Raw genomic sequence first — 56,734 nt, 5'->3', positions numbered from 1 at the left:
GACGCCTGCGTCGAGCGCGCCTACGCCCATTTCCTTGAGGTGATGCGGGCCGCCGAAAACGCGAGCGCCCCGCGCCCGGACGTGATCCACGCTGCGGTGCGCGACATCATCTGGTCGGCCAGCGAACCTGGTGTCTGCATCATGGCTCCCTATGTCGGTTTCGGCCTGCTCAGCGTCGGCGAACGCCAGGCCGCGGCCGACCACGCCGGCCAGCTGGCCGCCGGCTACCACCGCGTACTTCGGCAAGGCGTCGCCGAGGGCAGCCTGCGCCCCGTGCCCGTCGACGCCGTCGTCGCCGCCCTGCCGGGCGTCTTTTCCTGGGCCGCCAACGGCCCCGAACAGAGCGCCGAGGCCCGCGCCCACATCGCCGACGAACTCGCCACCCTGGCGACCCACGGCGTCTGCTTGGAGCCTCCGCGCTAAACGCCTCAGTGGCCGCCCTCGACCCAGGGCACGCCGGCGGCCTGGAACACCTCGGCCAACGCGGCCTCAAGCTCCAGCGCCTCCCAGGCCCGCATCGGATTGAGGTGCGCGCTCAGATCAGGCAACAGCCGCAAACCGAACCGCCGCACCGCGCCGCTGGCCTTGTAGCCGCTCTTATGCTGATCGAAGCGCAGGTCGGGATCGCGCGAGGTCTGGCCGACATAGAGCCCAAAGGGATCGGCCCGCCGGGCGTCGCGCAGCAGCACCACATAGACCGAATGCCCCGCCCCGCGCGCGCCGCGCGTGCTGGCCTTCAGCGTGCGCGCCGCCCGCGCCGCCCTCCCCAACCACGCGGCCTCAGGATCGTGAAACATGGGCGCTAAACTAGGCGCCTGATCGGCCTCGCGCCAGCCAGCGACCTTCGGGCCGCGCGGAGCCCCGGCCAAGCCCTCCGCCCCCACCATCGAGTTTCTCGATGCTGTCGACAGAGTTTTCCCATTGGCCAGCGCCAAACGCGGAGCCTAGGCTCTGCGGATCGCTGTTACGGGAGGACTTCGACATGGACGACGCAACCCCGCTCAATGACCCGCGCAAGGATCGCGCCGCGCGCCGCTCGCTGCTTGGCCGCACAAACCGCGACTGGTGGCCCAACAACCTGTCGCTCGAAATTCTCCCGACCGCCAACCCGATGGGCGAGGACTTCAGCTACGCCGAGGCGTTCAAGAAGCTCGACTACCAGGCGGTGAAGCGCAACCTCGTCGCGCTGATGACCGACAGCCAGCCCTGGTGGCCGGCCGACTACGGCCACTACGGCCCGTTCTTCATCCGCATGGCCTGGCACAGCGCCGGCACCTATCGCAGCGGCGACGGGCGCGGCGGCGCGGGCGCCGGCCAACAGCGGTTCGCGCCGCTGAACTCCTGGCCCGACAACGGCAACCTCGACAAGGCGCGGCGCCTGCTCTGGCCGATCAAGCAGAAGTACGGCGCCAATCTCTCCTGGGCCGACCTGATGATCCTGGCCGGCAACGTGGCCATCGAATCCATGGGCGGTCCGATCTTCGGCTTCGGCGGCGGCCGGGCCGACGTCTGGGAGCCCGAGCACGCCGTCTACTGGGGCACCGAGGAACAGTGGGTCGGCCAGGAAGGCAACGAGACCCGCATCCAGCCTGAGAAGGGCATGGCGCTCGAGAGCCCGCTGGCCGCCATCCAGATGGGCCTGATCTACGTCAATCCCGAAGGCCCCGGCGGCAACGCCGACGCCCTGCAGTCCGCGCGCGACATCCGCGAGACCTTCACGCGCATGGGCATGACCGACGAGGAGACCGTCGCCCTGACGGCCGGCGGCCACACCTTCGGCAAGGCGCACGGCGCCGGCGACGCCTCCAAGGTCGGGGCCGCTCCCGAGGGCGCCGACATCGCCCAGCAGGGCCTGGGCTGGCAAAGCAGCCATGAGAGCGGGGTGGGCGACCACGCCATCACCTCGGGCCTCGAAGGCGCCTGGACCCCCACGCCGATCACCTGGGACAACAGCTTCTTCCACATGCTGTTCGACTATGAGTACGAGTTGGTCCGCAGCCCCGCGGGCGCCAAGCAGTGGCAGCCGGTGAACCAGAAGCCGGAAGACCTGGCCCCCGGCGCGCACAGCCCGGACCGCCGCGTGCCGACCATGATGACCACCGCCGACATGGCGCTGAAGGTCGACCCGGAATACCGCAAGATCTCCGAGAAGTTCCGCGACGACCCGGCCGCTCTCGGTGACGCCTTCGCCCGCGCCTGGTTCAAGCTTTGCCACCGCGACATGGGGCCCAAGGCCCGCTATCTCGGCCCCGAAGTTCCGGCCGAGGACCTGATCTGGCAGGACCCGATCCCCGCCCGCCAGGGCCCGGTGATCGACGCGGCCGACATCAAGGCGCTGAAGGACAAGATCGCCGCCTCGGGCCTCTCCGTCGCCGAACTGGTCTCGACCGCCTGGGCCTCGGCCTCGACCTATCGCGGCTCCGATCACCGCGGCGGGGCGAACGGCGGCCGCATCCGCCTGGCGCCCCAGAAGGACTGGGAGGTCAACGATCCGGCCAAGCTGGCCAAGGTCCTGAAGGCCTACGAGGCCATCAAGGCCGGGTTCGACGGCGCCAAGAGCGTCTCGATCGCCGACCTCGTGGTGCTGGGCGGATCGGTCGGGATTGAGAAGGCGGCCAAGGACGCCGGGACCAACATCGAGGTCCCGTTCACCCCGGGCCGCACCGACGCCTCCCAGGCGCAGACCGATGTCGACGGCTTCGCGGTGCTGGAGCCTCGGGCCGACGGCTTCCGCAACTACCTGCAGGTGGCCTTCAACGTGCCGACCGAGGAGCTACTGGTCGACCGCGCCCAACTGCTGGGCCTGTCGGCGCCGCAGATGACCGTGCTGGTCGGCGGCCTGCGCGTACTGGGGGCCAACCAGGGCGGCTCGGCGCACGGCGTGCTCACCAAGCGGCCCGGCCAGCTGACCAACGACTTCTTCGTCAACCTGCTCGACATGGGCACGGCGTGGAAGGAGGTCGACGGCCACGCCGACGAGGTGTTCATCGGGACCGATCGCAAGACGCATGCGGAACGCTGGACCGCGACCCGCACCGACCTGGTGTTCGGCTCCAACTCCCAGCTGCGCGCGCTGTCGGAGGTCTACGCCTCCGCCGACGCCGGCGAGAAGTTCGTCAAGGACTTCGTGGCGGCCTGGACCAAGGTGATGAACGCCGACCGGTTCGATCTGGCCTGACCCAAGGCGCCGCCCGGCGATCCCGCCGGGCGGCGCTACTTGGTCAGAACGACGGGCCTGCGCATCGCATGCCGCGCGGCGTACACCGCGCCGACCACGACCACGAACGCCAGCGTCGCCACCAGTTCGCGCGTCGCCAGGGTCGTGAACAGCCAGACGATCATGGCCGCCGCGGCGATCGGCGCCACCCACCCGCCCGGCGCGACGAACGGGGGGCCGTCACCCTCCACCCCCAGGGCGCGCAGGCGAAGCACGCCGAGGCAGCAGATCAGGTAGGTCACCAGCGTCCCGGACACCGCCAGGACGGCGATCTGCTGGAAGGTTCCCGACAGCGCGACCAGCACGACCGACGCCGAATAGAGTCCAATCGCCACGACCGGCGTGCCCAAGCGCGGGTGGATGCGCCCGACGACCTGCGGCAGCTGCCCGGCCCGCGCCAGGGCGAAGGCGATCCTCGGCGAACTCAGCATGTCGGCGGCGAGGTACCCTCCGGCCGACAGCAGCGTCAGCACGCCAAGCAGCTGCGCCCCCCAGGGGCCAAGCGCGACGCCGGCCGTGTCGGCCAGCGGCGCCGTCGACATCGCCAAGGCCGGACCCAGCACGCCCTGGGTCACGGTTTGCAGGCCGATATAGAGCGCGGCGACCGTGGCCAGGCTCAGGGCGATGGCCCGCGGGATGGTGCGCGCCGGATTGCGGGTCTCCCCCGAAACGCAGAGCCCGGACTCGATGCCCATGAAGGCGAAGAAGAGCAGCAGCGTCGCCTCCCCGACCTTGGCCACCGGCGGGATCGAGGTCCAGACCAGGTTGTGCGGCTGCACAGCGAAGGCGCCAATGATGATCAGCAACGCCAGCGGCGTGAACTTGAGGAGGCCGAACACGATGGCCAGACGGCCGCCGCCCCGCGTCCCAAGGATGTTGGCGATCGCCAGAGAGCCGTACAGGGCCAGGAGCACCACGACGACGCCGACCGGGCTCCCCGCGGCGGGAATGAAGCCCGCCAGGGTATCGATGAAAAACCGGGCCAGGGCGGCGGCGCTGCCGATCGAGGACGCGAAGAGGGCCAGGGCGCCGGTCACGCCGCCGACCACCGGGCCGAACGCCGCGGCGGCGTAGGCGTAGAGGCCGCCGGCGTGCGGCACCCGGCTGCCCGCCTCGGCCAGGCACAGGGCGACCAGGGCCAGCAGCAGCAGGCACGTCCCATAGGCCAGGATCGCGGCCGGGCCCAACACCCCGGCGACGAGACCCGGCAGGCCGAAGATGCCGACCCCGACGATGCAGTTGAAAGAGGTGAACGCGACGCCGGCGATCCCGATGACCCGACCCGGCTCGGCTTGATGGGCGGGTTCCGTCACGACCAGGCGCCCCGGTCGCTGGCGACGCCTACCAAGACCCTGCCCATGGCCATCTCCCGATTGCGCCGAGCACTATGGCACGCACAAAGCCGCGATTGATGAGCAAATACTTGGGGATCCGTCGGCTTCTACGCCGCGGGCGTTCCAGCTATCCTGCAGACCCTGGAATGGAGGTTTGCAGCATGGCCAAGCTCGTCTTCGGAATGAACCAGTCCCTGGACGGCTACGTCGACCACGACAAATTCCAGACAGGCCCCCAGCTCTTTCGTCACTGGACTGAGCAGGTGGGCGGCCTGGCCGGCAGCGTGTACGGCGCCCGCATGTACGAAATCATGCGCTATTGGGATCAAGACGATCCTGAGTGGGACGCGGCCCGACGCGACTTCGCCGCGGCGTGGCGACGCCAGCCGAAATGGGTCGCGTCGCGCTCGCTCAAGTCGGTCGGCCCCAACGCCACGCTGGTGGGCGACGACGTCGAGGCGGTGGTCCGCGGGCTGAAGGCTGACCTTGCCGGAGAGATCGCCGTCTCCGGACCGACCCTGGCGCACAGCCTGACCGATCTCATCGATGAGTACCGGCTCTACCTCCACCCCGCCGTTCTGGGTCAGGGCGTGCCGTTCTTCGCCGGCCCCCGGCCCCCGCTCCGCCTGGCGGCCAGCGATCTTATGGGCGAGGACGTGATCAGGTTGACCTACGTTCCGGCCTGATCGCGCGTCCCGCCCTAGCCGACAGGGTGCAACACGCCGGCCAGGAACTCCCCGCCCAGTCGCAGTCCGGCCTCGTCGATGCTGTGGCCAAGACCCCGCGCCGCATGGGTGCCGACCTCGAACCCCATGGCTTTGAACTCCGCCTGCGCCTCGCCCATGGCGGTGAAGGGCACCATCAGGTCGGCGTCCCCGTGGACCAGCAGCAGCGGCGGCTTGGTCTTGACCTCGGCGGCCAACGCCTCGGGGTCGGCCAGCATGCCCGAATAGCCCACGATCCCCGCCAGGACTTCAGGCCGCCGTGGTCCCACATGGAGGGCCATCATGGTCCCCTGGCTGAACCCCACCAGCGCCACCTTGCTGTTCGGCAGGTCGTGGGCGCTCCGGTGCATGTCGATGAAGGCGTGCACCAGCGGCGCGGCCGCTCGCACGCCCGCCGCGCGGCTTTCCCGTCCAAGATCGGCCAGCGACCACCACTGATAGCCGCCGGGCGCGGCGGGACAGATCTCCGGGGCGTTGGGCGCCATGAACACGGTGTCGGGCAGGCTCGCGCGCCAATAGGGGACGAGCCCCATCAGGTCATCGCCGTTCGAGCCGTAGCCGTGCAGCAGGATCACCAGCGATTGAGGGTCGCGGCCGCTGGCCGGGGCGGCCTTGGGGCCCTTGAGACGGTTGAGGTCGGTCATCGCTCGGTGGTGCGGCAAACGGCCAGCCCGGTCAACGGTGAGGGTTGCGCCAGCCGCCGACCTGGTCCGCTAGCGATCCAGTTCGGCCCGCCCCGCTTGGCTGAAATCCACGAGAAAGTTCATCCGTCCCTCGGCCATCAGCAGCCGCAGGTCGCGCAGGCTTTTGTTCGGGGAAAGGTAGGCGTCGATCACCGCATCAAGCGTCCGCTCGGCCGCCGTCACGACCGCAGCGGACGAGATCAACCTCATGCGCGCCACCATGGCGTAGAGCTGCACCATGTCGAGGACGCCGTCCTTCTCATGACTGAGGGCGTCGCCATAGAGGCGCGAAGCCTCAGCGATAAAGCCGGTGTACAGCGCCTCGCGCCGAACCTGATCGCGCTCCTGGTTCCGGGCGCTCAGCTGAATCCATTGCGTCAGCCACGAGCTGCCGAGCGACGCCATGCCGCCGATCAGCGCCCCGACAAGAGCGGCCAGGGCGCTGATGAGGGTCGGGTCCATCGCGACCTACTGCGCCGCGGCGGCCATCATGACGAGGGCCGCCACCGTCCGGGGCTGGGAGACATAGACCGAATGGCTGCCGGGCGACTCGACGGTCGTCGCCCCGGCGCGCTGGGCCATCATCTGTTGGGCCGGCGGCGGGATCATCTGGTCGTCGGTGGCGACCAGATACCAGCTCGGCTTCGACTTCCAGGCCGGCTCGCTGACCGCCCCACTGAGCGCCGCCACGCCCCAAGGGACCTGGGAATCGGCCATGAACGCGGCCTTGTCGGCGTCCACGTCGGCGGCGAAGGCGGCCTGGAATTTCGCGCGATCGAGGAACAGGTAGCCGTCCTTCGGCGGCAGGATCGGCGGCGTCGGCGCGCCGGGCGGCGGATTGGCGATCAGCGACGAAACGGACTCCCCGGCGTCGGGCGCGAAGGCGGCGATATAGACCAGCCCCTTCACCTTCGGGTGGGTTCCGGCCTCGGTGATCACGACGCCGCCATAGGAGTGACCGACCAGGACCACGGGATGGTCCTGCGCCTCGATGATCATCGCGGTGGCGGCGACATCGCCTTCCAGGGACAGCGTCGGGTGCTGCACGACGCTGACCTGGTAGCCGTCCTGGCGCAGGATCCTATGCACGGCCTCCCAGCCCGAGCCGTCCACGAACCCGCCGTGAACCAGAACCACGCTTACGGTCTTCGGTTGAGCCATCACGATCTCCTTCCATCCGTCAGGTCGGCGAACAGTTGAGGCGGCGCTTACGCTCCCGAAAAAGACTTTGTAGGTTCAGCGCCATACCTCGCGAGCATGGGACGTCTCCATGGAACTGCGGCACCTGCGCTATTTCATCGCCGTCGCCGAGGAAGGCAGCGTGACCCACGCCGCCGACCGCCGGCTGCATACGGCCCAACCCTCCTTGAGCCGCCAGATCCGCGACCTGGAGGCCGAGGTCGGCGTCCCGCTGCTGACGCGCAACGTCCACGGCGTCGAACTGACGCCCGCCGGCTGGGCCTTTCTCGATCACGCCCGCCTGGCCCTGTCCCAGGTGGAGGCCGCGGGGGAAGCGGCCCGCCGCGTCGCGCAGAGCGCCAAGTCCAAGTTCGAGCTTGGCTTCCTCACCGGCCAGGAACTGGCGTGGCTGCCGGCGGCGATGCGCGTCCTCACCGACCAGATGCCGAACATCGAGATCACAGTCTCCAGCAAGTACTCGCCGGACCTGGCCGACGCCCTGATGAGCGGCAAGCTCGACGCCGCGTTCATGCGGCGCGAGGCCCATGCGAGCGGACTGGAGTTCGTTCGCGTCGCCACCGAACCGCTGCTGGTGTTTCTGCCGATGGACCACCGGCTAGCGGCGCAGGCGGCCATCGACCCGCGCGAGCTGGCGGGCGAGAGCTTCATCAGCGTCTCGAACATCGCGCCCATGCTGCGGATCGCCATCGACGGCTATCTGGCCGAGCAGGGCTTGGACATCCGCCCCAGCCACGAGGTGCACAACCTCACCATGGCCATGTCGCTGATCGCCTCGACCCACAGCGTGGCGCTGGCCCCGACCTACGCGCAGAGCTACCTGCCCTCGACGGTGATCACCCGGCCGCTGACGGGAACGCCGCCGACCATCGACCTGGTGGTGGGCTACCGAACGGGAAACGCCTCCCCGATCCTGGAGCTGTTCGTCTCGCGATTGCCGGACCTGGCGCTCCCGTGACGCCCGCCAAGCAAGTCAGGCCGCGATGACCTCGACATGCAGCGGGCCGCCGCCGGCGGCGATCTCCAGCAGGCGGTCGATATTCGGATGCGCGCCCGGGCGGCTGCGAGCATCCGCCGTATGCTCCGCGAACACGGCCAGGCCATGTTGCGCGGCCTTCTCATCCAAGACGCCAAAGGCCTGCTTTAGGTACTGGTAGACGGCCAACGAGCCTTGCTTGCCCGGCTGATTTTCGATGCAAGCGACCACATCTCCCTTCCCGTCCACCAGGTCGATGCGTTGCACCCCGTCAACCGGCGGCAATTGCTGGAGATTTTCCTTGAACGTCTCACCGGGTTGAATCATCGCCAGCCTGCCTCGAGTTCCTGAGTTGATTGCGGCGGCATGTAGCACCTGCGCCAAACATCGGCGATGCATCGAATGCGGGCGAGCACCGACCAAGGCGCCCGCAGGCGACGTCGGCCACCTTGCGGGAAAGCGGACGTCACCATGGTCTCCGAGGGGTGAAAGCGGCCCCTCGCCTGGCCTGAATCAACGGCGAACGAGCGGCTCTCGTGTCCGGACTGGAAAATTTGTCAGCCGCATTCGACCTGGGGCGTTTAGGCCGGATTGGCCGCCCTTCGATTAGTTTAGCTTCCCGCCGCAGAGGTCGAAACTGCCGTTCCCCCGGGAAGATGCTGCGTCATCCATGCGCACATTTCGCGGCTTACGATCCGACGGATCACATCGGGCATAGGAGCGATTTCAAGTCGCCGGAGGATGGCTAGCCACCCAGGTCGGGTTGCCGGGATCGAAAGCGGAGCCGTCGTTCCAGGCACCAGTCGTTTCCCCTGCAGTTGCAGGAAACAAGGCCCCCGCGTAGCTCCCACCAGACATGGCGGTGCCGCCCGCAAGCGGCGTATACGCTAGCAGCACCTTTGCCCGAGTATTCAGGTCGGCTGGATCTCCCGTGTAGTTCGGAAGCGCTCCCCGATAGCGAGCCAAGGTTGCCGACTTGTCGTCAACGAAGATGGGCAACGGGACGTTGTTGAGTTGGGACACGATGGTGGTGTTGGCGCTCAAATCCAGCGCGTTCACCAAGTTGCCGTTGAACGTACCGCCCGAGCCCGCCAGGCTGCGCGTGGTGAGCTGGAACCCGGACCCGGCGCCGCCAACCGATGACGCCGCCACACCGAGAACATCGCCGACAGCGTAGCCAGAGCCTTGCTTCCTAATGACGAAGTCGGTCACCGCGCCGCCTGTCACGGTCAGCTGCGCCAGCATTCCTGACCCGCCGCCTCCGGTCAATGGCACGCCGGCCGCAGGGTGCGCGCCATAAGTCCCGTCCACATATCCAGCTCCGCCCGCTGTAAGGGTTCCATCCAAGTTACTGTCGACCTTGAGAAACGAGTTCGGGTTGCTACCGGGCGGGTCGTCGGTAACGACTGGCTGCTGTGCGAAATCCGCCAGAGCAGTATTGTAGCTGTAGTTCGGGTTTGCCTGTGTCGACAGCCAGAACATGTTGGCCATGGTCAGCCCAAAGATATTGTTGATCGCCACTGTCCCGTCATAGCTGTCGCTATGGGTTTGATTTCGCGCAAAGAAGCCCTGCGCATCGATGAAACCCGGGGTGCCAGCGCCACGCACCGATATGTTGCGGGCGATCGTGCCGATGGAATAGGTCTGGTCGTTCGAAATGGCGTTGTGCTGGATCGAGTCGGGGTGGTTCCCTACCACCCAGTTCCAGTCATAGAAGAAGTTGTCGGTGACGACATGGTCACCCTTCGACAGGGCGATCGCATCGTTGCGCATCTTCGGGCCAAAGATGTTGCGACTCGCCGTCAGCGTCCCGTCAAGCGCGGAGAGGCATTTTCCGCAGTTTGTAAATGTGCAGTTGGTGACAAAAGACCCCCTGTTTAGATCGAAGCCAGGGTTGTTCACCGGGGTCGCGACAGATGGTCCGCAAGAAATCTTGCAGTCATCAAATCGATACCCATACCCGCTCGCATTGTTTTGATCGAAGAACGCCTGCGTCGAGTGAACATTTCTATAGAACTGCACCGACTGGAACTTGATCGGGTGCAGAACATTCCCTGACGATGCGGAAACCGACCAAAGAGCGCCGATTTTGAATCCGTGATTGCGCGCGGGGTTGCCGCTGGCGTCCAGGGAGTTGTCGACTTCCTCGGAGGTGATGGTGATGAGCGATCCGGATCCTGCGCCATAGGATGCCCGCGGACGGATGGTCATCTGCACAGCAGTGGGGTTCAGATGACACGTGCGCCCCACAATCGTGTCGCCGAGAAGCACCGCCCCAGGTTGTCCGGCATCGGTTACGATCAGGACGTTGAGCTGGTTCCCAGTGTCCGTGTCCGTAGAGGTAGAGCGAATATGGGCCGTGTTCGCGACCATTGTGATCGTCAACGCGCGCCCATCTGAAAGCGTCAGATCGTAACTTGAGCGGCTGAAGGTTTTGACCGCGCCATAGTCGCCGCTTGGGACCAACAATCCACCAGCGTTCGCCCAATCCGACGCCCCAATCCCCGCGATGGTTGCTGAGCCAAGGCCCTCTACGCCGCCATAACCCGAGCGCGTCTTTACTCCAAAGTTAACCTGGAACGGCCCGGACGGGCCGCCTCTGAATATCTTGAGCTTCAGGCGAGATCCGCTCATCCAACCCCCAGGAGCGACAGATTTGATGAGGACGCGTTCATCACGAGGACTGGCGTATAGACGATGACCAGGATGCCCTGAGCGCCGCTGGCGCCCGTCGCCCCGCCGCCGCCGAAGCCAGCGCCGCCGCCGCCGCCGCCGCCGCCATATCCGCCGCCAACGCCCGGAACGCCTGGCGATCCCGAACCGCCTGAGCCGCCGCCGCCAGAGCCCGGGCCATGGGCGCCCCATGCGGTGATGAAATCTTGCGAACCCGCACCGCCAGCGCCGCTGGCTCCAGAGCTACCCCCGCCTCCGCCGCCGCCGTTTGCGCCCGCGGACGCCGGCGCGCCACCGGCGCCCGAGCCGGTTCCGGCGCGGCCTTGGCCGCCCGCGCCGCCTGCGCTCGTAGTTGCGCTTGAACCAACCGTCGATGATCCGCCGTTAGCGCCACCCCCGCCGCCAGCGCCGGTCGCGCTCGTGCCGCCACCATTGCGGCCGGCGCCGTTCGGCCCCGCCGCCGCCGCCCCGCCGCCGCCGCCGCAGTTCTGGGCGCTCGACGTGCGTCCGGCGCCGCCCGTGCCGCCATTGAAGTTGGCAGCGGCGCCGGTTCCGCCGGAGCCGCCGGCCCCGCCGCCGGCGCCCGAAGCATTCGCTCCCGCATGGGCTTCAAGCACCGTCGCGTTGGTGTTGTCGCGAAGATAGGTGGAGTTGCCGGCGCCGCCCGCACCGATCCGGATGTTCAGAACATTCCCCGGGGCGATGTTCGCCATGGTGGTGATCTTGCGATACTCGCCGCCGCCGCCGCCGCCGCCGCCATAGGTCGACGCTTGTCCAGTAGCGCCGCTCCCCCCCGGACCGATGGCTTCGACGGAATCCAGAGAGTCAAAGTCGACCGGAACCGTCCACGTCGTTCCGCTTGTCAGTACGACAGTCGTCGCCATGAATCAGGTGTTCTTCACATAAAGCGCCGTCACGAAGATCGACGTCACGCTGTCGGCGCAAGTCGCCGTCCAGTTGGTGTTTGTGGCCGATTGCGGAATGGCCCCGCCCGGGTCGAGGGTGAAGCCGGCGGATGCGTTGCCTGGAACCGCAATGGTGGCCCGCGTTGCGCCGCCGGTCGCGTCTTTGATCGTTACTTCCGTCGCGGTCGCTGACGAATTGGCGATGACCAGGCCGTAGAGGTCGTGGAACGTCGACGCAGCCCCCGCGACAATGGTCGTTTCGGTGGTCGTCGTGAGGGCCGTATGCGTGGCGCCCTTCAGTTCGCGCACCGCGGAAACCGCGACCACCTTGCCAAGCTTGTCGTGCAGGGTGTTGACCACGTCGCCGTCATCGACAGCCGCAGGGTTCGCAGTCTTGGCGAGGCCGCCCACTGTCACCGGGGCGTTGGCCAACGCCGCGCCGGAGGAGGTTTGGCCGACGACGTCGGCTGGCGCGGCGCTGATCGCCGCGTCGGCGATCGCGCGGAGATAGCCTTGTGACGTCGTGGCTGTCACGCCGGCATAGGCGGTGTCAGCAATCGCGCCTTGGGTCGCGTCGGCGCCGTCGGCGAGGACTGGCATCGCCTGCAGTTGCCCACTGATGGTCCCATCGGAAGACCAAATACGCTCGGTGCGCTTGTTTCCGTCTCCGTCCAGGAACGTGACAGTAATGGGGCCTGCGGGCATGCGACGAAATCCTCCAGCGCGCATAAATCTATGCTGATGACCAGTTAGGCACGCGGCAAAACCAAGCGCAATCCCGCTACCTTAGATTTTGTTTGTTAGAAATAATCAACCTCAGGAGGTCATTCCTGGCTGAGCCACAAGGTTCGACCGAGCAAGGATGCAGAGAATGGTGTCTTCCGCGAGATGCGCCCCCGCCGCCCGATCGCCAACGTCCGCATTGGATGGCTAGTCATTGGCCGATCGGCAAGACCTGGACATCGGCGGCCCGGCCCACAAGCTGACGTGTGCGGTGTCAGAGAGGGGTCGCAAGTAGTCGTTGGCGCCAGATCGGAAACCGGTCGGGCCCAACGCACAGCAGCTTAGGAGCCCTTCTCGGATAGCGTGGCGTATGATGGCGTAGGCGCGCCGTCTCAGAAGGCGCCGAGAACTACACGTTCGCCACGGCCCTCTGATCTGCGATAGCCGAGGGCATCTGCCGGCGTGTCCGCTAGGCGCCCATAAGCGGAACCTCGCTCCCTTCCTGAAACCGGAAGTTCGAGGCTCCGCCTGCGCCGCTCCATGTGCTTGCGAGCAATCGCACCGCCTCGGCGGCGGAAGCTTTCAGTTACAACCTGCAGGCGGCGAAGCGCGCCGTCATCGTCGGCGAGACCAACGCAGGTGGCGTCAAACCGGCGGCATGGCGCCCGTAGACGATGGAGTTCGCCGCCTTCATCTCGGCCGGCAGCATGGTGAGCTCATCACCCGGACGAACCGGGAGGGGGCCGGCGCGATCCCTGACGTGGCCGCTGGAGTGTCTCGGCGATCTTTGGCTTTTCCGCCTTTGGGAACGGAACTGGGCTGGCGCTCAATGTGCTCAAAAACGCGATAACGTTGGCGCGGTCCTCCGCTTTGCGGAGGCCGGCAAAAGCCATCTTGTTGCCGGGAACAGCCTTTGCCGGATTGGTCAAATAGCGGTCGAGCCGCTCATATGTCCAGCTGCCGCTCTGCGCTGCGAAAACGCTGGAATATGTAAAAGTCTCGCGAGCGGCGACATCACGCCCCACGACGCCCCAGAGACTCGGACCGATGCGGTCTTGGCCGCCTTGATCGAAGGTGTGACAAGACGTGCAGACACGCGCGGTCTGTCGGCCTTTTTCCACGTCCGCCGCAGCGAGTAATGTCGCCAGATCGACTTGCGGCGCGGGCGCTGCGACAGCTGGCGGACCTTCGGCGCTCCGGGGAACCGCGACCTTCTCAATGTTGCTCATATAATCGCGAAGCTTCGCGCGGCCACCCGGCTCGCTCAAGCCGGCCGGCCAGCTCCTCTGGAGGGCGCTGAGATCAACGGCAGGTTCGCTCACACCGGGAATCTTGTAGGCGGGTTCGGTGACGTAAGTCTCGGGGTATACAAGGTCGGCGGTCCAGCGAAGGACAGATATCAAGAAAACGACGCCCGTGATTGCCGCGCCAAACTTGAGTCTTTCCCAGCCATCCATCATTCGCACCCGCCGTCCTCAGGCGCGATCTCCTGTGCGTTCGGACTTGGCCGACGCTCCGGTATTTGACCCGCGTTCATTCGATCCAAATCCGTCAAGGACCTCTTCCGAAGAAGATAATCCGCGTCCAGAACGTGTAGTCAGATTCAATGGCCATGAGGAGGACAAGCGTCCCCAAGCAGATCGGTGGGACGAGAATGGCATACATCAAGGCGAGGCGTTCCCAGGCCATGTGCATGAAGATAGCGACGATCAATCCCGCCTTCAAAATCATGAATGTAAGGATGAGCACCGTTCTCAGAACGCCCTCGACATGAAAATAGTCGACGAGGTAGGACATCGTGCTGAGGACGAACAGGTAACCCCAGACCTTCAGATAGAGTCCGATGGGATGCTGTTGCCCGTGGACCTTGGTGGTCTTCGATATGCTGGCGGGCGCCGTTTCGTGCGACGAAGCCGGTTGGGGGGCGGGCTGGGCCGCCTGTCGAATGACGCGTTGCGCGACGTCGTCGCTGTCGGCCGCCATCTGCTTCACCCTTACCAAAGATAAAATAACGCGAAGATGAAAACCCAGACAAGATCGACGAAATGCCAATAGAGCCCGGCGATTTCGACGGCCTCGTAATTGCCCTCCCGCTCGTAACGTCCGCGCGCAACCTTGGATGCGATGACCGAAAGGTAGATCACGCCGGCCGAAACATGCAGGCCATGGAAACCGGTGATCATGAAGAAGCAGGCGCCAAATTGCGCGGCCCCCATGGGGTTACCCCAAGGACGCACGCCCTCCTCGACAATCAACTTGGTCCATTCGAACGCCTGCATGCTGACAAAGGTCGCGCCGAACGCCGCGGTCGCGAGCATCAGGAGCGTCGTCTTCAAGCGATCGCGGCGATAGGCGAAGTTGACCGCCATCGCCATCGTCCCGCTGCTGCTGATCAGGATGAAGGTCATGATGGCGATCAGGATGAGCGGGATGGGACGACCGCCAATGGTCAGCGCGAAGACTTCGCTCGGGTTTGGCCACGGCGCCGTCGTCGACGCCCGCATCGTCATGTAGGAGGTCAGGAAACAGGAGAACACGAAGGTGTCGCTGAGCAGGAAGATCCACATCATGGCCTTGCCCCAGTGGACCTGCTTGAACACCTCCTGGTCCGACGACCAGTCGGCGGCAAGGCTCCGCAAGCCCTGCGCGACCGGAATTGTGTCTGTGGTCTCAGTCATTGGCGTCGCCGTCATCTTCGATTCAACAACAAAAGCCCAAACATCACGAGCCAAACCAGCAAGAGGAAGTGCCAGTAGATCGCACAGAGGTCGACGCTCTGCCTGACCTCGGCCACCTCGCTTCCCCCCAATACCTTGACGGAGGTTCGCCCCCACACCGCCAGGCCGCCCAGCAGGTGCAGACCGTGCAGCGCGGTGATCAGGTAAAAGAACGCGCTCATGGTCGTGGCCGTCATGCCGCATCCGGCGGCTTCGAGTTGCCGCCATACGGTCAATTGGCCTGCCAGGAAGACAAGGGCGAGGACGCCGCCGGCGATGAGGCCCGCCCGCAGGCTCTCCATATGCCCGCGGTATCCGGCGGCTCGCGCCCATTGCCAGGCCGCGCTGCTGAGCATCAGAACGCCGGTGTTGAACCACAGGAGCGGCGGCCAAAACATCGGCTTCCAATCAGGCTGTTGGCCTGTACTGACGCCATGCCCATCCATGCGCATGACGAAGATCACGGCGATCAGCAGGAACATGACCGTCGCAACGCCGAAGTAAACGCGCAGACCAACCGCGGCCGAAGATAAGGACGGGAGGCTTTCCGCGTCCGCCTCGGTCAATGGATCCACACCCGGCGCCAGCCAGGGTTTCTCGGACAGCCTGCGTAAAATGCTCACATCTCATCCTCCGACGGGATTTCATGTCGCGTGATCGCGGGTCACCTCGTCAGGTGGAACATTCTGTGGAATGAAATCCTGTGGCGCGCCTGGCACGCTGTAGTCGTAGGCCCAGCGATAGACCACCGGGAGCTTCGGCCCCCAATTGCCATGAGCCGGCGGCGTCTGAGGCGTTTGCCATTCCAGCGTCGTCGCGCCCCAGGGATTGCTGTCGGCCCTGGGACCTTTGAACAAGCTCCAGATCATATTGTAGAAGAACAGCAGTTGCGCGACGCCGACGATCAAGGCGGCGATTGTGATGAACTCATTCGCCAGATGGGCCGAGGGTGGAATGAACGCCGTCTCGCCCAGTGCATAGTATCGCCGCGGCACGCCGAGGAAGCCCAGGTAATGCATGGGCAGGAAGATCGCATAGACCCCCAGGAACGTGATCCAGAAGTGGATCTGACCCAATGTCGTGTTCCACATGCGCCCGGCTATCTTGGGGTACCAGTGATAGATCGCCCCGAAGATCACCAAGACGGGCGAGACGCCCATCACCATATGGAAATGGCCGACGACGAAAAACGTATCGGACAGGGGCACATCCACGCTGACGTTGCCGAGGAACAGGCCGCTCAATCCACCGTGTATGAAGGTGAAGATGAAGCCGATAGCGAACAGCATCGGGACTCTGAGGTGAATGTCGCCGCGCCAGAGAGTTAAAAGCCAGTTGTAGACCTTGATGGCAGTGGGGACTGCAATGACCAGTGTAGATGTCGCAAAGAAGAACCCAAAATAGGGGTTCATCCCACTGATATACATATGGTGCGCCCACACGAACATGCTGAGGGCGCCGATCACGACGATCGCCCACACCATCATTCTATAGCCGAAGAGATTCTTCCGCGCATGGGTGCTGATGAGATCGGAAACGATGCCGAAAGCCGGCAAGGCGACGATGTAAACCTCGGGATGCCCGAAGAACCAGAACAGGTGCTGGAACAACAGGGGACTGCCGCCATTGAATTGCGTCTGTTGGCCCATCGACACCAGCGACGGCATGAAGAAGCTCGTGCCGACCACGCGGTCCAGCATCATCATGACGGCGCCGACGAACAGCGCGGGAAACGCCAACAACCCGAGGATGGCCGCGACGAAGATGCCCCAGACCGTGCACGGCATGCGCATCAACGTCATGCCTCGCGTGCGGGCCTGCAGCACGGTGGTCACATAGTTCAATCCGCCCATGGTGAAGGCGACGACAAAGATCGCCAGGGAGGCCAACATGAGAATGATCCCCCAGGGCCGCCCCGGGGTTCCCTCGAGAATGGCTTGCGGCGGATAGAGCGTCCAACCGGCCCCGGTCGGTCCACCGGGCGCAAAGATGCTTGCCACCAGCACGAGCACGGCAAGCAAGTAAACCCAGTAGCTGAGCATGTTCACAAACGGGAAAACCATGTCCCGCGCGCCGATCATCAGCGGGATCAGGTAATTCCCGAATCCTCCGAGGAGCAACGCTGTCAACAGATAGACCACCATGATCATGCCATGCATGGTTAGAAACTGAAGATAGGCGCTGGGCGTAATGAACTTAAACGCGCCCGGGAATCCGAGCTGCAGGCGCATCAGATCGGACAACACCAGGGCGATCACGCCGACTGCGATGGCCGTCACCGAATACTGCAAGGCGATGACCTTGTGGTCCTGACTCCAAACATATTTTCCAACCCACGTCTTGGGATGGTGAAGCACCTTGGTGTCATCGGCGATCGTGTAAGCCATTGCGCTCCTCAATTCACTGATTTGGCAGCCCAACCTCCGCCGTCAATTGCGCGAAGGTCGGTTGCTGACTTAGCCACGCATCAAAGGCAGGTCCTTCGTCTACGATCATGGAGCCCCGCATTGTGTAATGGCTAACCCCACAGAGTTCAGCGCACAGGATTTCGAAACTTCCCGTGCGCGTCGGTGTGAACCAGAAATAGGTGACCATGCCCGGCACCAGATCCATTCTGGCGCGGATCTGCGGCACGAAGAAATCGTGCAGGACGTCTTTGGACCGTAGAACGACCTTAACGGGTCGGCCGCGCGGAAGGTGCACTTCGCTGCCTTCCACAAGAATGTCGTCCCGTCCAAAAGGATCATCGGGATTGAGGCCGAAGGGATTGTCGGGGCTGATCTGTCGCGAGTTGACCGTCCCCAATACCCCGTCTTTTCCAGGGAACCGAAAGCTCCACTGCCATTGCTGACCCACGGCTTCTAGGACCGAGGCGTCCTTGGGCACCGTGACAAATTCTTTCCAGGCGATCAGGCCAGGCGCCAGGAGGGCGGCGATCCCGATCGCCGTCCAAACGGTGAGGCGCCGCTCGAGGGTTACGCTTTCGGGGTCGTAGTGGGCCCGATGACCTTGGCGATGCCGGTAACGGAAGATCGAAAAGGCCAAGAACAAATTCAGGACAATAAAGAAAAACCCGCAGACCCACATCGTGACGTGGAGGGCGGTATCGATCGATCTCCAGTTGGACGCCAACGGCGTCAGCCACCACGGCGACAGAAGTTGAAACGCAATTGAGAACAAAACCAGCGCAGCTATTACAATTGCTACAGCCATGACTTGTCTCGCCTAACAGCGGGTCTCCAGGCGTCGCGCATGTTGACCTCGGAGTTCCTTAAGAGGTCGGGGATATGTTCGATCGACGTCGCGAAGCGCCTGCCGCAGTCCGGCGCCGGAGGCGAAATTCTGGGCGCGTCGAGTCACGCCGGCGTCGCCATTTGTCCGGGATCGCAACAGATCTAGCGAAGATTGCAGCACGGCTGGTCCAGCGCGGCCACGAAGACCAGCGCCGATACGGCGTTGCCGAATTTTTTCTTGTATCAACGCCGCCCGGGTCATCATCGACACCCTCGAACAACCGCTCCGTGGGAGCCTCACAGCTCGCGCAGCCATCGCTTGGCTTGCATCAGCGCACGGGAACCACCTAGTTCATCGCAAATTATGGCGCGCTGAACGTCACCATAGCACATTTCGATGGCCAAGAAGAGCGGGTTTTGGCAGCGCTGCAGTGCGATCGCGGGCTTTACCCAAGCGGCCGACACAATCGAGAGTTGGTGATCGAGCGCAATTGGGCGATCCTCCCTCGATATCGTGGACGCGGGTTTAGACCATGTGTCGCTCGGCCTGTTTCTGGGGTTCTACAGCCAAGAGCGGAGTGGATCCGCCGCCTGTTATAGTAGCCCTTGATGTCGACGAAGAGGTCTCTTCGGGCCTCCTCCGGGTCGCCCATCGCCGCTGGTGGACGAGCGACACGACCGCGGCTCGCCGTCCTGCCTTCCGCGCGAAGCGCCGCGTGCATCCTGGGACTGCCATAGCGGCCGTGATGTTCGGCATGGAGGTGGCGCAAATCGGTGAGCAACGCACGGTTCGTCGCCGATCGCTTTTTTTAGCACATGGCGCTCCATGCGCGGGCGGTCGAGTTCCCGCTTCAGCCGGTTGATCTCGGCTGCCTGGTCCGTCGGCGACGGCATCAGCGACAGACCTGAAGGCGCTCCTCTCAAGCGCGCCGCGCCACCACAGATCACGGCCCGCCAGTTCCGCAACATTGATGACGAAATACCCCCACTTCCGTCGCAATCTGCATCAGCGGTCGACCAGGCCGCCAGATTGCGGCCGGTCTTGAAGGCCGTGGGATCGGCGATCGTCGCTGGCCCGATCCTCGTCACCGCGCTCGTAACGACATCCTACGCTGAGGCGGTGTGCGCCCATCTGGTCTCGGCCGCCGCCTTTGTCGCCCTCGGACTGTCCGGCTGTTTCGAGAGGCTCATCGAGCTAGTCCCGTACGGTGTGTCGCGTCAGGCCGCGGCGCGAGCGCCGATCCGCTGCTGGTCGACCTAGGAGCTCACGTTGACGCCTTCGCCGCGGAGCGGGCTTCGCCATGGCCTCAGGCGGACGGACGTTGGCATTGAGGCTAAGCGTAGCGTCACTACGCTGGAAGCCATGTCGGATGTCCGCCTGGTGGCGTCGAACACGCCGCTCCCTGAGCATCGCCGCAATCGAGCGCGCCTCGGAGGAGATCAGCTGAATGTCCGCGCGGCCGTAATCATCGGCCAAGCAAAGGCGGCGATGTCCGCAACCACAACGGCAAGGTCGGCTGGCGCATCGCCGATGTCGGCGGCAAAGGCGCTCCACTGCCGCCGCTTGGCGGGGTCAGATCCGAAAGCTTCGCTAAGGGCGTCGGGCAGAGCCGCGGGAAGCAGGGTGCGCCGGCGCTCGAAGGTCGCCCGCAGAGCCTCCGTCAGGCGCGCCTGATCGGCGGCTCGCCTGCTCAAACTCCAGACATCGTAAAAGTCCTTCATGCGCGTGTTGGCGCGGCCAAGCACAACCATCGCCTGGAGCTTCTCGGCGACTACGGTCTAGAGCAGACGCTCCAACACATACCGGGTCAGCACCAGGTCGAAAGGTTGGCCAGTGGCCCGCGACAAGTTCAGGAGACGCTGGCGGACCGAGGCGGCGACATTGGATGGCCCTCTAGCCATCGAGCGACAGCGCCTCGAGGTAAGGAGCCATGACCCGCCAGACACCCGCGGCCTGTGCTTGAGCCGCCAGCTCCGCCGGCGTCGCCATGCGCCGGCGCACCGCCTCGCGCAGCGCCTGCAGAGCGACTTCACGCGAGACCCGGCGGCGCGGCTCGAAGACGTCGGCCAGACTACGGGCGACGCTGAACACTTGGATGGCCACGCCCTCGACCTCATGGACTTCGACGTCGTTCACAAGCCGGTCGTCGGCATAGCGGACCACCTGAAGGGGCGTCCCTTCGCCGCGCGACGCCCAGGACTTTCGGCCAATGGCTACCTGGACGCGCCTGGGCATCTGGTCGGTCAGGCCGTGAAAGGCCAGCGCGGAGACCAGGCAGATGACGCCCTTGGGGACACGCTTGGCGACCTCGGCAAGGCTGTGATGCTGGTCAAGCGCGACATCTGGCAGCTGATAGATGCCGCGGCTGAGGCGCGCTATGGCCCCTTTGCGCTCAAGCCGCGAGACTGTTGCAGCGGTGATGCCTTCTGCGCGCAGCTCGGCAAGACGGGCCATTCCGTAAATGCGCAGGTACGCAAGCAGACGGTCCGCTTGCGTATATGATACATTTCCTTGGTCAATTCCGGCATTCATCCGAGGATTTGTATCACCGAACCGGTTTATTGGCCAGGGTCGTGCGAGCGACGGCCACCACTCGTACTCGTTGGTCGCCTTGGACATCGGCCCTCGCAGCCTCAAGCAAACCCGCCGACATCGATCTCGTCGAGATAGCGCCAGACCAGTCTGGCTTGCCCGCTCTTCACCAAAGCCTCGGCGGTCCGGCCATCCAGCGCTCGAATTGGCCGGGTGCGATACGAGGCCATCGCTTCGGGACGCCCCCCCTGCCCAGGCGTCAACACGGCCGAGAATTTCCAGCATCTCAGTCGCCAATGGACATATCCCTTAGCCGCGCCAGGGTTCAGCCCGATCGCGCTTGGGCTGAACCCACGCTGTCTATCAAATGGTCTTGAAGCTCCCCGCGCCCGCCGAAACAAGCGCGCGAAGTTCATCCCCGCTCAGAATTCGCAGCGACTTCCCCGCGGCGATGAGGGCCTCAGCCTTTTGATAGTTCGCGCTGCGGCGGATTCCGAAGGTGAATGGGCGGGCGGCGGCGACGACAAAGAGCGTGGTGGTCTCGCCAAGGCCCGACATGATCCGGCCACCGGCATCAGCCACGACCGCCGGCAGCTCTGGGTCGCTGTGACGGCTCATGAACGCCACGCGCTCTCCAGCCAGGGGACCGTTTTCCGCCGGCGTCGGCCAAGGCGACCTTGCAGATTTGGCTCCCTGCCTGCGCCAAGGCCCGGCCATCCAGCCATCGAGGTCGATGCCGGTGTGGTCCATCGCCTTCAGAATCGTCCAGCCCGCCACCCGCGCGTCGCTAAGCGCGTCGTGGTGACGGTGCTCCAGGCCAAGGTGCGCCGCCACGACATTGAGCTTGTGGCTTGGCAGGTCTGGCCAAGCGTGACGGGCGACCCGCACACTGTCGAGCCACCTGGCGTCGATCACTGGAAGGCCCGCATTGGCGCAAGCCGCGCCGAGCGCCGCCCTATCGAAGTTCGAATGGGCGACAGCGACGCGGCCCCCGAGGTGGGCCGAGATCATGCCGTGCAGCCGGGCATAGTTCGGTTTGCCGCGGACATGCTTCGCTCCGATGCCATGTAGCCGCGTATTGAAGGCGTCGAACCGATCCTCCGGATCGATCAGGCTCTCATAGGTCAGGACTTCCCGACCTCCCGCGAAGCCGACAATGCCAATCTGGCAGATGCTGGAACTACGCGAGCAGGCCGTCTCGACATCCACGACGACGAAATCGAGGTCGAGATCCTTGATGGCTGGGTCCGGCGTCAGGGGAAGCGTCAGATCAGCGGCTAGGCGAAGGCCAAGCCCAGCAGACAGTTGATCCAGCAACTTCAACCTACACCCCTTCGCCCAAGCCCGTAGACGTTGACGACCGTCCACGCAGGGATCGTTGGTTAGCCGTTCATTGGCGCCCAACCAAGAGCGCCGCGCCGAAAGGCCGCTATTGGGTCGGGAGAAAATGGGTGCAAATCAGCCCCAAATACCCCGGACTATCGCGCACAAGGCCAAGCCCGACGCGCTCGCTCGCAAGGGTTTGCCCGAGTCACCTGGGGGAGAGGCTGTCGCGTAGCTCTCGGCGCCTTCCGAGTCGGCGCACCTACGCTAGAATGCGACAGGCTATCCAGCACCGCGCCAGAGGGGCCTCTCTTGACCCCCAGCTGAAGTCGCGTGGTGGGTGGGCGACGGCTACACTTCTGCGACCCTCTGCTCGGCGACCCGAGCGCGTGGCCCAAAGGTTCCGCTGGGCGCCCCGACCGTCAGGCGACGCCGAAGGAGGCCTTTGCCTGGGCTTCGTAGTGCGCGGCCAAGCCCCTCAGAGCCGTGGCCCCGTCGCCCGAAAATGATGATCCGTGCATCAGGGCGAGCGTCTTCGGGGCGAGATCGGCGAGCGCGCGGATCACCGGCCCGGTGTTCGGGCCGAGGCACATGGAGTGGAACATGTCTTCGGTGGCGATGGCGGGCGCGAGGATGTCGGTTTCTACCAGGGCGGGACCGGACCCGACCTGGGTGAAAAGGTCGCCGCAAAAGAGCGTCCCGGTCGTTTCCTCGAATATCAGGCCGGCTTCCCATCCGTGCGGCACGTGCGGCGTGTCGCGCCAGGCGACGCGCTTGCCGCCAAGATCGAGCACCTCCCCATCGGCGAGCGCGCGCGGCGCCCGATCCGCCAGGTCGTTCAAGGAAACCATGCAGGCCGTCTGGCCGTGCGCCACCTGAGCGTTCGGCGCTGCGGCAAGCCATTGGTTCATGCTGCCGCACTCATCGGATTCCACGTGGCCGAAGCTGATCCAGCGCAGGCGTTCAAGCGGGACGACCGCCGCAACGGCCTCCGACACCAGGGGGAACAGTCCCCGGCCCCCGCAGTGAAAGAGCATCGGCTCGTCGGCCAGGATCAGGAACTGATTGAACATGAACCCGCCGGGCCCCGCCACGTCGGGAACCAAGGTCGAGAACCTGTAGACGCCGTCCGCGATTTCGTTGGTCTGAGTCTGCAAGAGAACCTCCTGGAGATGCCGTGCGTCCGGCGCCGACGGGCGCCCACGGGCTACTGGGATGCTCCCCTCCTCTCGTTGTCAAAGGGCGTTGTGACCCGTAGCGGCGGAGAGACGTGCCGGGGGGCCGATCAGCCTGCCTGCGCTCCAGGGCCTGTTGGGCAAGCAGCGGCCCTCCCGCCGCGTTCAGCGCAGTTGATCATCTCCATTCGCTTCCCATCGGCCGGCGCCCAGGCGAGATGCGCCTACCTGAGCGTCCAACTGACAGTCGCGCCCACCATCCGAGGCGCGCCCAGGTAGCCGACGCTCTGCGGACCCGTGGTCCCGAATGGACTGGACGTTCCGGGATAGCTCAGTCGCGCGGTGCGATAGTGCTCATCGAGCAGGTTGCTGGCGAATACGGTCACTCGATATGCGCCTCGCGACAGCGAAGCGCGCAGATCGACGGTCGTGTAGGCAGGTTCACGGTTGCCTGACGACACGCGGTCTTCACCCGGTTCGAAGAAGAACGACGACGTGTAGGCTGCGCTCGCACGAACCTGAAGCGTCAGATCCTCGCCAAGATCGCGGTCATACTGGACGCTGGCGTTGAGTGTGTTCTCAGGGGACCGCACCATTCGGGTCTCCGAGAAATCGACGCCTGGTGCAAAGACATAGTTGTCGTATCTGGCGTTCAGATAGGCGTAGCCGACATTGATCAGCCACCCCTCCCCCGGCCGCGCCGTGACTTCAAGTTCGCCTCCCTTGATCGTGCTCGCCGCAGCATTCGAGATGACGTTGGACGCACCGCCACCCGGCGTTCCCACCAGCCGCTGCACCTGAAGATTGCGGTAGTCGTTGTAGAACAGCGCCCCGTTGACGACGAGCGCGCCGCCAAGCCAGCGGGTCTTCGCCCCGAGCTCGTAGTAGTCGACCGTCTCAGGATTGAAGATACCTGCGGCGAGAGCGGGGTCTGTCACCGCCCATTGGAAGCCCCCGCTCTTGTAGCCGCGGCTTACCGTAGCGAAGACCATCACGTCGCGAGCCGGCTTCCAGTCCACCGTCAGCCGTGGATCCGTCGAGGTCCAGGTTCGATCCAGCGGAATGGAGAACGGCTGCGACAACACCGGAAGGCCGATGTGGTCGGTCGAGCCGACATAGACGCCCTCCTTATGATCCCGGGAGTACCTCAGGCCCGCCGTCACGCTGACAGCGTCGGTGACATGCACGGTGGCCTGGCCATAGATCGCCTGGCCATCGACGACCCGGTCAAGGGTCGCGTCGTTGGTGACCGACGTCAGGCCCGTGACGCCGCTGAAGCGGCCGACCAGCACCGGCAGGCTGTCGGCCCCCCAGACAAAGCGATCCGTTCGAACCGCGTCATCGCGGTAGAGATAAACGCCGGCGAGCCAGTCCAGGCGGCCTCCCAGCGACCAGCGACCAGCGCGGTCAGATACGATCCGGAATTCCTGGGACAGTTCTCGTGAGCGTTCAAAGGTCGCCTGCTCCAGCACCGCCAACGGCGTGGAGTCCACATCAGCGTCCTCCACGAGACGCGAGCGCCGGAACGCCGTGATCGACGTCAGAACTGCATCATCACCCGCCCATTCGGCGCGCAAGGAGGCCTGGTCGACATTGCGGTGTGTCGGGGAGTCAAGATTGTAGGCTTCAGAGAACCGGTCGGGCGTCAGCGTCGGAAGCGCGACCAGGGGGCTACGCAGGAAGACGTCTGGGCCTTCGGACTCGCCCTGTTGACCCGGAGACCTGTCCCGCAGCAGGTCGACCGTCAGTACGGCGCTCAATCTGTCTGTGGGCGTGAAACGTAGTTTGCCGCGAACACCGAACTGATCGAGGCCGAGCGCCGTATTTCCCGTGGCGGTGTTCACGACATAGCCGTTCCGCTTCACGTAGAAAGCTGAAATCCGCCCATCGAGCCGTTCGGGGATCAACGCGCCGTTCAGATAGCCCTTGACGTTGTAGGCCTCGAAATTTCCGCCGCCGATCTCAAGATTGGCGGCCGTTTCGTCGCTCGGATCGGGAGTCGTCACCGCGATCGCGCCGCCGATCGTGTTGCGGCCGTACAGGGTTCCCTGCGGCCCCTTCAGAACCTCGATCCGCTCGATATCGGCGATGTTCGACACCGAACCCGAAGAGCGCCCGACATAGATGTCGTCGAGGAAAACCCCGACCGACGGATCCGAGCCGATATCGATCTGCCGCGTGCCGATGCCTCGCATGTAGATCTGAGGCTTGCTTGGCGCGAAGGCGCCAACGTTGAGACCTGGCGTCAGACGCGCCAACTGGTCCACCTGGCTCAATCCCGCCGCCTGGATCGTCTTCTGATCGAACGCCTGCATTGTCACCGGGACGTCCTGCAGCCGCTCGCTGCGGCGCTCGGCCGTCACGACGATCTCCTCGACCTGAGCCGGCAATGCGTTCTGCGCATGAGCGGGCGTGGCCAGCAGAGCAGTCGTGAGCGCTAGAACGCTAGCGCCGCTAAAGGCATGTGCAGTCATCTATTTCCCCCAGGAGACTATTGGATCGCGTCGTCAGGCGACGGCGTTCAGGTGACGGCGGGGTTCAAATCCCACCTGCTATTTGATATTCAAATAGCATATGAAATCTGCAGTTCAATCGCTTTTTATGTGAAGCGCGCGAGCGCTCTCGCGCGGTCAGAAATCGCGTGCGCGTCTCGTCGAGCCAGTCAGGCTGGTCTGCGGGCGATGGGTTCTTTGACTGCGCCAGGTCTTCAGGACTGCGCCGCGGCCCATGGTCGTGGGCGGGGCATGTTCCTCGCCCCGACACCTGGAGCTTTCGCCCATCTTGCGAGGGGCAAATCCGTTAGTCAGCGGATGTCGTATTCCAGCAGCACTCGCTGACTGAAGTTTCTGACCGGCGTGGCGACACTGGTGTAGGTCGAGCGCGATTTGAGACGCGGCGATGAGGCGGGTCAGACCACCTCGGGTCCTCAGGAAACGAGAGTTCGCGACGAGGACGTTCTCCTCCTCGCCTGGTGCAGTAAGACCTCCGTCACGGCTCACCCACCGCGTTCAGTACGTAGGCGGATATCGTGTAGTGGCCGACCAGGACCACAAGTTCGAGGATCAACGGAACGTCGAAGTGGTGGCGAAGCTGGTCCCAGATTTCGTCATCAACGGCGCCCCGGCGATGCAGAGCGTCCGCCAAGGCGACGACCACCGCCCACCGGGCATCGGGCCAGACCGCGGCCGGCGAGGTTTTCCAGCTTGCGATCATGGCTTCGGGAACACCTGCGGCTATCGCCGCGCGCCAGTGGCCGCGCCACTCCTGGTCGCAGCCTGTATTATGAGCGACCCGGAGGATCGCCAGCTCGCGCAGATCGGCCGGAAGCGCTTCGCTGGTCAGCAGCTCCGACCTGAGCGCGAGCCATCTGCGATAGAGGATCGAAGGGTTCGCGACGAGCTGCTGGCCCAACGACGGCGGCGCGCAATGGTGGTCGGTGACGCCGGGGAAGACCGTAGCCAAGGGCCCGCGCGCCGCGTCAGCTGGAACCGGCGAGATGCGAGATTCCATGAGGGCGACTTGCCCTCCGGTCACGATGGGCCGCCGCCTTGAAGCTGTTCGACCAGGGCCAGTCGATCATAGATGACATGCTGATATACGACCCGCCCATCGACGATCCGGTAGCGCGCCACATAGGGAGCCGAAATCTGCACGCCGGTGGGCGGCAGCACCGGCCCGCCTGGCAGGGCCAGCGGACCCGTGTGCATCGCTGACATGATCGCGAAGTCGACGATCTCGTCGCCATCGACGAACCGCCGGGTGGTTTCAACATTGTTGCTCGTAAAGGCGTCGAGCCACACGTGTTCGGCCTGGATACGAGCAACTTTCCCGAGGAGCTCGACCCCGGGCGCCTGATACTTGACGTCGTCGGCCCAATACCGGGCGATGCCGTCCAGATCCGACACACGGAACGCGGCGTGCATGGCGTCGACCACCTGGGCGGCGGTCGGAATGGTCTTGGTCATAATCATCTCCAGAAATGGGGAATGCGGCGGTCGACCCGCTACGGCGCAGGCGATCCAGCGTGGACGTGTCAGGCTTTCGGGATCGGAATGGAGGCCGGGTAGCGATCGCCGACGATCGCGTCGGCAGGCGCCGCGCGTTCGATGGCGGCCAGGTCGTCGGCGCTTAGCGACAGGTCGACCGCGCCGACATTCTCGGCGAGCCGGTGGAGCTGGCGGGTGCCGGGGATCGGAACCACGTGCGGCCCCCGCGCCAGCACCCAGGCGAGTGCCAGCTGGGCGACGGTGCAACCCTTTGCAGACGCGAGCTCCGCCAACCGGTCCACGACGGAGAGGTTCTGTTCGAGCGCGCCGGGCTGGAAGCGCGGAAGGATCGTGCGGAAGTCCGCGCCCTTGAAGTCCTCGGCGGACCTGTAGGCGGCTGTCAGCAGGCCGCGACCGAGAGGAGAAAAGGGGACAAAGAGCGCGCCGAGCGCGGCGCAGGCGTCGATCATCGCCTCCACGTCCGGGCCGCGGGTCGATAGCGAGTACTCGCTCTGGACCGCGGCGATCGCGTGCACCGCATTGGCGCGGCGTAGCTCCTCAAGGGTGACCTCGGACAGACCGAGATGCCGAACCTTGCCCTCCTCCACCAGGCGTGACAGCTCGCCGATGCTGTCTTCGACCGGCGTCACCTCGTCCAACCGGTGCAGATAGAAGAGGTCGATCGACTCGACGCCGAGCCGTCGGAGCGAGGCCTCGCAGGCGCTGCGGATGTAAGCAGGGCTCGTGTCGCGCCGCTGGTCGGCCGGCGTCGCCCCGCGCACGATGCCGCACTTGGTTGCGATGACCACCCGGTCGCGGTTGGCGACCACAAAGCCGCCGATCAGACGTTCATTCTCGCCGCGGCCATACATGTCGGCGGTGTCAAAGAACGTGACGCCAAGCTCCAGGGCCTGCTCAAGCACGCGCTGGGCGGCGCGTGGGTCGCTCTCGCCATAGAATTCGGACATGCCCATGCAGCCGAGGCCGAGCCGGGACACGGTGAGGGAGGTCTGGGTCGTGCTACTCTGCATTGTGGTCTCCAGAATTTGAGGTCAGGCCGAGACGGACAGGAGGGGCTTGCCGGCGCCGGCCTCGAGGCCGCGATCTGTTTGGGCGGCCTGCTCGAAAGGGATCGTGCGGGCGACGAGGGAAGGCGCCGGCCGGCGGCGGCGAGCGCTCTCCGGCGACAGCGCCTGTGAGTCCCGATGGGATTCGACGACGGCCGGCCGCATCGCAGTCAGCCAGCCGCAAGGTGTTCGACGAACCAGTCGGCGGCCGCTGCGCCGGCGAGCTCGGCCCCCTCCCCCTCGTAGACCGCGTAGTGCCCGCCCGAGATCTCCAGAAGCCGCTTGGGTTCAAGAGCGCGCTCGTACGCGTCGCGGATCAGGCCGGGCGGCGTCCATTGGTCCTCGGTTGCGAGGATCATCAACAGCGGCCGTGGCGAGACGCGTTCGATCGACTTCGCCGGGGCGTGTTCCAGGATCGCCTCGAACGAGCTCACAGCCACCTCATTGACCCAGGAAGGCGCCACGGTGGCCTGCGCCTGGATCAACCAATCATAAGTCTCCCGATCCACCTGCATGGCTGGGCCCTCGCCGGGCGGCAGGGCGTTGGCGATATAGACCTCGCCGCACTCCCCATCGCGCCGAAGGCGTTCGTCCACCGCCAGCTTCTGGAACGCGGCGAACTGTTCAGGCGACATGACCTGGCGGGCGTTGGCGTAGAGGTCCATCGCGCCCACCTGGCTGACCACCGCCTTGACGCGCGGATCGTAGGCGCCGACGTGCAGGACATGGCCGCCGCTGAAGCTCGTTCCCCAGATGCCAAGGCGCTCTGCGTCGATCTCCTCTCGGAGCGAGAGCCAGGTCAACGCGCTTCGATAGTCTTCCATCTGGTCGCGCGGAGCGATTTTGTGGCGCGGCGCCCCATCACTGGCGCCGAAGCCGCGATAGTCGAACAGCAGCGCCGCCACGCCCGCCTCTGCGAAGCGCCGCGCGAATTGCTCCAGATACATCTCCTTCACCGCTCCCATGCCGTGCGCCATGGCCACGGCCGGCAGAGGTACGTTGGCGGCCCGTTCGGCCGGCAGGAAGAACCAGCCTGCACACGATGCATGTCCGCTTGAAAAGGTGATGTTTCGGCGTTCGACGGTCATGGGGGTGCGCTCCAACTTGGATGTGGATGATGTCGCCGTTTTCAGGCGATGCGGCCGCGCGCGCGGAACCAGGCGATCTCGTCGCGCAGGGTTTCGGCGACCGGACGGAAAGTTACGCCGAGCTCCCGCTCGGACTTTGCGTGGTCGAAGCGGGAACGCTCGGCCTCGCGCAGCATCAGCCGCACGGTCGCCAGGCTTAGGAGGGTAGGCTTGCCGGTCAGGCGCGCCATCGCCTCGCTCACGGTCGCGATGACGAGCAGAAGCAGGGGCGGAATTTTTCCCTTGGGCGCAGCGACACCGGTGACCTGCTCATAGACTTTGAGCAGATCGGCCATCGTCATGTGCCGGCCGGCCGCGAGATAGCGCTCCCCCCGCCGGCCGCGCTCGGCCGAAGCGACCAGGGCCCGGGCGACGTCGCGCGCATCCACGACGGAGAACGTGGCGGGGACGATCCCGGGTAGCTTTCGGTTGATGAAGTCGAGGGTCACTTGTCCCGCCGAGGTGGGGCCAGCGTCCCCCGGGCCGTGCATCCAGCCCGGCAGCACCAGGGTGATGTCCAGGTCGGAGTGCGCCTTCATCGCCTCGAAGGCGACCTCGTCCGCCAGGATCTTGCTCCTGTAGTAGTCGTCAGCCCTATCGACCCTGCGGACCATCGTCTCGTTGATGACGGCTCCCCTTGGTCCGTCCAATACGGCGATCGAGCTGGTCATCACGGCGCGCCGCACGCCTGCGTCATAGGCGGCGGACAGGAGGTTGCGCGCCCCATCCACATTGGTGGCCCGCAGTTTGTCCCAGTGATCCCCGCCCGTGTAGCTGTCGCGGAAATGGGCCGCCGTGTGGAAGAGCACGTCCACTCCGGCAAGCGCTGCAGCGAAGCCGGGAACCGCGAGCATGTCGCCCTCCACGATCTCGACGCCGGCCAGGCCGCCGAACTGCAGCGCGGCCTTGGCGGGTGATCGCGCCAGCGCCCTTACCCGCACACCGCGAGCGGCGAGTTCGCGGACCAGATTGCCGCCAAGCAAACCTGTCGCGCCCGTCACGAACGCCGTTTCAAGGCCCCTCACCGCTTCACTCTCATAACAAATGCTTTCTGGATTTCGATCGCTCCCCCATCTATGGGCTTGCGATCTGGATTGCAAATGCTATTTCAGATGAATGGCCACGGCGCGTAAGAGACTCACCCGAGACGAAAGTCAGGCGCAGACGCGCGAGCGCATCCTGCTGGCGGCGAGGGCTGTCGTCGCGCGCAACGGATTCGCCGGGGCGTCCGTGCGGGATATCGCCGAAGAGGCCGGCTACTCGCAGGGCGCGCTCTACTCCAATTTCTCAGGCAAAGAGCCGATCATGCTGGAGCTCCTTCGCCAGCACATGCGCGAAGAGGCTGAGCAGCTTCAGGCCATCGTGAAGGGCTCGGATGGCGCAGCATCTCTGGACCGGCTGGGGACATGGGCCGGGACGCTCAACTCCGAGGTCGACTGGTCCATGCTCGCCCTCGAGCTTCAGCTGCTCGCTCATCGCTCGCCGACCTTCGCGGCCGACTACGACGAGGTGCATGAAGCTCACGCCAAGAACCTCGGGCAAATCGTGGCGGAGTTCTACAGGTCGCTTGGCCGCGAGCCCCAGCTGGATCCCCGTGAACTTGCAGCGGGCTGCATGGCTTTGGCGCACGGCCTGGCCTTGCAGCGCCGTAAGGACAGCGAGGCCCCTGCGGGCCGACTGATCATGACCTTCCTCGGCGCGCTCCTCGCCGACGCAAAGCCGTCAGAGAGCCCGGGGTCTGAAGACAGGGAAACCTGACAACGCGTAGCGACGGATCACGTCGCCGGCCTAGCGCCGGACCCCAAGGTGATCGACTCCGTGTTGGCGAACGTCGTGTCCGATAACCTTCGATAATCGGCCGCGGGTCAGCAACGCGACATTTGCTGCGGGGGACGATCCTGAAGTTCGACCGCACAGAATTCACGGACCGATCGCGCCTAGATCGCCGCGTAAACGAGCGATTTCAGCCAGTCCTGCAGCCGGTATGCGCTCGTCGGAAGCACTTGCGTCAGGAAGATCACCGAAAGCTCCGCCGCCGGATCGACCCACCAGATCGTGTTGGCCGCGCCGCTCCAGTAGAAATCCCCGTCAGCGGCCAAGCCCGCGCGCACGGCGTCCGTGGTCAGCCCGAAGCCCAGTCCAAAACCCATGCCGCCGGGGATCAGTCTGGGATCGCTGATCAGCGCCAAGTCAGTCAGGTCGCGCCCCTCCGGCAGATGATTTCGCGTCATCAACCGGACCGTTCGCGGGCTCAGCAGACGAACCCCATCCAGTTCTCCGCCCCGTCGCAGCACCTCGGCGAAGCGGTGATAGTCCGCCATGGTCGAGACCAGCCCGCCGCCGCCCGACAGAAAACGAGGCGGCGTCAGGCGGGCGCTCTCGAGGGGATCGTCAGCCAACGACAACGGATCTTGCGGCGTGACCATGTAGCAGGCCGCCAGCCGCGCCGCCGCGTCCTGGCGCACGCTGAATCCGGTGTCGGTCATGCCGAGCGGCGCGAAGATTTCCTCATCCAAGAACCGGTCCAGCGGCCGACCGGAGAGCTCTTCGATCAGGGCTCCGACGATGTCGGTCGAGTAGGAATACATCCAGCGCGAGCCCGGCTGGTAGCGTAGCGGCAGCTCTCCGACTTTCGCGGCGAACGCGCCCAGCCCCTCGGTCTCGCCGAGGACGTCGACCTGCGCGGCCGCATAGGCCAGGCCCACGGGATCGGCCGTCCTGGCGCCGCCGACGCTGGCCAGCCGCGCGCCGTAGGTGACGCCGCCCGTATGGGTCAGCAGATGGCGGAAGGTCACCGGCCGCGCCGCCGGCTCGGTGACCATCGAAGTCCCCTCGCCCGAGACCCACACCCGCTGGTCGCGCCAGGTCGGCAGGACCTCGCCGACCGGCTGGTCGAGCTGGAAGAGGCCGCGCTCCCACAGCATCATCAGCGCCACGGAGACCACGGGCTTGGTCATCGAGAAGATGCGGACGATGGCGTCGCTCGCCCAGGGCTTGCCACGGGCGACGTCCATCATGCCAAAGCACTGATCCAGCACGACCTCGCCGCGATGGGCGATGCGCAATTGGCCGCCCGGCAGCAGGCCGGGGCCCAGATAGCGCGCCTGAAGCTCCTCGCCGATCCGCGCCAAGCGGGCCGGCGAAGGCCCTGACGTCGTTTGCATGCTCATCGCCCGCACCTGTCGATCAGTAGCTGGCGCGCAGGGTCACGCCGAAGGTGCGCGGCGCGCCCAGGAAGGCGTCGACGCTGCCGGCCTGGAACGGCGCGTCATAGGCGGTCTGGACGTACTGGGTGTCGGTCAGGTTGGCGGCCCAGAGCTCGACCGCCCAGCGCGCGTCCTCGCTGGCCAGGCTGAGCCTGGCGTTCACGACAGCGTGGGCGGCCTGTCGCTTCAGCGGGCTGAGGTCGCTGCCGGCGTTGTACTCGGAATTGTACTTCACGCTGGCGTTGGCGCGGACCAGCAGGCCCTCGGCGACTGGATGCTCGTAGGTGACCGAGGCCGAGCCCGAATAGAGCGGGGCCAGGTTCAGGCGCTGGCCCGGCAGCCGGGCGGTCGACGGGGTCAGGGCGAGCAGCGAAGCGGTCGACTTGGGATAGCGGGTGTCGGCGATGGTCAGGCCGCCCTGCACGGTCAGCTGCTTGCTCGGCCGGTACAGCATGTCGACATCCACACCCTTGGACGTCACCTCGGGCACCGGGAAGACGTTGAAGAAGAAGCCGTTGAAGGCGTTGAGCTGGTAGTCGGTGAACTTCTGATAGAAGGCCGTGGCGTTCAGATAGAGCCGCCGGTCGAGCAGGGTCGACTTGGCGCCGACCTCGTAGGAATCGACGAACTCGCCCGGGAAGCTGGTGTCCAGCACCGGCTTCAGCGACAGCGCCGCGTTCGGCTGCGAGGGCGCGACATAGGGATAGGCGACCCGGTCCAGATTGAACCCGCCGGACTTGTAACCCCGCGAATAGGACGCGTAGCCGAGCAGCTCAGGGCTGAAGCGATAGGACAGCTTCGCCGTCCCGCTCAGCGCCTCTTCCGAGCGTTTCTGACGGCTGACCACGCCGATGAAGTTGCTGTTGAAGAACGGGTTGCAAAGCGCCCCGATGATCGCCGCCGAGCCCGTGCCCTGGCCCGCATTGCAGAGCCGGCCGCCGTCGGTGGCGTTGAAGGACGAGACCGCGCTCTTGCGGTCGGTGGTGTAGCGAAGGCCGACCGTCAGCTCGAGGGCGTCGGTGAAGCGCACGCTGTTGTTGGTGAACAGCGCGAAGGTGTCGTCCTTCTGGGCGTAGACGTCCCGCGACCCGGTCCCGGCCGTGGCCAGCGAGAGGATCGGCGCCAAGAAGTTCGGGTTGGTCCCGCCGGAAAACAGCAGGGCCAGGAACTGCGGGAAGTCCGCGCCATAGAGTTGGGCGACGCGGGAATCCAGCTTCTCGTGGGCGTAGAAGGCGCCCACCGTATAGTCGACGATGCCGGCGCTGCCGCCGATCCGCAGCTCCTGGCTGAACTGCCGGAAGCGGTTCTGGGTGTCGCCGTTGTCGCCCCGATAGATGATGTCGGCGTTCGTGTAGTCGGAGTCCGACCCGGTGATCCAACGCCAATCGCGATAGGCGGTGATCGAGGTCAGCTGGGCGCCGCCCAGGGCGTCCAGGTCCTGGTTCATCTCCAGGGAGACGCCGCCGTCGCGGATCTTCTGGGTGGTGTCGCGGTTGGCGAAGGCCAGGCGACGATAGGGATCGGGCGGCGACAGCACCCCGCCGCCGGCGCCGGCCAGCGCCTGGACGATCGGCGCCGTGGCCCCGTTCACCCGCTGCACCCCGACGCAGCAGCTTTCGTCCCGACGCGTAAAGTCGCCGATCAGCCGCGCGTCGAAGCCGTTCCCCGGCTCGAACACCAACTGCCCGCGTAGGGAGTAGAAGTTGCGGTTGGAGTCGTCGTCCTGGGTGCGCGGTCCCTTTCCAGGCGCCACGTCGTAGAACCCGTCGCGCTTGCGGCTGACCACCACCAGGCTGCCGGCCACCTTGTCGGCGATGATCGGTCCCTCGATGCTGAGCGAGCCGCCGACCTCGCCATAGTTGCCGATGGTGAGCTCGGCCTTGGCGCCGGGATCGAACGACGGCCGGGCGGTGACGACATTGATGACGCCGGCCGAGGTGTTCTTGCCGAACAGCGTGCCCTGCGGCCCCTTCAGCACCTCGATCCGCTCCATATCGCCAAGGTCGCTGAGCGCCACGCCCACGCGCGGCCGATAGACGCCGTCGATCACGGTGCCGACTGAGGACTCCAGGCCGATATTGCCGCCGGCGGTGCCGACGCCGCGGATCAGCGCGGTCGACTGCGTTTCATTGGCGGTCGAAACGACCATCAGGCCGGGCGTCAGCACCGTCAGGTCCTTGATGTCGCGAACCCCGGTGTCCTGCAGCAGCTGCGCGCTGGCGACCGTCACCACGATCGGCACGTCCTGCAGGTTCTGCTCGCGCTTCTGGGCGGTGACGACGATCTCCTCGATCGCGCCATCCGTCCCTTGGGCCAGGGCGGCGCTGGTCGTGGTCAGGCTGGCGCCGGCCAGCAGGAGCACGCCAAGCCTGCGTGAACGACGGCGCGACGAATGGATGGTTGTCGACATTTGGATCCTCCCCTGGGCGATGCGACGCCCGCACGGCGCTTGACTGCGCCACCCGCGATATGCGTTAGATACGGTACAACATGTACCGTAAGTCAAGCGAGTATTGCGGGAGGCCCTGATGGACGGACGACAATCACCACACCGCCGGTCAGGCGGTTCGCCGCCGCCAGCGCAGTTCGGTGACGAGGCCGCCCCGGGGCGGCGGACGCAGGATCAGCTGGTCGCCGGAGAACGCGTATTCGCGGGGCATGACGGTCCCGACCCAGTCGGGAATGAGGGCGCTTTCGACAAAGTGCGAGACCACCCGACGATCGGCATCCACCGAGTAGCGGCCGCAATAGCCGATGTAGCCGGCCGCCGCGGCGACGATCAGGTCAGGCGCGATGACGTCGACGCCGGGCCGCCGCCCACCCCCGAACGGCGTGCGCTCCGCCCGCATCAGGTGCGCCGACATCTGGCCGGCGGCTGTGTAGATCCCAACACCGAACGGATGCTCGCCAAGGGGATGCGTCACCGAGCCGTCAGGCGCTCGGCCCTCATAGGACAACAATTCCCAAGTTCCCACGAATTTATCAATGCTCATCAGTCGATCTCCAATTCTCGACAATGATCAGCATATCGCCAATTATACTTCAATAGAGATTGTTGAATCATGAGCGAATCACCAGATTACGCACAATCAATACTTCATGGCGACTGGAAACTCGACGGCAAGGTAGCCTTCGTCACCGGCGCGGGGGGCGCCATAGGCCAGGCGATCTGCGTGGCCCTGGCCGAGGCCGGAGCGAGCGTCCACTGCGCCGACCTGCGCGCTGAGGCCGCGACCGAAACGGCCGCCCTGGTCGGCGGAATTCCGGTCGCCCTGAACGTGTCGGACAAGGACGCCGTCTTCGCCGCCGTCGCCCGCGCAGCCGCCTCGGACGGCCTCCACATCATGTGCAACATCGCCGGCATCGCCGGGCGTTCGCAGAAGGTGGTCGACCTCGAGGAACAGGGCTTCGACGAGATGTTCGCCGTCCATTTCAAGGGCGTGCTCTACGGCTGCCAGGCCGCGATGAAGGTCATGCGCCCGGCCGGCCAGGGCGCGATCATCAACATGTCGTCCGAGGCCATCGACATCGCCCCGGCCACCATCGCCAGCTACGCGGTCGCCAAGGCGTCGATCTCGATGCTGACCAAGATCCTCGCCTCCGAGGTCGCCGACTGCGGGGTCCGCGCCAACGCCGTGGCGCCCAGCTTCATCCCCAGCGAACTCTCGCTCACCCGCTATCGCGACGCGCAGGCGCGCGAGCGATACCTGGACTGGTGGCGGGCGAAGTCGCCGCTCGGCGAGCTCTGCGCGGTCGAGGATGTCGCCGCCCAGGTGCTCTACCTCGCCTCCGACGCCTCCAGCTTCATCACCGGCCAGACGCTCCGCGCCAATGGCGGAATGTCGATGCCGTGGTGACGTCGCCCCAGACGCATCTCGCCGCTGCTCCTCAAGATCGCGCCGCGTTCAAAGGAATTCCCGTGACCTACTCATCTCGCCTCTCCCTGGTCGGCAAGGCCGCCTTCGTCACCGGCGCGGGCGCCGGCCTAGGCCGCGCCGTCGCCCAGTCGCTTGCTGCTGCGGGCGCGCGAGTGCTCTGCAGCGATCTCGACGCAGCGGCGGCCGCGCAGACGGCGGCCGCGATCAGCGCCAGCGGCGGCCATGCCGACTCCGCCTCGCTGAATGTCACCGACTGCGCCGCAGTCGTCGACGCCGTGCGTGCATTTGCAGGCGCCGCCGGACGCCTGGACATCCAGTGCAACATCGCCGGCGTGGCCAGCAGCGGCCACCGCATCGAGGAGATGGACGAGGCCGCGTTCGACGCGGTCTTCGCGGCGAACTTCAAGGGCACGCTCTACGGCTGCCAGGCGGCGCTGCCGATGATGCTGGCCGCCAAGCGCGGCTCAATCATCAACATGGCCTCGTCGGCCATCGACCTGTCGATCCCCACCAACGCCAGCTACTCGGTCTCCAAGGCCGCGGTCGTCATGCTGACCAAGGTGCTCGCCAACGAGGCGGGCCCTGACGGCGTGCGCGTGAACGCCGTGGCGCCCGGCTTCATCCCGACCACCCTGTCGATGGGGCCAGCCCCCGTGGAGCCCCACGCCCGCAGCGCCTTCGTCGACCGTTGGGCGGCGCGCGCGCCGCTGGGTCGGGTGGGGACGCCGGAGGATGTCGCCCATCAGTTCCTCTACCTCGCCTCCGACGCCGCGGCCTTCATCACCGGCCAGGTCCTGCGCGTGAACGGCGGCGCCACCATGCCCTGGTGAGGCGCTGGACAGCCCTTCTTACTTACGGTACATATTGTACCGTAAGTAAGAAGGATCGGTTCAGGGAGGACCAGGCCATGCGCATAGGCGCCATCAACGGACGGGCATATCTGCTCGCAGGCGAAGACCAGGGCGTCGATCTCGCCGAGGCTTCCGGCGGGGCCTTGCCCTCCGACCCCCAACAGGTCTTCGAGCGCTGGAACGAACTGACGGCCTGGATGGCTTCGGCGCCGTCCCTCGCCTTCGCTCCAATCGATCCGGCCAGGCTGGAGCTTCCCGTGCCGCGCCCGCGCCAGGTCTTCGCCATCGGCGCCAACTACCGCGCCCACGCCGCCGAAGCCGGCGTCGCGCCGCCCGAACAGCCCGTGGTCTTCACCAAGTTCCCCAGCTGCCTGACCGGCCCGAACGCCCCCGTGACGGTGGTGTCGGCCAAGGTCGACTGGGAGGCCGAACTGGTCGTGGTCATGGGCCGCGAAGCGCGCAATGTCAGCCGCGCCGACGCCTGGTCCTATGTCGCGGGCCTCACCGCCGGTCAGGACATCTCCGAACGCGCCATCCAGCGCCTGGGTCCGATGCCGCAGTTCAGCATGGCCAAGTCCCTGGCCGGCTTTGGTCCCATCGGCCCGACCATCGTCAGCATCGACGAGTTCCCTAATCCCGACGACCTGGCCCTGGGCTGCGCGGTGAACGGCGAGGTCATGCAGTCCTCGCGCACCAGCGACTTCATTTTCTCGGTCGGTGAGTTGGTCGAGTACATCTCGGGCCTCTGCACGCTCTACCCCGGCGACCTGATCTTCACCGGCACGCCCGAGGGCGTCGGCGCCACGCGCAAACCGCCCCGCTTCCTGGCGGCCGGCGACCTGCTGACCACCTGGATCGAAGGGATCGGCGAGCTGCGTAACCCCATGATCGCCCCCGCCGGCCAAGACGGAGTGGGCGCATGAAAGCGATCATGATTTCGGACGCCCGCAAGATGGTGGTGACGGAGGTTCCCGAACCGGAAGTCGGCCCGGGCGCCGTCAAGGTGCGGGTCGCACGCTGCGGCATCTGCGGCACCGACCTGGCGGCGCGCAGCAGCAGTCTGCCCCGCTGGCATGTCGGCTGCGTGCTGGGCCACGAGGTGGTTGGTGAAATCGACGAGGTCGGTGCAGCCGTCCAGAACTGGTCGCCCGGCGACCGGGTCGCGCTCTCGATGGGCTCGCCCTGCGGCGCCTGCCAGACCTGCCGCGCCGGCCGCGGCTTCCTCTGCATCCATCACCTCGACCGGGCCTTGGGCCACGGCGTGGTCCAGGGCGGCTACGCCAGCCACATCGTGGTCTCGCCCGAATTGCTGCACCACATCCCCGACCACCTGTCCTTCGACCAGGCCGCCATCGCCGAGCCGTTGGCCATCGCCATTCATGGGGTCAACCGCTCCAATGTGAGGCCCGGCGATCCAGTGGCGATCCTGGGGGCCGGACCGATCGGCTCCCTGACCGCCGCCGCCCTGCGCGCGCGCGGCGTGGACGACATCGTGCTGGTCGACCCCAACGCCGCCCGCCGCGCGCTGATGGCCCCCGCCGGCTTCGTCGCCGTCGATCTGGCCGGCTGCGAGGAGAGTGTGCCCGCCGCCCTCGGCGGCCGCAGCCCCGAGTTCATCTTCGAATGCACCAGCCACCTCAGCGCGCCCGGCAAGGCCGTCGAGCTGGCCGCCTACGGCGCGCGCATCGTGCTGCAGGGCGTGCCCAAAGCGCCGGTCCAGGTCTCGCAGTACCTGGTCGTGCAGAAGGAGTTGGAGCTGGTCGGCTCGGCCAGCTGCAACCACCGCGACATGGAGGAGGCGATCAGCCACCTCGCCGCCGGCCGCGTCCGCGCCGAGGACTTCGTCACCGCCGTCGTCCCGTTGGAACGGGCGAACGAGATGTTCGACGCCCTGCTCGATCCGGCCGGCTCGCACCTGAAGGTGCTGCTCGCGCCGAACCTCCCTGCTCCCGTCAACTGAGGACAACCGACATGGCGATCGCCGAACTGGGCCATATGGGCTTCCAGGTGAACGACCTCGACAAGATGGTCGATTTCTACACGCGGGTCCTTGGACTGAAAGTGACCGACGAGGCGCCGCAACTGGGCGCGGTGTTCCTGTCCTCACGGCCCGATGTCGAGCACCACGAACTGGTGCTGGCCAAGGGCCGGACGGCCCCGCTCGACACCAAGCTGATCAACCAGGTCTCCTGGCGCGTCGACAGCCTGGAGGCGCTTCAGACCCTCTATCAAGCCCTGCTCGCCGCGCAGGCGCCGATCCACATGGTCATCACCCACGGCAATGCGATCGGCGTCTATTTCGCCGACCCCGAGGGCAACAAGTCCGAGATCTACTGGCGCACGGGTCTCGACGTGCCCCAGCCGTTCGGCAAGCCGATCGACCTGACCGCGTCCGCCGCCGAGGTGCTGGAGGAAAACCAACGCCTGATCGCGGCCGGCGGTCCGGCTTTCTAGCCGGCGCAAGATCAACACCGGGAGGCGCGCATGAGCGGTTCGGCGATATCGACGACCACCCCCGCCAAGGGCGCCGAGCGATCGGCGCGCCTTCCCGCCTCGGGCCTGGCCTGGGCGGTCTATGAGGGCGCCCGTACGCCCTATGTGATCCTGATCAAGGTCTACATATTCATCCCCTACCTCGCGACCGTGCTGGTCGGGGATCCGGTGCGCGGCCAGACCCTGGTGGCGCAGCTGGTCATGGCCTACGGGCTGCTCTCGGCCTTCACCAGCCCGCTGCTGGGGGCCGCCCTGGACAGGATCGGGCCGCGCAAGCCGGCCCTGGCCGTGGTCACGGCGCTGCTGGTCGCGCTGATCGCCTCGCTATGGTGGGCCAAGCCCGATGGAAGCGGCCTGCCGCTGAGCGCGACCTGCGCGGTGGTGTTCGCCGCCGGCCTGCTGTTCGCCTACACCGAGGTGCTGCACAACTCGATGCTGCCTTACGCGGCGCCCGCGGCCCAGACCTCGGCGGCGTCGGGCCTTGGCCTGGCGTTGGGCAGCGCCCTCTCGGTCGTGCTCCTGGCCGCCGTCCTCTGGGGCTTCGCCCTACCCGCCAAGATGGCGCTTCCAGGCTTCCCCGCCGAGCCGCTGCTTGGCCTGTCGGCGGCGGCGCATGAGACCGACCGCATCACCGCGCCCATCGTGGCCGTGGTCTTCGCGCTCGGCGCGCTGCCGCTGTTTCTCGTGGGGAAAGACGCGCCTCGCGGGCTGGGCGGCGGCGGCGTCCGCGACGCCTTCGCCGGGGTCTGGCGGATGCTCAAGGCGCTTACGACCAACAGGCCGATGGCGATCTTCCTGGGCTCGCGCATGCTCTACACCGACGGCATGACGGCGATCTTGCTGTTCACCGGCGTCTACGCGGCCGGCGTCATGGGCTGGAGCGCCTTGGAGCTGCTGTCGCTCGGCGTGATCGTCAGCGTCTTCCTCTCATTCGGCGGCCTGCTGGGCGCCCGTCTCGACCGCGCGTTCGGCCCCAAGCGCGCCATCCAGATCGAACTGGCCATCGTCATCGTCGGCCAGATCCTGCTGCTTGGCCTGGCGCCAGGCCGCCTGCTCTACGCGCCCTGGTCGCCCGAGCCGGTCTGGAACGGCCCGGTATTCCGCTCAGCTCCTGAGATCGCCTTTGTCGCCATCGCCTGCCTGAACGCACTCGGCATCTGCGGGTCCTACGCCTCCAGCCGCTCGATGCTCACGAAGCTGAGCACACCTGAGGATATCGGCGGCTGGTTCGGACTCTACGCGCTCTCGGGCACGGCGACGGTCTGGCTGGGCTCGGCCCTGGTCGGCGCCGCCACCGCCGCCTTCGGGGCGCAGCAGGCCGGCTTTGTCGTGTTGCTCGGCCTGCTGATTGCAGGGTCCGTGGGCATGGCCTTCCTGCCGTTCAACTCCGGGCGAGACGTCCGGTAACGCCCCTTGCGGCTGGCCGTCGCCGCGAACTCAAGGCATATGTGGCCTGCGAACGTAGTGCAGGAAATGACCTGATGGCTCCGGCCAAGATCCAGCAGAGCCCCCTCGCCGAGCCGCCCGCCAAGGCGCCGGCGGTGATGGGCCGGCCACGCTCGCCGGAAACCAACGCCCGGATGCTGCGCGCGACCCTGGAGGTCCTGGCCGAGCGCGGCTTCTCGGGCCTGACCGTCAACGAGATCTGCACGCGGGCGGGCGTCTCGCGCACCACCTTCTATCGTCGCTGGCCTGACCCGTCCGACGCGGTCGCCGAGGCGATCACCAACGCCTTCCATGACGTGACCGTGCGCGGGGCCGACCATCCGGCCGACTATCTGGTGCAGTACACCCTGGCCATCGAGGAAGTGTACGCCGACCCGCTCATCGCCCCGTCGATCGGGTTCGCGGTCGGGGAGATGCGCGCCAATCCGCGGGTCGCCGACACCGTCCAGAGCCAGGTGCGGGTGCGCCGCGCCGAAGTCCGCCGCTACCTCGAGGCCATGCCCCCAACGCCCGGCGTCACCTTCGGCCTGGGCGTCGACATCGTGCTCGAGATCGTCAGCGGCATGGTCTGGAGCGCCGTCGTCAGCCACGCGCGGCTCGACCACAAGATGCTGCGCGCCGTCATCGACCGCCTGATCGCCTAGCGCCCTTCGGCGGCGGCGACCAACACGCCGATCGGCCGGGCGATAGCGATCAGCAGATCGGCCGGCGGCTGGTTCGGCGAGGCGACCGTCTGCATGAAGGTCGAGGAGGCCCGCTCCGCCGCCGCCTGTTTCTCCAGCATTACAGCCGCCCGTGCGCGCCATTCCGCCTTCGGACGACGACCAGCCTCGATGAAACCGACCGCCTCCAGCCCGAGCTCGGCCAGGGCCGCGATGTCCGCCGAAACCGGCGCGGCGGCCTGGAGCATCGGCCGGCCCTCGGCCACCTTCAGGAACCGCACATGATTGTCGCGCCACATCCGTAGCTCGGCCTTCAGGGCCGGGGCGCCGGCGCGCTCGCCGCCGATCAAGGCTCGGACATCGAGGCCGAAGCGGCGCGCGACCAGGCTGTCTGGCGAGGCGATATCGGCCAGTTGGTTGAAGTCCTGGCGGCCACCCGGCCGGCCATGAAAGATGGCTTGCACCGAGGCCTTGTGCGCGAAATTGCGGACCGGTGAGACCAGCGACACCAGAAGCGCCACCGGCTCGCTCTCGCCGGGCGACAGTCTGGCGATCATCCGGTCGCGGTTGGCTTCATCCTTCAGCCCCGCCATGCGCAGCCCGTCCTGCACCCGCAGCAATCTGCGGTACAGGTCGTCGGTGTCGCGGACCTCGGCCGGCGACCAAAGCCGCTCGGCGATCACCGCCGCGCGCGGCCAGAGCCGTCCATCCAGCATTTCGTCGGTGACCAGTTCGCTCCACAGCGCGGCCTCGCCGCCGAGCACCAGGGCCTGCTGGGCCGCCGTCAGCTGTAGCCCCGGAACCTTCAGCACGTCCTCGTGCAGCAGCGATTTCAGCACCGGATGCGCCCGCGCGCGGGCCGCCTCCTCGGCGTCCATGCCGTAGGCGGCCGCGTCCAGCGGATCGATCTGATAGTGGCTCTCGCCGGTCTCCAGCAGGTCCAGATAGTAGCCGGCCGAGACGATCACGCGGTTGCCCTGCCCCGTGCCGCGCGCGATCGCCGCCGACCCGCGCCAAGCCTGGACCAGCACGTCGTCGGCGATCGGCGCATGGGCGATCTCCTCCCAGCCGATCATGGTCTTGCCGCGCGCGGCAGCGATGTCGCGGACCTGGCGATGGAAATAGGCCTCCAGCTCGACCTTCGAGGTCAAGCCGTTGCGGCGCATGAAGTCCTGGACGCGCGGACTGGACGCCCAGTCTCCGCCGGCCACCTCGTCGCCGCCGACATGGAAATACCGGTCGGGAAAGAGCTCGGCCATCTCCGAGAACAGGCCGCCCAGGAAGGCGTAGGTTTCCGGCAAGGATGGATCGAGGGCCGAGTTCAGCGCGGCGAAGGCGCCGTCCGCCTCGCCCTTGCGGGAGGCCAGTTCGGGATAGGCGGCGAGCAGGGCGCGGGAGTGCCCCGGCACGTCGAACTCGGGCACGATCCGCACCCCGCGCTCGGCGGCGTAGACCACCAGCTCGCGAACCTGGGCCTGGGTGTAGTACTCGCCGCCGGAGGCCAGCGCCTGAAGCTTGGGATAGCGGCGGCTCTCGACCCGGAACCCCTCATTGTCGCTGAGATGCAGGTGCAGGACGTTCAACTTCACCTGCTCCATGGCGTCGATCTGGCGCTTCAGGGTCTCCAGCGTCATGAAGTGGCGGGCCACGTCGATCATCACTCCGCGCCAGGCGAAGCGGGGACGGTCGTCGACCTGCATTCGCGGGACCACGAAACCCTCCGGCCCGGACGTGATCGCCTGCCTTAGGGTGGCCAGACCGCGCAGCACGCCGATCGGCCCCTCGGCGGTGAGCGTCACCCCCTCCGCCTCGACGGTCAGGCGATAGGCCTCCTTGGCCTTGAGCGTCAGGGCGTCCGGATCGGGACCCGCGCATATGATCCTCAGCCTCGTCGGCTTGACGAGGCGCGCGTCGATCCCGGTTCGCAGCGCGACATAGGCGCCAAACCGTTGCGCGGCCCGCTCCAGAGCCGGGTCGCGATGGCCGCTCCACTCGACCTGGAACGCCGCCGCCGGGATCGCCGCGCCGGTCTGCTCCTGGATGCTGAGCGGCTGGGGCAGCACGGCGGGGGCCGCCGCCGCAGGCGGCCCCCAAACCAACAGCCCAAGGCCAAGGGCCAGCGCCGCGCAGGACGTGGTGGCGGGAAAGCGGCGCATGGCTGTCAGCTCCGACATGGCTCTACGGGGTATGAGGGTTCGCGCGACGCATCGTGCCTGGGAAGATCGGCACGATGCGCCGCGCCCGCACGATCAGTATCGGACGTCCAGGGACACCCCGACCGTGCGGAAGGCCTCGTTGCTGATGAAGCGGTTGAAGCCGCCGGGATCGGCGACCGAGTGCACCGGCGAGACGAACAGCGTGTCCAGCAGGTTGCGTCCATAGACGCCCACCCGCCAGCGGCCGTCCTCGTCGCCGATCCCCGCCGACATGCCCAGCAGCCCATAGTCAGGCGTCTTGGTCGTCGGATCACCGGCGCGATTGAAGACCGCGCCGCGCCAGCCCCAGTTGGCGTTCAGGTCGAACTCGAGCCCGTTGCCGACCGGGCGCGAATAGTTCGCCCCGATCGAATAGGTCCACTTGGGGGAATTGGGTAGGCGTCGCCCGGCCATGTTGGCGACCTGGGCGCCGGTTCGCGGATCGACGTAGCAGCCGACCCCGACCTGCGCGGAGATCGGCTCGCCCGGATAGCAGGTGGAGGTGAAGTCCCGATAGGTCGCCTCGCTGAAGGCGCCGTTCGCCGACACCGTCAGGTTCGAGGTGACCTTGCCGGTCAGCTCGACCTCCACCCCCCGGCTCCGCAGCTCCCCAGCGTTGGCCAGGATCAGCGTCGGGAAGGTCAGGGTGGTGTCGTAGGTCTGGGCCTGGAAGTCCTTGTAGGTCGACCAGTAGAGCGCGGTGTTCAGGATCACCCGCCGGTCCAGCAGGCTCGACTTCAGCCCCAGCTCATAGCTCTCCGAAGTCTCCGGTTTCAGCGACCGGGCCTGCCCCTGGATCACATTGACCGAGGGTCCCTTGTAGCCCGTCGCGTAGCTCGCATAGGCCATCACGTCGGGCGCGAAATCGTATTGGAAACCGACGCGGCCGGAGATGTTGTCGTGCTCGACCTTGCCGGTCGCCGGCACGGTGATGTTGAGCGGTATGATCCCCGGGATCGGCGTGATGTCCACATTCGCCGAGATCTGGTCGTGGGTGTAGCGCAGGCCGCCGATCAGCCGCAGGTCGTCGGTCAGGCGATAGGTGCCCTGTCCGAACAGGGCCGTGCTGCGGGTGCGGACCTTGTAATGGTTCGTGCCGCCGCCGGTCAGCGACACCCGCACGGGCTGGAAGAAGTAGCCGATGGCGGTCTCATCGGCCCGCACGTCGACGTCGTAATAGTAGGCGCCGGCCACGTACTCCAATCGCTCACCGGCCGGCGAGGTCAGCCGGAACTCCTGGGTGAACTGCTCATCCCAGTTGGACGTCAGGAAGTAGTCCATGATGTTGACCGGCGCGGCGTCGACGTCGCCCCGTTGCTGGAGCCGCATCCGGCGATAGGCGGTGACCGAGGTCAGGCTGTAGTCGCCGAGCTTGTAGGTCGCCTTGCCCGACAGCCCGCTCACCCTGGTCAGGGCGTAATAGGGGTCGTTCTGGTAGCTCACCAGCCGGTCTGGGGCCGGCGTGGGAAGCCCCGTGAAGGCCGCGGCGAACAGCGGGTTGAAGCCCAGGCTCTGCACCAGGACCGGATCGCGGGAGAACAATCGTTGCTGCTGGGCGGCGACCTGGAACGAGAAGCGGTCGTTCGGCTCCCAGAGCAGCTTGGCGTAGACGCCGCGCCCGTTCCGATCACCCGCGCGCCAGTCGTTCAGCAGGTTCGGAATGGCGCCGTCTTGCTTCTGGTAGAAGGCCGAGATCCGGGCGGCCAGGGTTTCGGTCAACGGCAGATTGACCGCCGCCTGGGTCACCACCTCTTCGCGGCTGCCATAGGCCAGGTGGGCGTTGGCGCCGAACTGGCCCAGCTTCGGGCTCACGGTCGTAATGGCGACCACGCCGGCGGAGGAGTTCTTGCCAAACAGCGTGCCCTGGGGCCCGCGCAGGACCTCGATGCGCTCGATATCGCCAAACCCCGCCACGCCGGGGTCGCGCGGCATGCCGATGACCACGTCGTCCACGACCATGCCGACCGTCTGCTCGGTGCCGTAGTTATAGGCCTGCGTCCCGACCCCGCGGATCTGGAACCCGCCGGCGTTGGCCGCCGGCTCGCTGGAGAAGGTCACGCCCGGCGCCAGATACTGGACGTCGGCCAGCGCGGTGTAATTGGACCTGCGAAGCTCCTCGCCGGAGACCGCGGTCACCGCCAAGGGCACGTCCTGCAACCGCGCCTCGCGGCGGGTCGCGGTCACCACCACCTCGCTGATCTGCAGACTTTCGTCGGTGGGGGTCGCCGCCGCGGCGGCCAGGGGAAGGCTCGTCAGGGCGCTCGACGCCAGGGCGAGGATCATCAAGGCGCGACGCTGCGCGCCGCTCCCGCATGGGAAGGTCATGATGGTGGCTCCAGGTATTTTAGGTGACCCGGCGGCGTGGCGCCCCCGGGAAGGGGCTTTAGCGCCCCAGTTCGGAGGTCGGTGTCGCGGGGTAGGACGCCGCGAGGGCGTCCAGGGGCGCGGCGTTGGGAGTCGCCATCGCCCTTGGCCCCGCATTGGTGAAGTCGATCAGTTGATCGCCGTCGCCGTATCGCGGCCACCTGGGTCGGCCGGGCCCATTCGGGTCTCCGGTCTTGGCGAAGGAAACCCAGTAGGCGCTGATGGTTTTCGCCAGCGCCGCGTCACGCTCGTCGGTCGGCCAGGGCGACGCGGCCAGGGTCTGGAAGACATATTGCCGGTCCGCGCCGTGGACCGCCCCGCTCATCCCGGCCGGCGCCTTCGCCGACACCACCGAGAAGCGATAGAGGTAGGTCGGCGCCCCCCGCCCAGCATGAGCCTTGGCCAGGGTCCTGGCCGGTTCGGCGAAAACCAGGTCCGTGGCGATGTGCTCGGCGTATGCGGCGGGCGAGCCGTAACCGGCGATCGCGGCGGCCTTGCGCGCCTCCGGGACCCCGATCAGCTTCTCCAGCAGGAGCCCGGCGCTGGCCGCCGGAAGCTCCAGGTCGTTCGAGCCGATGATCATTGGGATCGGCGCGACGGCGCCCTCGGCGAAGGCGGCGACCGGACCTTGCCTCGCGACCTTGCCGTCGAGGATCGGGGCCTCGCCGGCGAAGAGGTTGAGATCGCCGGCCACCAGGATATCGGCGGCTGGAACCGCCCGCAGTTGCGCGGCGCTGACGGCTTTCAGGCCGCGCCGCGCGGCGAAGGCCTCGCCGCTGGCCTCGGCGGTTTTGAGGCTCTGGCCCTGCTCTCGCCCAAGGCCCGAGGCGATGATCGCCTTGTGGAACAGCCCCCGTGCCGCCTCCATGGCCATCAACCGATTGACCGACATGCCGCCCGCCGATTCCCCGAACAGGGTCACGTTGCGCGGGTCGCCTCCGAACTGAGCGATGTTACGCTGGACCCAGGTCAGCGCCGCGGCCTGGTCGAGCAGGCCGTAATTGGCCAGCGGCCCCTCAGGGGTCTCGGCGGTCAGGGCCGGATGAGCAAAGAAGCCGAAGCGTCCCAAGCGGTAGTTCAGGGTGACCACCACCACGCCCTGCCGGGCCAGCTGTGTCCCGTCATAGAGCGCCGCGCCGCTCGAGCCGTTGACGAACCCGCCGCCGTGAATCCAGACCATTACCGGCAATCTACGGCCCGCCGCGCCGGCCGGGGCGAAGACGTTGAGGGTCAGGCAGTCCTCGCTCGCCAGGCCAGGTCCCACCCCGTTGTCTGGAACGATCTTCTGCATGCAGATCGGGCCGGGGGTCGCCGCCTCGCGCACACCGGTCCACGCCTTCGGCGGCTGCGGCGCCCGCCAGCGCAGCGCGCCGACCGGGGGCTGGGCGTAGGGCACGCCCTTGAAGCTCCAGACCTCTTTCGCCAGACGCCCCCTGAGCGTCCCGCCATCCACTTTCGTCAGGCCCTCATCCAGGCCTCTGCTCGTCGCCGCCTCGCACGCGATGGGAACCGCGGCGAGCGCCAAGAGGAGCGCACCGCCAGCCAACCCATGTCGCATGTCAGCAAACCGTCTCATGGTCGCCTCCCGCCCTATGTGTCGGATCGATGCCCCGATCCATTATCGGCAATATACGATACATATTGTGCCGTATGTCAAGCACATCGAGGACACGGCGTGACCACGCGAGACGAGGCGTCCGCCTGGACGCCAGGGCGCCTGCGGGGATAGAGGCGGCTAGAACAAATAGAGCGCCAATGAAATCAGAGAAGAGCCCATACCAAGCCAAGTCCGCGTGCGGTAAGTAGGCCGTCCAGCCGGGGGATCTCCGGAGCGCGGCTGAACTGATCCAGCGTCACGGGAAATTTATGGCCGAACGGACGGTTTAGTAACCAAAATAGCTTTGCTTCTTAAAACACCCATCGATGGTCAGTGAGAACTCAGTATGACTAACGTTGTCTCGGTCAATTCAAACACCACCGACGGCTATTACAATGCCGGCGACACGGTGACACTGACCGTCGAGTTCAGCACGGCCGTGGATGTAGACACCACGGGTGGCACGCCGACACTGATCCTGAACAGCGGCGGCGCCGGCGCCTTCGTCGGCGGCGGCGGCAGCTCGACCCTGATCTTCTCCTACACAGTGGCGCCTGGCCAGACGAGCGCCGACCTCGATTACGGTTCGACGTCGGCCCTGATGCTGAACGCCGGCGCGATCACCCAGAGCGGCACCGCGATCGACGCCGTCCTCACCCTGCCGTCGCCGGGCACGGCGGGCTCTCTGGGGGCCAACGCGGACATCGTGATCCTCACCAGTTCACCCACGAACACCGTCGCCTCGGCGGCCTTTTCAGCAGACACCGGGACCTCCGGCTCCGACTTCGTCACGAAGACAGCGGCGCAGACCATCAGCGGCGTCCTGGCAAACAATCTCGCGGCCATCGAAACGGTGGAGGTCTCGACCGATAATGGCGCGACCTGGAGTGCGGCCTCGGCCACGGTGGGCGCTAGCTCCTGGTCCTTGGCCGGGGTGACCCTCTCCCAATCCAGCACGTTGAAAGTGCGGGTCGTCGATCTGGCGGGCAATCAAGGCGCGACCTACGCCCAGGCCTACGTCCTCGACACGGTCGCGCCGACCGGGGTCAGCAGCGCCAGCCTGTCCGCCGACACCGGCGCCTCCTCTAGCGACTTCATCACGAAGACCGCGACGCAGACCATCAGCGGCGCCCTGGCGAGCAATCTCGCGGCCGGCGACACGGTGCTCGTCTCGACCGACAATGGCGCGACCTGGATTACGGCCTCCGCCACGGTGGGCTCCAGCGCCTGGTCCTTAGCCGGGGTGACCCTCTCCCAATCCGACACGCTGAAAGTGCGGGTCGTCGACCTGGCGGGCAATGCCGGTGCGACCTACGCCCAGGCCTACGTCCTCGACACGACACCCCCCCTCGCGCCTTCCCCGCCGGACCTGGACGCGGCGTCAGATACAGGGGCGTCCAACACCGACAATCTCACCAGCGACGCGACGCCCACCTTCAGCGGCGGCGGCCAGGCGAACGCGGCCGTTGTGCTGTACGACACCGACGGGATCACCGTGCTGGGGACCGGGACCGCCGACGGGTCAGGGGCCTGGTCGATCACCTCAAGTGTCTTGGCGAGCGGCCCACACACCGTTTCGGTCAAGGCGGTGGATCTGGCAGGGAACGCCTCCGCAGCCAGCGCCGACCTGGCGATCTCCATACAGGCCGCCCCGCCGCCGCCGCCGCCATCAGTGGACACCTACGTCACGACGAACGGCTCGGTGGCCGTAGGCGACGCCACCGACAACCGCATCTACTGGGGCGGCGTCGGCGCAGACACGATCTCGGGCGGGGGTGGCGACGACAACGTGAATGGCGGGCCGAACAATGACCTCCTGCAGGGCAATACCGGCGCCGACACCATCTCGGCCGGCCCGGGCGCGGACGTGGCGCGCGGCGGCCAGGGGAATGATTTCATCAACGGCAACCAGGGGAACGACCTGCTTTTCGGCGACCTTGGCGATGACAGCGTCGCCGGCGGCCAGGGCGACGATTTCCTCCAGGGCAATCAGGGCGACGATGTGCTCTTGGGCGACCTCGGCGACGACGTCCTTTTGGGCGGCCGAGACAATGACATCCTCCGGGGTGGCGACGGCGCCGACCGTCTTTCCGGCGACCTGGGCGACGACACCCTCACCGGAGGCGCCGGCGCGGACATCTTCAGCTTCATCGGTGGGGCCGGCCGGGATGTCATCACCGATTTCAGCCACGCAGAGGCCGATCGCATCCTGCTGTCGACAACCCAGGCGGCGGATTTCCAGGGCCTGTCCGGCAAGATGGTCATGGTCGGAGCGGACACCGTTATCACTCTGGGCGGCCAGACGATCGTGCTCGCCGGGATATCAATGAGCAGCCTCACCGCCGGCGACTTCCTGTTCTCCTAGCGGGCCGACGGAGCGTTCACGCGAAGATCGAGCTGGCCCAGCGGCCAAGCCCCCTAGCTCCGACTCCGCCCCTTCGCTTAGGTTGAGCCCCTATGGATCTCAGCCCCCTGCCCCTCACCACCGTCGTCGGCGCCTTTCTCCTGGCGTTTCCGGCCCTGTTCTCGATCGTCAATCCGGTCGGGGCGGCGATCACCTTCCATCAGGTCACCGAGGGGCGCAGCGACCGCCACGAGCTGGCCTGGCGCATCGCCCTCAACGCTCTGCTGATCCTGCTGGGGTCGCTGCTGCTGGGCGGCTACATCCTGAACTTCTTCGGGGTCAGCCTGGGCGCCCTGCGGGTGGCCGGCGGGCTGGTGGTGGCGATCCGCGCCTGGCAGCTCCTGATGCAGCCCGAGGCCCAGGAGAACCGCAAGGCCAACGCCGCGGCCTCGGCCGAGACGGTGCAGGAGGACGTCGCCTTCTTCCCGCTGACCATGCCCTTCACCACCGGCCCCGGCGCGATCTCGGTGGCCATCGCGCTCGCCTCCCAGCGCCCGGCCGACGGCCACGGCGCCCTGTCGTTCTTCGTGGGCGTCAGCATCGCCGCGATCCTGGTGGCCCTGCTGGTCGGGGTCTCCTATCGCTGGTCGAGCAAGGTCCTGGCCCTGCTCGGCGCGTCCGGCGCGCGGGTGATGTCGCGGCTGGTGGCCTTCCTGCTGCTCTGCGTGGGGGTGCAGATCATCTCCAGCGGGCTGGAAAGCCTGGTCACCTCCTACCTGAAAGCGGCCGGCTGACGCCCCCGAACATTGCGATTGACGGCCTACGGGGCTAAGCAGCGCGCCGAAGGAGCCCTCGCCATGATCCCCCGTTACGCCCGCCCCGAAGCTTCCCAGATCTGGGATCCCCAGACCCGCTTCAAGATCATGTTCGAGATCGAGGCTCACGCCGCCGACAAGATGGCGCAGCTGGGCGTGATCCCGAAAGAGGCCGCCGAAACCATCTGGGCCAAGGGCCGCGACGCGGTGTTCGACGTCGAGCGCATCGACGCCATCGAGCGCGAAGTGAAGCACGACGTCATCGCCTTCCTGACCCACGTCACCGAGATCGTCGGCCCCGAGGCGCGCTTCCTGCACCAGGGCATGACCTCCTCGGACGTCAACGACACCGCGCTGGCCGTCCAGCTCTGCCGCGCCACCGACCTCCTGATGGAAGACGTCGACATGGTGCTGGCCGCGCTGAAGAAGCGCGCCTTCGAGCACAAACTGACCCCGACCGTCGGCCGCAGCCACGGCATCCACGCCGAGCCCACCACCTTCGGCCTCAAGCTCGCCGGCCACTACGCCGAGTTCGTGCGCGCCAAGGAACGCCTGGCGATGGCCAAGTTCGAGATCGCCACCTGCGCGATCTCCGGCGCGGTCGGCACCTTCGCCAACGTCGCCCCCGAGGTCGAAGCCTACGTCGCCGAGAAGATGGGCCTGGCGGTCGAGCCGGTCTCCACCCAGGTCATTCCGCGCGACCGCCACGCCGCTTATTTCGCGGCGCTGGGCGTCGTCGCCTCCTCGATCGAGCGCCTGGCCACCGAGATCCGCCACCTGCAACGCACCGAGGTCCTGGAGGTCGAGGAGTTCTTCGACGTCGGCCAGAAGGGCTCGTCGGCCATGCCGCACAAGCGCAACCCGATCCTGACCGAGAACCTGACGGGCCTGGCCCGCCTGATCCGCTCGGCCGTGGTCCCGGCCATGGAGAACGTCACCCTCTGGCACGAGCGCGACATCAGCCACTCGAGCGTTGAGCGCGGCATCGCCCCGGACACCACCATCCACCTCGACTTCGCCCTGCGCCGCCTGGCCGGGGTGGTCGACCGCCTGCTGGTCTATCCGGAAAACATGCTGAAGAACCTCGACCGCCTCGGCGGCCTGGTCCACTCCCAGCGCGTGCTGCTGGCCCTGACCCAGGCCGGCGTCGCCCGCGAGGTCGCCTATTCGGCGGTCCAGCGCAACGCCATGCGCGTCTGGCGCGGCGAAGGGACCTTCATGGAGTTCCTGGTCGCCGACCCGGACGTCACCCTCAGCCAGGCCGAGCTCTCCGAGCTCTTCGACCTCGGCTACCACTTCAAGGCCGTCGACACCGTCTTCGCCCGCGTCTTCGGACAAGAGGCGATGGCCAAGGCCGCCGAGTAGCTCCACCCCATCTAAAGCTCGCCAATCGGCGTGCGTTAACTCCATGATACCGGTGCGGGCGCAGGCTCGCGCCGGTCAGTTGGAGTCACCGCCGCCTATGAGTTCCGCCCCCAGCAACGATATGCTCCAGGCGGACAGGATCGCGGCGGGTCCAGACCTCGCCAGCTTCTTCTCCGTCTCCCTCGACCTGCTCTGCATCCGCGACCGCGAGTTCCGCTTCGTCCGCGTCAACCAGGCCTGGGAGGCGACCCTCGGCTACCGGGTCGAGGAGCTGGAGGGCCAGAAGATGGCCGCCTTCATCCACCCCGACGACATGCCCGCCAGCCTTGGCCACATGCAGCGGCTCGAGATCGAGGACGAGGTGGTCGGCTTCATCAACCGCTACCGCCATCGCGACGGCACCTATCGCCGCCTGGAGTGGCGCGCGCGCCGCGGCGGCGACCACGTCTACGGCGTCGCCCGCGACGTCACCGAGCGGCTGGAGCTGGAAGCCCAGATGGCCGCCGCCCGCGAGGAGGCCGAGGCCGCCAACCGCGCCAAGAGCGACTTCCTGGCCAATATGAGCCACGAGATCCGCACCCCCCTCAACGGCGTCATCGGCGTCGCCGCCGCCCTGGCCCAGACCGACCTGACGCCCGCGCAGCGCGACATGCTGGACCTGATCGCCAACTCCGGCGCCACGCTCGAGCGCCTGGTCTCCGACATCCTCGACTTCTCCAAGATCGAGGCCGGCCGCCTGGAGATCGAGACCCGCCCCTTCGACCTGCGCGCCGAGTTCGACGGCCTGCTGGAGATGTTCCGCCTGCGCGCCGCCGACAAGGGCTTGGCCTTCCCCGCCACCTTCGGCGAGAGCGCCCGCGGCGAATTCCTCGGCGACAGCGTGCGGCTGAAACAGGTGCTCGGCAACCTGCTCTCCAACGCCGTGAAATTCACCCACCAGGGCCAGGTCGCCGTCGTCATCGACCTCCAGGAGCAGCACGCGAACCAGCCCGCCCGCCTGGTGCTGGAGGTCGCCGACACCGGCGTCGGCTTCGAGCCTGAGTTCGCCGCCAACCTGTTCCAGCGTTTCCGCCAGGCCGACAGCTCGATCACCCGCCGGTTCGGCGGCGCTGGCCTTGGCCTCTCCATCACCCGCGCCCTGGTCGAGATCCTCGGCGGCGAGATCACCGCCGCCTCGCGGCCCGGCGCCGGGAGCCTGTTCCGCGTCGAGCTGCCCCTGCCCCGCGCCCGCCCGCTCGCCGACTACGACCTGGCCCAGGCCAGCGCCGCGCCCCGCCGCCCCGCCGCGCCGCGCACCGAACACCTCGCCGCCCTGCGCATCCTGCTGGCCGAGGACCACCCGATCAACCAGCGCGTGGTCGAGCTGATCCTCGCCCCGTTCGGCGTCGAGCTGACCATCGTCGAGGACGGCCGCCAGGCGCTGGCCGCCCACGCCGCCGACCGCTTCGACCTAATCCTCATGGACATGCAGATGCCGGTGATGGACGGCCTGGCCGCCACCCGCGCCATCCGCGCGCGTGAGGCGCCCGGCGGCGTCCGCACCCCCGTGGTGATGCTCAGCGCCAACGCCATGACCCAGCACCGCGACGAAGCCGCCGCCGCCGGCGCCGACCTCCACCTGGCCAAGCCCGTCACCGCCGCCAGCCTAATCGAAGCCCTCGGCCTCGCCCTGGCCTAGCGGCGAAGCCCCCGCCACCCCCACCACCCCAGATCCTCCCCCAGCGGGGGAGCATCTGAACGCCCAGCCCTCACAACGGCTGCGCCTCATCCTCCCCGAACTTCTGGATGAACACATTGACCTGCGGGCGCCCGCCCTCGCCGTCCTCCGCGACCTTGTCGCCATAGCGCTTGGGCGCCAGCCGCAAGGCCTGCCAGCGGGCCGCATCGATCTTCACCCGCGCGGCGAAGGCGGTCTCGGGCGTCGCCGCCTCGGCGATCTCCCACACATGGTCGAACCGCCGGCGCGCCTGCACCGTGCGCGCCCAGAAATAGGCCTGCGCGAACTCCGGGATCTTCCTCACCCAGCCATAGACCGTGTCCTCGACCGGCATCCCCGGTAGGTCGCAGGCCTGCCGAAGGCTCATCCCCGAGGCCAGCCGCTCGCAGATCAGCCCCGCCACATGTCGGCAAAAGGCCGGCCGCCCCCGCCCGTAGGGATTGCGCGCCGCCTCGGCCCGCGCCTGCGCCAGCCGCGCCCCCAGGCCACAACCGCCGCCCGGCTGGGCATGTCGTCGTCGGCGCAGATCTGCATCAGGCTTTCGCCCGCCGCCACCCGCGCGCAGATCACCGAGCCCAGCCCCTCGGAAAACCGCCGCCAGGCCCGCGGCCCGCCCTCGCTCGACACCGCCCCGTCGTCCAAGCCGGCCCGCGCCGGCAAGTTCCCATCGCTCATCGCCACCATCCCAGCGCCCGGACGCGCGAACGCGCGCCTCGCCCCAAGGACGAAGCGGCCCGCCGCGCATCGATTTCCAGAAAATCCCGACTGCTCGCAGGATCACCCGCCGCCGGCCCTCAGGCCGGACGCAGCCTCGTCACATCCCACAAACCTGCCCGAATATCCGCGATCGTCAAGAACAAATAACGAACATTACTCTTGACCCCGGCCGCCAATCAGCCGCCTGCCATGGGCATGGCCAAAGAAACCGTCCACATCATCCAGGCTTACAAGCAGGGCCGAGGCAAGAGCCTCAAGGCCGAGCAGCAGGTCGGCTGCGCCAATCCCGAAGAGGCACGCCGCAAGGCCGAACGCCTGGCCCCCCACCGCGCCGCCGTCGTCGCCTTCACCGTCACCGCCGACACCGAGATGGGCGACTATGACGAGAACCCGACCATCCTGTTCCGCTCAGGGCCGCTGCCGCATCCGTTCGCGGAATAGAGCTTCACGCGCTGCGCGGGTGAAGAAGCTCAGATTCTGTCCGACGTCTGGTTGCGCGAATCAAAACCAATTACTCGCTGAGCGAGAATCTTGGTTAATCAATTGTAAAATCGGCTCCCCCGCAGGTTGAGCGGTATTGTGGCTTGAATTTGGCACGGGTAATGCAGTTGACCGAACGACGGCCTTCGAGCGGCCCGATTTTGAAACACTCACGGTCAGCCCCTGATGGCCGCCAACGGGAGATGCAAATGAATAAGCTTATTAGCGCTGCCTGTGCCACTGCGGCGCTGTTCTTGTCCGCTTCGGCGGCGAATGCCGCCACGGTCTATCAAACGACCTTCCAGGGGGCGACCTTCACCGTCACCCAGAACAGCAACACCAACGTCACCTTCGATATCGCGGGCGCCAACGCGCTCACCGGTGACTGGGCCGGCGCGCAGTTCCTCGGCGCCTTCTCGTTCAAGGGCCTCGGCGCCAGCAACCTGACCGCCACCCAGATTGGCGGCGGCGGCGCCAGCGTCAACGCAGTCGCCGGCGGCCTCAACGCCAGCGGATGCAACGGCGCCGGTTCGGGCTTCGTCTGCTTCGACTACGCGCCGAACGTCGCCGCGAACACCAGCCACCTGACCTTCGACCTCACGGCGAACAGCGGCGCCTTCAACTTCGCGTCGACGGGCCCGCACCTGAAGATCCTGTGGACCAACAGCGGAACCTTGGACAACAAGATCGGCGATCTGTTCTCGCAAGACATTCCGTTCTCGCCGGGCGGCGCCGTGCCGGAACCGGCGACCTGGGCGATGATGATCGTCGGCTTCGGCCTCGCCGGCTCCGCCGTGCGTCGCCGCCGCCACGTCCTCGCCCACGCCTAACCGCGCGAGCCACGGCCGCAAGACAATTGAAGCCGCGCGATCCGTCGCGCGGCTTCTTTGTGTCCGCCCTCCGGCGAAGCCTGGGGCAAAGCCCACCACGCCAGATGCTCCCCCGCTGGGCTACGGGATGCACGGAAGTGATTCCCCTTGCTGAGCTGAGCTGATTCAACGGTCCGATCT

At 66.6% G+C, this 56,734-nt stretch carries 52 protein-coding genes and 3 pseudogenes (1 of these 55 cut by a window edge); 20 read left to right on the top strand and 35 right to left on the bottom strand.

Going from position 1 to position 56,734, the window contains the following annotated elements:
- Positions 1-423, top strand: the 3' end of a protein-coding gene (locus ASE02_RS14525; RefSeq protein WP_056735255.1) for a TetR/AcrR family transcriptional regulator. It extends 813 nt beyond the left edge of the window; 423 of the gene's 1,236 nt are visible here — the last part of the coding sequence; the start codon falls outside the window, past its left edge; its stop codon occupies positions 421-423.
- 5 nt (positions 424-428) lie between these two features.
- Here ASE02_RS14525 and ASE02_RS14520 read toward each other — a convergent pair whose 3' ends face one another.
- Positions 429-797, bottom strand: coding sequence for a hypothetical protein (locus ASE02_RS14520; protein ID WP_156406072.1), 369 nt, complete (start codon positions 795-797; stop codon positions 429-431).
- 185 nt (positions 798-982) lie between these two features.
- Between ASE02_RS14520 and katG the strand changes: the two genes are divergently transcribed.
- On the top strand, positions 983-3,178 hold the full coding sequence (gene katG, locus ASE02_RS14515) for a catalase/peroxidase HPI (protein WP_056735253.1): 2,196 nt from the start codon (positions 983-985) through the stop codon (positions 3,176-3,178).
- Between the two features lie 35 nt (positions 3,179-3,213).
- Here katG and ASE02_RS14510 read toward each other — a convergent pair whose 3' ends face one another.
- Complete coding sequence (locus tag ASE02_RS14510; RefSeq protein WP_056735252.1) at positions 3,214-4,530, bottom strand: APC family permease; 1,317 nt, start codon at positions 4,528-4,530, stop codon at positions 3,214-3,216.
- A 182-nt stretch (positions 4,531-4,712) separates the two neighbouring features.
- Here ASE02_RS14510 and ASE02_RS14505 point away from each other — a divergent pair, with 182 nt between their 5' ends.
- Positions 4,713-5,237 (top strand): dihydrofolate reductase family protein, encoded by a 525-nt coding sequence (locus ASE02_RS14505; RefSeq protein WP_056735251.1) that lies wholly within the window; start codon positions 4,713-4,715, stop codon positions 5,235-5,237.
- Positions 5,238-5,251: 14 nt separating this feature from the next.
- Here the strand turns inward: ASE02_RS14505 and ASE02_RS14500 are convergent, their stop codons facing one another.
- From ASE02_RS14500 to ASE02_RS14490, 3 genes are all read right to left on the bottom strand, one after another.
- Positions 5,252-5,920, bottom strand: a complete 669-nt coding sequence (locus tag ASE02_RS14500; RefSeq protein WP_056735250.1) for an alpha/beta hydrolase — start codon at positions 5,918-5,920, stop codon at positions 5,252-5,254.
- Positions 5,921-5,989: 69 nt separating this feature from the next.
- Positions 5,990-6,421: a hypothetical protein gene (locus ASE02_RS14495; protein WP_056735249.1), complete on the bottom strand. Its 432-nt coding sequence runs from the start codon at positions 6,419-6,421 to the stop codon at positions 5,990-5,992.
- A gap of 6 nt (positions 6,422-6,427) precedes the next feature.
- A complete protein-coding gene (locus ASE02_RS14490) occupies positions 6,428-7,120 on the bottom strand; it encodes an alpha/beta hydrolase (protein ID WP_056735248.1) in 693 nt (230 codons plus the stop codon).
- A 109-nt stretch (positions 7,121-7,229) separates the two neighbouring features.
- Here ASE02_RS14490 and ASE02_RS14485 point away from each other — a divergent pair, with 109 nt between their 5' ends.
- Positions 7,230-8,114: a LysR family transcriptional regulator gene (locus ASE02_RS14485; protein WP_056735247.1), complete on the top strand. Its 885-nt coding sequence runs from the start codon at positions 7,230-7,232 to the stop codon at positions 8,112-8,114.
- Positions 8,115-8,129: 15 nt separating this feature from the next.
- Here ASE02_RS14485 and ASE02_RS14480 read toward each other — a convergent pair whose 3' ends face one another.
- The 4 genes from ASE02_RS14480 to ASE02_RS14465 form a co-directional block, all read right to left on the bottom strand.
- Positions 8,130-8,459 (bottom strand): DUF2322 family protein, encoded by a 330-nt coding sequence (locus ASE02_RS14480; protein WP_056735246.1) that lies wholly within the window; start codon positions 8,457-8,459, stop codon positions 8,130-8,132.
- Positions 8,460-8,858: 399 nt separating this feature from the next.
- Positions 8,859-10,766, bottom strand: a complete 1,908-nt coding sequence (locus ASE02_RS14475) for a hypothetical protein (RefSeq protein ID WP_156406071.1) — start codon at positions 10,764-10,766, stop codon at positions 8,859-8,861.
- Positions 10,763-11,689, bottom strand: coding sequence for a hypothetical protein (locus ASE02_RS14470; protein ID WP_056735244.1), 927 nt, complete (start codon positions 11,687-11,689; stop codon positions 10,763-10,765). Before ASE02_RS14470 ends, ASE02_RS14475 begins: the two co-directional genes overlap by 4 nt.
- A 3-nt stretch (positions 11,690-11,692) precedes the next feature.
- Positions 11,693-12,415, bottom strand: coding sequence for a hypothetical protein (locus ASE02_RS14465; RefSeq protein ID WP_156406070.1), 723 nt, complete (start codon positions 12,413-12,415; stop codon positions 11,693-11,695).
- 560 nt (positions 12,416-12,975) lie between these two features.
- Here ASE02_RS14465 and ASE02_RS23360 point away from each other — a divergent pair.
- A pseudogene (locus ASE02_RS23360) lies at positions 12,976-13,020 on the top strand (hypothetical protein); the annotation flags it as partial.
- On the opposite strand, the gene ASE02_RS23170 reads toward ASE02_RS23360, so the two are convergent.
- The 8 genes and pseudogenes from ASE02_RS23170 to ASE02_RS23355 form a co-directional block, all read right to left on the bottom strand.
- Positions 13,020-13,142 (bottom strand): hypothetical protein, encoded by a 123-nt coding sequence (locus ASE02_RS23170; protein ID WP_255354042.1) that lies wholly within the window; start codon positions 13,140-13,142, stop codon positions 13,020-13,022. The pseudogene ASE02_RS23360 and the gene ASE02_RS23170 sit on opposite strands and share 1 nt — an antisense overlap.
- Before the next feature lie 10 nt (positions 13,143-13,152).
- On the bottom strand, positions 13,153-13,890 hold the full coding sequence (locus ASE02_RS14460; protein ID WP_235536706.1) for a cytochrome c family protein: 738 nt from the start codon (positions 13,888-13,890) through the stop codon (positions 13,153-13,155).
- 94 nt (positions 13,891-13,984) lie between these two features.
- Positions 13,985-14,416, bottom strand: a complete 432-nt coding sequence (locus ASE02_RS14455) for a cytochrome C oxidase subunit IV family protein (RefSeq protein WP_082602097.1) — start codon at positions 14,414-14,416, stop codon at positions 13,985-13,987.
- Between the two features lie 11 nt (positions 14,417-14,427).
- Positions 14,428-15,111, bottom strand: coding sequence for a heme-copper oxidase subunit III family protein (locus ASE02_RS14450; RefSeq protein ID WP_056735241.1), 684 nt, complete (start codon positions 15,109-15,111; stop codon positions 14,428-14,430).
- Between the two features lie 11 nt (positions 15,112-15,122).
- Positions 15,123-15,773: a cytochrome c oxidase subunit 3 gene (locus ASE02_RS14445; protein WP_056735240.1), complete on the bottom strand. Its 651-nt coding sequence runs from the start codon at positions 15,771-15,773 to the stop codon at positions 15,123-15,125.
- 21 nt (positions 15,774-15,794) lie between these two features.
- A complete protein-coding gene (locus ASE02_RS14440; RefSeq protein ID WP_056735239.1) occupies positions 15,795-17,537 on the bottom strand; it encodes a cbb3-type cytochrome c oxidase subunit I in 1,743 nt (580 codons plus the stop codon).
- A 13-nt stretch (positions 17,538-17,550) separates the two neighbouring features.
- Positions 17,551-18,363 carry a cytochrome c oxidase subunit II gene (locus ASE02_RS14435; RefSeq protein ID WP_056735238.1) on the bottom strand — a complete coding sequence of 271 codons (813 nt, stop codon included), beginning with the start codon at positions 18,361-18,363 and terminating at the stop codon, positions 17,551-17,553.
- Positions 18,364-18,919: 556 nt separating this feature from the next.
- A pseudogene (locus tag ASE02_RS23355) lies at positions 18,920-19,402 on the bottom strand (IS3 family transposase); the annotation flags it as partial.
- An 11-nt stretch (positions 19,403-19,413) separates the two neighbouring features.
- Here ASE02_RS23355 and ASE02_RS14430 point away from each other — a divergent pair.
- Positions 19,414-19,644, top strand: coding sequence for a benzoate/H(+) symporter BenE family transporter (locus tag ASE02_RS14430; protein ID WP_235536705.1), 231 nt, complete (start codon positions 19,414-19,416; stop codon positions 19,642-19,644).
- 179 nt (positions 19,645-19,823) lie between these two features.
- On the opposite strand, the pseudogene ASE02_RS14425 reads toward ASE02_RS14430, so the two are convergent.
- From ASE02_RS14425 to ASE02_RS14375, 10 genes and pseudogenes are all read right to left on the bottom strand, one after another.
- A pseudogene (locus ASE02_RS14425) lies at positions 19,824-20,150 on the bottom strand (nucleotidyl transferase AbiEii/AbiGii toxin family protein); the annotation flags it as partial.
- A gap of 127 nt (positions 20,151-20,277) precedes the next feature.
- Entirely contained in the window at positions 20,278-21,003 is a 726-nt protein-coding gene (locus ASE02_RS14420) for a type IV toxin-antitoxin system AbiEi family antitoxin domain-containing protein (RefSeq protein ID WP_200957687.1), read from the bottom strand.
- A 276-nt stretch (positions 21,004-21,279) separates the two neighbouring features.
- Entirely contained in the window at positions 21,280-22,320 is a 1,041-nt protein-coding gene (locus ASE02_RS14415; RefSeq protein ID WP_235536704.1) for an exonuclease domain-containing protein, read from the bottom strand.
- A 341-nt stretch (positions 22,321-22,661) separates the two neighbouring features.
- Positions 22,662-23,396, bottom strand: coding sequence for a hypothetical protein (locus ASE02_RS14410; protein WP_056735234.1), 735 nt, complete (start codon positions 23,394-23,396; stop codon positions 22,662-22,664).
- Positions 23,397-23,638: 242 nt separating this feature from the next.
- Entirely contained in the window at positions 23,639-25,888 is a 2,250-nt protein-coding gene (locus tag ASE02_RS14405; protein ID WP_082602095.1) for a TonB-dependent receptor, read from the bottom strand.
- Positions 25,889-26,402: 514 nt separating this feature from the next.
- A complete protein-coding gene (locus tag ASE02_RS14400; RefSeq protein WP_156406069.1) occupies positions 26,403-26,924 on the bottom strand; it encodes a carboxymuconolactone decarboxylase family protein in 522 nt (173 codons plus the stop codon).
- Between the two features lie 20 nt (positions 26,925-26,944).
- Complete coding sequence (locus ASE02_RS14395; protein WP_056735231.1) at positions 26,945-27,379, bottom strand: nuclear transport factor 2 family protein; 435 nt, start codon at positions 27,377-27,379, stop codon at positions 26,945-26,947.
- 68 nt (positions 27,380-27,447) lie between these two features.
- Entirely contained in the window at positions 27,448-28,431 is a 984-nt protein-coding gene (locus ASE02_RS14390; RefSeq protein WP_056735230.1) for an aldo/keto reductase, read from the bottom strand.
- A 206-nt stretch (positions 28,432-28,637) separates the two neighbouring features.
- Positions 28,638-29,555, bottom strand: coding sequence for an alpha/beta hydrolase (locus ASE02_RS14380; protein WP_056735228.1), 918 nt, complete (start codon positions 29,553-29,555; stop codon positions 28,638-28,640).
- Between the two features lie 41 nt (positions 29,556-29,596).
- Entirely contained in the window at positions 29,597-30,619 is a 1,023-nt protein-coding gene (locus tag ASE02_RS14375) for an SDR family oxidoreductase (RefSeq protein ID WP_056735227.1), read from the bottom strand.
- Positions 30,620-30,710: 91 nt separating this feature from the next.
- Between ASE02_RS14375 and ASE02_RS14370 the strand changes: the two genes are divergently transcribed.
- A complete protein-coding gene (locus ASE02_RS14370; protein ID WP_056735226.1) occupies positions 30,711-31,352 on the top strand; it encodes a TetR/AcrR family transcriptional regulator in 642 nt (213 codons plus the stop codon).
- 179 nt (positions 31,353-31,531) lie between these two features.
- Here the strand turns inward: ASE02_RS14370 and ASE02_RS14365 are convergent, their stop codons facing one another.
- The 3 genes from ASE02_RS14365 to ASE02_RS14355 form a co-directional block, all read right to left on the bottom strand.
- On the bottom strand, positions 31,532-32,758 hold the full coding sequence (locus tag ASE02_RS14365) for a serine hydrolase (protein WP_200957684.1): 1,227 nt from the start codon (positions 32,756-32,758) through the stop codon (positions 31,532-31,534).
- A 22-nt stretch (positions 32,759-32,780) separates the two neighbouring features.
- Positions 32,781-35,210 (bottom strand): TonB-dependent receptor, encoded by a 2,430-nt coding sequence (locus ASE02_RS14360; RefSeq protein WP_056735224.1) that lies wholly within the window; start codon positions 35,208-35,210, stop codon positions 32,781-32,783.
- 148 nt (positions 35,211-35,358) lie between these two features.
- On the bottom strand, positions 35,359-35,793 hold the full coding sequence (locus ASE02_RS14355; RefSeq protein WP_082602093.1) for a lipocalin-like domain-containing protein: 435 nt from the start codon (positions 35,791-35,793) through the stop codon (positions 35,359-35,361).
- A 69-nt stretch (positions 35,794-35,862) separates the two neighbouring features.
- Between ASE02_RS14355 and ASE02_RS14350 the strand changes: the two genes are divergently transcribed.
- The 7 genes from ASE02_RS14350 (at position 35,863) to ASE02_RS14320 (ending at position 42,112) form a co-directional block, all read left to right on the top strand.
- The gene (locus tag ASE02_RS14350; RefSeq protein ID WP_082602092.1) at positions 35,863-36,657 is read left to right on the top strand and encodes an SDR family NAD(P)-dependent oxidoreductase; all 795 of its coding nucleotides are present in this window, start codon (positions 35,863-35,865) and stop codon (positions 36,655-36,657) included.
- Between the two features lie 62 nt (positions 36,658-36,719).
- A complete protein-coding gene (locus ASE02_RS14345) occupies positions 36,720-37,508 on the top strand; it encodes an SDR family NAD(P)-dependent oxidoreductase (RefSeq protein ID WP_056735221.1) in 789 nt (262 codons plus the stop codon).
- Between the two features lie 77 nt (positions 37,509-37,585).
- Positions 37,586-38,452: a fumarylacetoacetate hydrolase family protein gene (locus tag ASE02_RS14340; protein WP_056735220.1), complete on the top strand. Its 867-nt coding sequence runs from the start codon at positions 37,586-37,588 to the stop codon at positions 38,450-38,452.
- Positions 38,449-39,489: a zinc-binding dehydrogenase gene (locus ASE02_RS14335; protein ID WP_056735219.1), complete on the top strand. Its 1,041-nt coding sequence runs from the start codon at positions 38,449-38,451 to the stop codon at positions 39,487-39,489. The genes ASE02_RS14340 and ASE02_RS14335 overlap by 4 nt, the downstream gene beginning before the upstream one ends.
- 11 nt (positions 39,490-39,500) lie before the next feature.
- Entirely contained in the window at positions 39,501-39,983 is a 483-nt protein-coding gene (locus ASE02_RS14330) for a VOC family protein (protein ID WP_056735218.1), read from the top strand.
- 30 nt (positions 39,984-40,013) lie between these two features.
- Entirely contained in the window at positions 40,014-41,429 is a 1,416-nt protein-coding gene (locus ASE02_RS14325; RefSeq protein WP_056735217.1) for an MFS transporter, read from the top strand.
- Between the two features lie 74 nt (positions 41,430-41,503).
- The gene (locus tag ASE02_RS14320; RefSeq protein WP_056735216.1) at positions 41,504-42,112 is read left to right on the top strand and encodes a TetR/AcrR family transcriptional regulator; all 609 of its coding nucleotides are present in this window, start codon (positions 41,504-41,506) and stop codon (positions 42,110-42,112) included.
- Here ASE02_RS14320 and ASE02_RS14315 read toward each other — a convergent pair.
- The 3 genes from ASE02_RS14315 to ASE02_RS14305 form a co-directional block, all read right to left on the bottom strand.
- Positions 42,109-44,286: a beta-N-acetylhexosaminidase gene (locus ASE02_RS14315; RefSeq protein ID WP_162257176.1), complete on the bottom strand. Its 2,178-nt coding sequence runs from the start codon at positions 44,284-44,286 to the stop codon at positions 42,109-42,111. The two genes, ASE02_RS14320 and ASE02_RS14315, sit on opposite strands and share 4 nt — an antisense overlap.
- Before the next feature lie 93 nt (positions 44,287-44,379).
- The gene (locus ASE02_RS14310) at positions 44,380-46,650 is read right to left on the bottom strand and encodes a TonB-dependent receptor (protein ID WP_056735215.1); all 2,271 of its coding nucleotides are present in this window, start codon (positions 46,648-46,650) and stop codon (positions 44,380-44,382) included.
- Positions 46,651-46,708: 58 nt separating this feature from the next.
- Positions 46,709-48,265, bottom strand: a complete 1,557-nt coding sequence (locus ASE02_RS14305; protein ID WP_082602089.1) for a carboxylesterase/lipase family protein — start codon at positions 48,263-48,265, stop codon at positions 46,709-46,711.
- Between the two features lie 367 nt (positions 48,266-48,632).
- Between ASE02_RS14305 and ASE02_RS14300 the strand changes: the two genes are divergently transcribed.
- From ASE02_RS14300 to ASE02_RS14285, 4 genes are all read left to right on the top strand, one after another.
- The gene (locus ASE02_RS14300; RefSeq protein WP_056735213.1) at positions 48,633-50,651 is read left to right on the top strand and encodes an Ig-like domain-containing protein; all 2,019 of its coding nucleotides are present in this window, start codon (positions 48,633-48,635) and stop codon (positions 50,649-50,651) included.
- A 92-nt stretch (positions 50,652-50,743) separates the two neighbouring features.
- A complete protein-coding gene (locus tag ASE02_RS14295; protein ID WP_056735212.1) occupies positions 50,744-51,424 on the top strand; it encodes a MarC family protein in 681 nt (226 codons plus the stop codon).
- 63 nt (positions 51,425-51,487) lie between these two features.
- Positions 51,488-52,810, top strand: coding sequence for an adenylosuccinate lyase (gene purB / locus ASE02_RS14290; RefSeq protein ID WP_056735211.1), 1,323 nt, complete (start codon positions 51,488-51,490; stop codon positions 52,808-52,810).
- A 97-nt stretch (positions 52,811-52,907) separates the two neighbouring features.
- Positions 52,908-54,488: an ATP-binding protein gene (locus ASE02_RS14285; RefSeq protein ID WP_235536702.1), complete on the top strand. Its 1,581-nt coding sequence runs from the start codon at positions 52,908-52,910 to the stop codon at positions 54,486-54,488.
- A gap of 70 nt (positions 54,489-54,558) precedes the next feature.
- On the opposite strand, the gene ASE02_RS14280 is transcribed toward ASE02_RS14285, so the two are convergent.
- Together ASE02_RS14280 and ASE02_RS14275 are read right to left on the bottom strand one after the other, a co-directional pair.
- On the bottom strand, positions 54,559-54,894 hold the full coding sequence (locus ASE02_RS14280) for a hypothetical protein (protein WP_156406068.1): 336 nt from the start codon (positions 54,892-54,894) through the stop codon (positions 54,559-54,561).
- Between the two features lie 23 nt (positions 54,895-54,917).
- Positions 54,918-55,202: a hypothetical protein gene (locus ASE02_RS14275; protein ID WP_156406067.1), complete on the bottom strand. Its 285-nt coding sequence runs from the start codon at positions 55,200-55,202 to the stop codon at positions 54,918-54,920.
- Positions 55,203-55,439: 237 nt separating this feature from the next.
- On the opposite strand from ASE02_RS14275, the gene ASE02_RS14270 reads away from it, so the two are divergent.
- Together ASE02_RS14270 and ASE02_RS14265 are read left to right on the top strand one after the other, a co-directional pair.
- Positions 55,440-55,685, top strand: a complete 246-nt coding sequence (locus ASE02_RS14270; protein WP_156406066.1) for a hypothetical protein — start codon at positions 55,440-55,442, stop codon at positions 55,683-55,685.
- A gap of 161 nt (positions 55,686-55,846) precedes the next feature.
- Positions 55,847-56,554 carry a PEPxxWA-CTERM sorting domain-containing protein gene (locus tag ASE02_RS14265; RefSeq protein WP_082602087.1) on the top strand — a complete coding sequence of 236 codons (708 nt, stop codon included), beginning with the start codon at positions 55,847-55,849 and terminating at the stop codon, positions 56,552-56,554.
- The last annotated feature ends 180 nt before the right edge of the window (positions 56,555-56,734 follow it).

The organism is Phenylobacterium sp. Root700 (genome assembly GCF_001429025.1).
In the GTDB taxonomy this organism is placed as follows: domain Bacteria; phylum Pseudomonadota; class Alphaproteobacteria; order Caulobacterales; family Caulobacteraceae; genus Phenylobacterium.
Note: the sequence above shows the minus strand (reverse complement) of the source record. Positions and strands in the feature narration are given on the sequence as shown.

Coding starts and splice junctions, on each gene's coding strand:
- ASE02_RS14520 (WP_156406072.1), bottom strand. CDS start 797: ATGTTTCACGATCCTGAGGCCGCGTGGTTGGGGAGGGCGGCGCGGGCG.
- katG (WP_056735253.1), top strand. CDS start 983: ATGGACGACGCAACCCCGCTCAATGACCCGCGCAAGGATCGCGCCGCG.
- ASE02_RS14505 (WP_056735251.1), top strand. CDS start 4,713: ATGGCCAAGCTCGTCTTCGGAATGAACCAGTCCCTGGACGGCTACGTC.
- ASE02_RS14500 (WP_056735250.1), bottom strand. CDS start 5,920: ATGACCGACCTCAACCGTCTCAAGGGCCCCAAGGCCGCCCCGGCCAGC.
- ASE02_RS14495 (WP_056735249.1), bottom strand. CDS start 6,421: ATGGACCCGACCCTCATCAGCGCCCTGGCCGCTCTTGTCGGGGCGCTG.
- ASE02_RS14490 (WP_056735248.1), bottom strand. CDS start 7,120: ATGGCTCAACCGAAGACCGTAAGCGTGGTTCTGGTTCACGGCGGGTTC.
- ASE02_RS14485 (WP_056735247.1), top strand. CDS start 7,230: ATGGAACTGCGGCACCTGCGCTATTTCATCGCCGTCGCCGAGGAAGGC.
- ASE02_RS14480 (WP_056735246.1), bottom strand. CDS start 8,459: ATGATTCAACCCGGTGAGACGTTCAAGGAAAATCTCCAGCAATTGCCG.
- ASE02_RS14475 (WP_156406071.1), bottom strand. CDS start 10,766: ATGAGCGGATCTCGCCTGAAGCTCAAGATATTCAGAGGCGGCCCGTCC.
- ASE02_RS14470 (WP_056735244.1), bottom strand. CDS start 11,689: ATGGCGACGACTGTCGTACTGACAAGCGGAACGACGTGGACGGTTCCG.
- ASE02_RS14465 (WP_156406070.1), bottom strand. CDS start 12,415: ATGCCCGCAGGCCCCATTACTGTCACGTTCCTGGACGGAGACGGAAAC.
- ASE02_RS23170 (WP_255354042.1), bottom strand. CDS start 13,142: ATGCTGCCGGCCGAGATGAAGGCGGCGAACTCCATCGTCTACGGGCGC.
- ASE02_RS14460 (WP_235536706.1), bottom strand. CDS start 13,890: ATGGATGGCTGGGAAAGACTCAAGTTTGGCGCGGCAATCACGGGCGTC.
- ASE02_RS14455 (WP_082602097.1), bottom strand. CDS start 14,416: ATGGCGGCCGACAGCGACGACGTCGCGCAACGCGTCATTCGACAGGCG.
- ASE02_RS14450 (WP_056735241.1), bottom strand. CDS start 15,111: ATGACTGAGACCACAGACACAATTCCGGTCGCGCAGGGCTTGCGGAGC.
- ASE02_RS14440 (WP_056735239.1), bottom strand. CDS start 17,537: ATGGCTTACACGATCGCCGATGACACCAAGGTGCTTCACCATCCCAAG.
- ASE02_RS14435 (WP_056735238.1), bottom strand. CDS start 18,363: ATGGCTGTAGCAATTGTAATAGCTGCGCTGGTTTTGTTCTCAATTGCG.
- ASE02_RS14420 (WP_200957687.1), bottom strand. CDS start 21,003: ATGTCCAAGGCGACCAACGAGTACGAGTGGTGGCCGTCGCTCGCACGA.
- ASE02_RS14405 (WP_082602095.1), bottom strand. CDS start 25,888: ATGACTGCACATGCCTTTAGCGGCGCTAGCGTTCTAGCGCTCACGACT.
- ASE02_RS14400 (WP_156406069.1), bottom strand. CDS start 26,924: ATGGAATCTCGCATCTCGCCGGTTCCAGCTGACGCGGCGCGCGGGCCC.
- ASE02_RS14395 (WP_056735231.1), bottom strand. CDS start 27,379: ATGACCAAGACCATTCCGACCGCCGCCCAGGTGGTCGACGCCATGCAC.
- ASE02_RS14390 (WP_056735230.1), bottom strand. CDS start 28,431: ATGCAGAGTAGCACGACCCAGACCTCCCTCACCGTGTCCCGGCTCGGC.
- ASE02_RS14380 (WP_056735228.1), bottom strand. CDS start 29,555: ATGACCGTCGAACGCCGAAACATCACCTTTTCAAGCGGACATGCATCG.
- ASE02_RS14370 (WP_056735226.1), top strand. CDS start 30,711: ATGGCCACGGCGCGTAAGAGACTCACCCGAGACGAAAGTCAGGCGCAG.
- ASE02_RS14365 (WP_200957684.1), bottom strand. CDS start 32,758: ATGCAAACGACGTCAGGGCCTTCGCCGGCCCGCTTGGCGCGGATCGGC.
- ASE02_RS14360 (WP_056735224.1), bottom strand. CDS start 35,210: ATGTCGACAACCATCCATTCGTCGCGCCGTCGTTCACGCAGGCTTGGC.
- ASE02_RS14355 (WP_082602093.1), bottom strand. CDS start 35,793: ATGAGCATTGATAAATTCGTGGGAACTTGGGAATTGTTGTCCTATGAG.
- ASE02_RS14350 (WP_082602092.1), top strand. CDS start 35,863: ATGAGCGAATCACCAGATTACGCACAATCAATACTTCATGGCGACTGG.
- ASE02_RS14340 (WP_056735220.1), top strand. CDS start 37,586: ATGCGCATAGGCGCCATCAACGGACGGGCATATCTGCTCGCAGGCGAA.
- ASE02_RS14335 (WP_056735219.1), top strand. CDS start 38,449: ATGAAAGCGATCATGATTTCGGACGCCCGCAAGATGGTGGTGACGGAG.
- ASE02_RS14330 (WP_056735218.1), top strand. CDS start 39,501: ATGGCGATCGCCGAACTGGGCCATATGGGCTTCCAGGTGAACGACCTC.
- ASE02_RS14325 (WP_056735217.1), top strand. CDS start 40,014: ATGAGCGGTTCGGCGATATCGACGACCACCCCCGCCAAGGGCGCCGAG.
- ASE02_RS14320 (WP_056735216.1), top strand. CDS start 41,504: ATGGCTCCGGCCAAGATCCAGCAGAGCCCCCTCGCCGAGCCGCCCGCC.
- ASE02_RS14315 (WP_162257176.1), bottom strand. CDS start 44,286: ATGCGCCGCTTTCCCGCCACCACGTCCTGCGCGGCGCTGGCCCTTGGC.
- ASE02_RS14310 (WP_056735215.1), bottom strand. CDS start 46,650: ATGACCTTCCCATGCGGGAGCGGCGCGCAGCGTCGCGCCTTGATGATC.
- ASE02_RS14305 (WP_082602089.1), bottom strand. CDS start 48,265: ATGAGACGGTTTGCTGACATGCGACATGGGTTGGCTGGCGGTGCGCTC.
- ASE02_RS14300 (WP_056735213.1), top strand. CDS start 48,633: ATGACTAACGTTGTCTCGGTCAATTCAAACACCACCGACGGCTATTAC.
- ASE02_RS14295 (WP_056735212.1), top strand. CDS start 50,744: ATGGATCTCAGCCCCCTGCCCCTCACCACCGTCGTCGGCGCCTTTCTC.
- purB (WP_056735211.1), top strand. CDS start 51,488: ATGATCCCCCGTTACGCCCGCCCCGAAGCTTCCCAGATCTGGGATCCC.
- ASE02_RS14285 (WP_235536702.1), top strand. CDS start 52,908: ATGAGTTCCGCCCCCAGCAACGATATGCTCCAGGCGGACAGGATCGCG.
- ASE02_RS14280 (WP_156406068.1), bottom strand. CDS start 54,894: ATGAGCCTTCGGCAGGCCTGCGACCTACCGGGGATGCCGGTCGAGGAC.
- ASE02_RS14275 (WP_156406067.1), bottom strand. CDS start 55,202: ATGAGCGATGGGAACTTGCCGGCGCGGGCCGGCTTGGACGACGGGGCG.
- ASE02_RS14270 (WP_156406066.1), top strand. CDS start 55,440: ATGGCCAAAGAAACCGTCCACATCATCCAGGCTTACAAGCAGGGCCGA.
- ASE02_RS14265 (WP_082602087.1), top strand. CDS start 55,847: ATGCAGTTGACCGAACGACGGCCTTCGAGCGGCCCGATTTTGAAACAC.